Below are 57,671 nucleotides of genomic sequence, written 5' to 3' on the forward strand. Positions count from 1 at the left end.
CACCGTGCGCCCGGCCGCCTTCAGCTGGCGGATCGCCGTCATCAGCGCCTGCTCGCCGGCCGCGTCGAGGCTCGCATTCGGCTCGTCCAGCACCAGGATCGGCGGCGACCCGTAAAGGGCCCGCGCCAGTCCCACGCGCTGGCGCTGGCCGCCCGACAGGGCCTGCCCGCCTTCGCCGATCTGCGTGTTGTAGCCGTCCGGCAGGCGCTGGATCATCTCATGCACGCCGGCCAGCTGCGCCGCCCCCACGATCCCCGCCTCGTCCATGTCGCCGAAGCGCGCGATGTTCTCGGCGATGGAGCCGGAGAACAGCTCCACGTCCTGCGGCAGATAGCCGAGGAAGCGCCCGAGCTGCTCGGGATCCCAATGGGTCAGGTCCGATCCGTCGAGCCGCACACAGCCCGCTGCCGCCGGCCACACCCCGACGAGCGCCCGCGCCAGGCTCGACTTGCCCGCAGCGCTCGGCCCGATGACACCCAGCACCGTGCCCGCCGGCACCGCGAAGGAGATGCCCTTCAGCACCGGCACGTCCCGCGTCGGCACCCGCACGATCAGGTTCTCGACCGAGATGTCACCCTTCGGATCCGGCAGACGCATGCGCGCGCCCGGCGCCGGCAGCGCCCGCAACAGGCCCTGCACGCGCTCATAGGCCGAGCGCATGTTGATCAGCGACTTCCAGTTGCTGATCGCCATCTCGATCGGCTGCACGCAGCGCCCCACGATGATCGAGGCCGCGATCATCATGCCCGGCGAGATCTCCCGCTTGATGGCGAGATAGGCTCCGACCCCCAGGATCAGGCTCTGCATGAAGGCGCGGTTGAACTTGATGCCCGCCATCAGCCCGCCGGCCCGGTCGGAGGCCTGCGCCTGGTGGCCAAGCGCGTCGTAGTGGTGCTTCACCCACTTCTCGCGCAGCCGTCCCACCATCCCCATCGCCTGCAGCACCTCCGCATTGCGGAAGGTGGTCAGCGCTTGGTTCTGCGCCGTGATATTGGCCTTCGTCGCCTGGTCGAGCACCGGCCGCGTCGCACGGTCGTTCGCAAAGGCCAGCGCCGCCGAGATCAAGGCCGTGATGATCGCCAGGATCCCGTACCAGGGATGCAGCAGCGTTGCCGCGATGATGTAGATCGGCACCCACGGCACGTCGCAGAAGGTGATCAGCCCCTGGCCCGTGAAGAACTCCCGGATGCTGTCGACGTCGCGCAGGGCCTGCACATGGCCAGGACCGGGCTGGCGCAGCGAGGCCCGCTGCACCGCATTGAACGCATCCGCGTTCACCTCCTCGTCAAACCGGACACCCGCGCGCACCAGAAGGCGCGTCCTGAGGCTCTCCAGCGAGGCCGAAACAAGATACAAAATCGCGATCAGGATCGTCAGGACAACAAGTGTCGTCAGGTTCCGGCTCGACAGGACGCGGTCATAGACCTGCATCATGTACAACGAACCCGTCAAACCCAGAAGATTGATGAAAAACGAGAAAATGATCGCCGTCACAAACGCGGGTCGCGTCGCGCGGATCGCCGCGTTCAGCGCCGTCGGAGCCTTCTTACCCCCACCCATAATCCCCGCCTGTGACATCAATCTACGCTCCAATCCCGATAAGCCATCATACGGGGTTTCATAAGCACTGTATATCGCACCAACCCAAACTTATGGAGGCAATTACCACAGCAGGCATTCCTGATGTGAGGCAAGGCGAGACGGCGGCGGAGCATTCTCCGCCGCCGTTTGCGCTGTCGGTTGCCGGGACGGGGCGGGAATCTCCGCCCGTCGGACGTCAGACGAAGTCTGAATGGTCGATGACGCCCGTGTATCCCGTGACCTTGATGATCACGTCGTCGGCGCCAAATGCCGCACCTGTATCGCGGGCGGCAACGAGATAAACATCCCCACCATAACCGAACAAACCCGCTGTGTTATGGCTGCCGTCCAGTTCACCGCCTGCATGGAACAGCCCATCAACGGCCTCCTTCAGCGTAGCGCCGGTGATGGCCTGAACGCGGGAGGTGTTGGCGACGAGATCAATGTCGAACGCGAAGTCGACCGTGTCGACCCGACCTTTGATGTTCTGGGTGCCGAGGTTCAGACCGTCGATCACCTTTTCTGCGTCGCCGTCTTGGTTGAAGCCGCCGGAGTCGACGGTGTAGTTGGTGCCGGTGTCGGTCGACGTTCCCTTGACGGTTCCATCCTTGGCGCCATCGCCACTGTCGGTGCCGTCCGTGCCGTTGCCATGAGTGTTGGTGCCGTCGGTGCCGCTGGTGTTGGTACCGTTAGTACCGTCCGTGCCATTGCCATTGGTGTTGGTGCCGTCGGTGCCGCTGGTGTTGGTGCCGTCAGTACCGTCCGTGCCATTGCCATTGGTGTTGGTGCCGTCGGTGCCGCTGGTGTTGGTGCCGTCAGTACCGTCCGTGCCGTTGCCATGAGTGTTGGTACCGTCGGTGCCGCTGGTGTTGGTACCGTTAGTACCGTCCGTGCCATTGCCATTGGTGTTGGTGCCGTCGGTGCCGCTGGTGTTGGTGCCGTCAGTACCGTCCGTGCCGTTGCCATGAGTGTTGGTACCGTCGGTGCCGCTGGTGTTGGTGCCGTCAGTACCGTCCGTGCCGTTGCCATGAGTGTTGGTACCGTCGGTGCCGCTGGTGTTGGTACCGTCAGTACCGTCCGTGCCGTTGTCACCCGTGTTGGTGCCATCGGTGCCGTCAGTGCCGGTCCCGGATGTGGGCTTCTCATAGGGGGTCTTGGCAACGTTTATCGATGTGCCATTCCACTCGTCCATATGCGCCGAAACGTCGCCGCCCTTCAGGCCCGCGTCGCCATGGATGACGAGCGTGTTCCCGTCGGCAATCACCTTGCCGCCGGTCAGCGCCTCGATTGGCCCTTTGTTCAGCTCCACGAACCTCGCAAGCGAGCCTGCCGTGTCGATACCGAACACGCCGTAGGAGGAGTAGACGTGCTCCCCAATGGTGAGCTGGAACTGCTGGTGCTGCATCCACGGCCCGATCGTGATGCGGTACTCGCTCGATGTCGGCGTGGTTGCAGGCGGCTCGAAGGCGGCGCTTCCGGCGGCCGCAGTAGCCTGCTCCACGTGCAGGACAGCGGGCGAGTCAGAGCCTACGCCGCTTTTTTCCAGATAGGCGGAGATGGCGCCGCCCTTCAGCGAAGCCGCGCCCATGATCGCAAGGTCGCCATCCTGAACGACGAGCTTTCCCCCGGTGAGCGCTTCGATGGCAGCGCCATTCGCGTCCACGAACTGGGAGAGGGAGGTGGACCGATTGGCGTCACCACTGCCATAGAAGGCATGCTCGCCAATATTGATGTGCAGCGTATCGGAGGCGTCCCAGTCGGCCACGTCGATGATTGCCTGCGCCGTACCAGAGACATGCGCGCCGTCGGTGGTGACCGGCTCGGTGCTGTGTTCGGGAATGGCAGCGGGCATGCCTTTCGTCGTCACGCTGACGAGGCTGTCCTGCGCGAGGCCGTCGCCATGCGCTGGCGCATGCAAGCTCTTGCCGCGGTCCATGGCGGCGGAAACGGGGCCGCCATTGAGATCCGCACCGTCCTTCGCCTGGATGACGATCTCGAAATTGCCGGATCCGCTCTGGGCGGGCCGCACGAAAACAGTACCGCCGGTCAGGCTCTCGATCGCGGCCTTGTTGAACGCGACGAAGTGGTCAAGCGAGGCTTGACCATTGCATTGCGGGCCGGTGGGCGTATTCAGGCGAAAACCCTCAACAACGCTCGATGCCGAGAATACATGGCTGCCGATGCTTAGCTTGAGCTGCTCGTAGAGCTGCCATTGCTTCACCTCGATGGCGTATTCTTTCAGGGTTGTCGAATTTGTGGCACCAGACATCGGCGCGCCGTCAAGCGCGTCATTTACAGCAATATCAGTCACAGAAAACCTCAAATAAAAAAATATATGAATATAATTCCACAAAGCCTTTGTAGTAGAGTGTGTTAACGCCGTCGAGCTGTCTTTGTGCAATAATTATCGCAATATGAGAAGAGATATTCGTAATAGTGTTCTATCTTCATTGTTCGTTGAGGCTGAAGCAGCGCGCGACCGGAGCGCTCTCACGCTATGCGCAGACGTATCAGGGTCGGCAGCAGCTCCTCGTGAAAGGTCGACAGACGAGTCTCGATTTCGGCGCGGTTGGCGGCCTCGTCGTGCAACGGCGCGCCGTCCTTCATGAGGCGTTGACCTTGCGCCGCAAAGATCGACCAAATGAAGCCGACGAGATCATCGGCCTTCTGCCGGCGGGCCAACAGCGCGAGCTGGCTGATGCGGTCCACGGCGATCGCGCCACCGGTGACGGGCGAGGCGAGATACGACAGCTGACCGCTGTGCCGTGCGGCATTGAGGACAGCGTCGTTGAAATGCGCGGTGCCCACAGCGCGGGCCTCCTCCCCCTCGAGGGGGAGCGCGGGGCTCGCGGCCCCCTGGCCGACGAGGATCAGCAAGGCCTGGTGGAGACGTTGCCAGCCGATCTTCGCGAGCGCTGGCGTGTTCAGGAGCTCCCGCACGGATTTGGGGCGTTCGGCAAGAGCCTCGACGAGCGGATCGTAGATCGCCTCCTGCAAGCCGATCGTGCCGACGGGTGTGGTGATGGAGCGCGCGATGGACTGCGGGGCGCTCGACAGGACAAAACGTTGGGCCGCCCAGGCCTCGAACAGTTGCGCGCCTTCGAGAGGCAGGCGGCCCCGCACGAAGAGATCGCGACGGAACGGACGGTTCAGGATGATGTCGCTGGTGAGGTCCCGAAAAGCCGCGTCCTTGATCTCGGCGAGGAGCGCCCGCTGCGGCTCGGTGAAATTGATGGCATCGACGTGATCGGAGAGCTGCACCTGGCCGACGTAGCTCAGCTTGGCGCCCTCGAAGTCGCGGCGCACGTCGGTGCAGTAGAACGGCGTCCAATCGGCATTGAGATATTCGTGCGCGATATAGGCCTTCTGTTGCTTGCCGAGCCCCTCGAGCCGGCTGCCGACCGTGGGCGACTGGGTGAAATAGCGGGCCTGGGCGCTCTCCAGCCGCTTCGCAAAGGCGAGGCTCGCGTCGATCCGGTCGAACAACGGACCGGATTGCTGGGCGGCCGCGTCGATGAGCAGGCGGCGCAGGGGTGCGGCGGCCGCCCAGCCGGGCAGGGCGTTGTAGGACACGTAGAGCAGGCCGCCGGTTTTCAGGTGCTTGCGCGCGATCTCGCGAATGAGGGCGCGGTTCTCCGCGGAGACCCAGCTATAGACCCCGTGGAGCGCTATGATGTCGAAGGCGCCGAGGTCGGGATCCGCCGCGAGATCCGCGAAGCTTGCCTCGCGCAGGTCGACGCGCTCGCTCCGCGCCAGCCGCGCCAGATCACAGGCGCCCGCGATATGGGCGGGGTTGAAGTCGATCGCCGTGACCGAGACGTCGGGATTGGCGGCGGCGATGATATTGGCCGATATACCCTGGCCGCAGCCGAGCTCGAGATAGCGCAGGCGCCCTGACGGGGGCTTGACGCCACAGGTCAAGGCCGCGAGTTGCAGACTGAGCGGCACGAGTTCGCGGTAGAAGCCATGCGTATAGCCGACCTCCGTCACGTAGCCATCGCTCCAGTCCGCCATGCGTCACTCCCGCCCTGCGCTCCCGTTCGGGGATTGTGATCAGCATCGCTTTCAATGCAAGCGGCGCAGCAAAGAAAAGCTGCGGCGCTTCCGTCATAAAAAAAACCCCAGCTCGTAGGCCGGGGCGAAAACCCGAAACGAAACGCTCCGGGTAAGGGGCGGCGGGCCGAAGCCCAATTAGCTCAGATGCGAAAGGTCGAGGACATCGCTCTCGAACTGGAACGGGGCGTTGTTCCCACCGGCTTTGGCCACAAGGTCGGGATACTTTCCGCCGATCGGACCCTGGCGGAAATTCGCCCAGGACAGGAGATGCGCGTAAATCAGGGGGAGCGCGCCGGATTTGCGGAGAGCGCAAAACTCTGCATCCGGCATATGGTTGAGCTTTTTCTCATCGACGACCCGGAGGCCCTTAATCTGGTGACCGGAGCCGTCTGCCTTGCGAATGACAAGGTTGCGCTCCGCGAGCAGACCAAATGAGGAAATCGCGCTCACCATGGCCTTGGTGGTCGCAACTTTCTTCTGAACATGCTCCAGAAGCTGCAAGCGCCGCTGCATATGGGGCGTCAGCTGACCTTCAGGCGTGAAAACAGGATGACCACTCGGGTTCTTGAGATGCGGCGCGTCCGGGTCGAAGAATACAAGCATGCGCTTCTGCTCACCTTCCCCTTGCTCCACAGTTCCGAAAAGAAACGGGTAACGTCGGATATGCGCAGGAATATAGGTTGCGAGCCAACGGCCATCGTCAGCGATATAGGCGTTCTTTCCGGGCTCAACTCCCAAAAGCGCTGATGGCAGATCGCTCTTATTGTCGGGGAAAATGATGGGATATTCGCGAGCGATATCGCTCATCTCGTCGAAGACGAAGGGAGCGAGCGTTTCAGCTTTGGCAAAGCTGTAGTCGTTGCTCTCGAAGACCCGGAGATCGCGGTGCTGCGCGAAAGTCAGGGGAATCTGCGTCTTGAACATGGCTCTCTCCCAAGCAGAAACGGGGGGCGTAGCGCCCCCCGTTCCTTATACTACTAAGGCCCTAAGGCTTAGGCGTAAATGATGTTGAACTGCGACACGTCGTTCGCGTCAGCACCAAGACCGACAAGAGTGATCTCACCAGCGAAAGCACCAGTGATCGACGTGATATGCAGGTCAACGCCGTCATTCACGAAGGACAGCTGACCGGCGCTCGTCACGCCGAAGACCGACAGATCGATGCGGTCGGAGGTGGCAGTGTTGCCGCCTTCGAAGAAGTCGATCGTAATGTCGCCGACTCCCGCTCCATCGAATGTGAAGATTTCACGGGTGGCATAGAGATCCTCAGCCGTGAAGTTCACGAAGTCGGTCGCGCCGAGGTGGTACTCAACAGCGGTCGCGCCGTAGAGAGCGTCCGAAGCATCAACCGTGAGGTTGGCTACAACGCCAGACACGTCGAGCGTAGTGAAGCTGGCGAGATCGTCTGCCAACTCAACATTGGCGTTGTTGCCAGCAACTACGCTCAGCGAGATGAGGCCCGCGTTGCCCGATGTGCTCCCGTAGACGTCCACGTCAACATCGTTGCCAGCTGCGATAGCAGCTGTCACGACACCGGTGTTGATGAACTGAACGTCGGAGTCGACGCCAGCGGTCGCCGTGAAGGTGAATGAGCCCACAACATCATGGATGTGTGCGTCGGCATCTTGACCGCCCTCGACGTTGACCGTCTCGAGGCTATCAAAGCCTTCGGGGAGAACCAGCGGGACCTCAGGCGTACCCTGAACCGTATTGATAACGGGGTTGGTCCAGGTTCCTTGAGAGATTGCCAGCGGGAAGCTGGTAACATCACCCTGGTTGCCTACGTCGTTCCAGACTATCTCGACGTCTGCGCCATTCCGCGTCGCGGTCAGCAGCGAGCTCAGATTCGTGTTGAGATAATCAACGATGTCCTGAGCGACACCCTGGTCGTGCAGCGGGCTGGTCGGTCCGATGCCGAAGCCGAAGGGGTTCGCAAAAGACGTGGCATAAGGAACGATGATTGAGCCGCCTGGGAAGCCCTGGCTTGACAATACGATCTGACCCGAGGTCTGAGATGTTTCGCCAAGACCAGCGCCGACGTTCACACCCGTTACGTTAACGGTGAACGTTGCGACTTCTTGCGTGCCGGGATCGTACGGCACGCCAGCTACGCCTTCGAACTCGAGGTAAGCGTCTCCTCCGGCTACAACATTGACGTTCCGAAGAGCATCGAGATCCTCGCCAGGAGCGGAGGCATCGAACTCGACAGCAGCGTCCGCGGCAGCTGCGACATCAACATTCTGGAGAGACGCAACGTCGTCGCCCCCGTCCACGTCCACCCAGACATTGCCGTTCAGCAAGTCCGACGTTTCGATCTTAAGCGTCGTCAGAGCAGCGCCAGAAAGGGCGTCGATGTCGATGGTGCCGTCAAAGGACTTGACCGTGAGATCAGCAACGTCACCGACGTTAAGGCTGAGATCCTCAATGCCGAACTCGGAGTCGATAGTCAGCACGTCGACGGTGTTCGCCAGCGTGAGCCAGTTTCCATTTCCGTCAACGAAGGTGAAGTCGAGGGTTGTGACTTGGTCGCCGATGCCATCAAGATCGAGCGTCGCGTCGCCGCCAAGACTGATGTCGTCAACAAACTCGAGGACGCCATTGAAGCCCACAAGCGTGGTGCCGGTGAAATCGAGGGCGTTGATGTCGCCATCGTCATAGACCTTGGCGAGCGCGAATTCGTTGTCACCCGCTCCGAGATCGATGAGGATGTCCTCGCCGTCGAAGTTGGCGCCGTTCACGACAACGCGGTCGTCGCCCGAGCCGGTCTCGACGCTCTCGAGAACCTCGGAACCACGCAGGTCAATGTCGAGGTCGCCCGACATGGTGCTCGCGTCGAGCGTCTTCAGGCTATCCCACTGCTGCTGGAACCAGTTGCCGCGCACGTTGAGATCGCCGTCACCGTCGATGGTGAGGTTCTCGACGGTGCCGTGCAGCCCGTAGTTTATCTGCAGGTAGTTGTCGCCGGTCACCGTCAGCGCGAGATCGGTAATGACGTCATCGCCGTTCGCGTGCACGTGCAGCTCGGTGCGATTGTCCTCGTCCTTGCCGACCTTGTTGATCTCAACAGCCTGCGCGGCGTGGTCGCTGCCGAGCGCGTCGGCCGCATACGACGCATAGAACGTCGTGTTGCCAGACACGTTGTCGAGGCCAAGAAGAACCGAGTTCTGGATCTCGTAGACGTCGAGGTCGCGCGTCGAGTTGACGTTGCGGACTTCTTCCACGCCTTCGACACGGGTCATGTCGAGTTCGGCGTCGTTGTCACGTGACGTGAGCTGGAACTCTTCGATGTTCTTGATCGACGGATCGTCAGAGCCACCGATGCCGGTAAAGCCGTTGAGCTCGGCCTTGAGAATGTCGTGTCCGTCACCGCCGTCGAGCACGTCAACGCCCTGGAGCGTCTGCGTGGCGAAAAGCCCGTCAAGGCCGGTCTTGAGCGGCGCGGAGAAAATCTCGTCGCTGCCCGTGCCGACGATGTGGTCAGCCTGGACGGTCAGGTCGTAGACCGTCGTGAGAACGTCGAACAGCGAACCCGTGTAGATGCCTTCGCCATCGGCCGCGGCGAGGAGGAAGCCCTCGACATAAGGCTCGGTCGACTCGATGAATTCCGGCGACTGGGAGAAGCCGACGATGACTTCGGCGAGCGAGCCGCCGTTGTTCAGGACTTCGGTCCAGAAGGCGATGCCAGCGGCGTCACCCGGACGGCCGAGAACGTTCGCGTAGAGACGACCGACGATCTCGGAGTTGGACAGGCCACCATATTGGGACTCGAATTCGCCGGAATCGCCGAAGGCGCTGGCGAGCTCGGGGAGGGTCAGGCCCTGGCCGCCATTATACTGGGCGACCCAGAAATCAAGACCGTCGGAATCCGGCACGCGGCCGAAGACGGCCTGGTAAAGGCGAACGACTGGATCGACCGTAACCGTAGCCGCAGCCAGAAGAGCGTTGTCGAGCGCTTCGACGCTGGGGCTGTCCGCATAGGCGGCGACCTGCGCCTCGGACGGAGTGGACCGGAGGATCCCCTCGTAGCGCTGAATGACGACATCAGCAGGAAGTGTCATGGTAACCTCTTGATCAAAAAGGCGTTAAGCCAGCCGCTGCCGGAATCGTCAGCGCAGCTTGCAAGAGGCTATACAGCGATTACCATACTGCTGTAAATGTCTTTTATATGCAGAGCTTAAGCGCCGTTGGGCATTCCTGCGGCGCTCGATCCGTAAAAAATCGAAACAAATCAGCGGGGTATGGGGCCATGTTGAATTCCGTTAAACACGGGCCGGCTGTCCGAAATAGATAGTGAACAGTAGGTTACGTCGTGCGCTCACCGTTCGCGCCATGCCCGGCGGCGCGGTGTTGCAGGAGATGTTCTTGTCAAATTGGGTCAGCTGCGCTGTCGTTTCTCGATGTGGGCGTCGATGCGCCGCACCGGAGCTCCGCAGTCTTCATTGATCTTGCGCCGGCAAAACTTCTGCGGTGCGGGCAATCTTCTTGATCTTGATGTGACAAAGACTTATCTTGAAAACGGTGATCACTTGCTGGGCAGATTGTTCGAGAATCCCTGATGTACGGAAATCCGCAGAGGCGCAGCGCCAATGACGTGCAGGAGCTCAGACGCGAAGCCGGCCGCTGGCTGAAGCAGCGTCGCGAGGCGTGTAATCTGTCGCAGCGTGATCTCTCTACGCTTGTCGGCACGGACTACTATACCTTCATCTCCCAGCTTGAGACCGGCCGGGGACGTATCCCTCCGGATCGATACCGGGTTTGGGCGGAGGCTCTGCAGATGGAGCCGAAGGAGTTCGTGCGGCAGATCCTCAGGTTCTATGATCCCGCCACTTACGAGATTCTCTTCGAGGAAGCCTGATCGGCACGGGGCGTCGGCGCCCTAGTCAGTCGTATTGTGCCGGAGTTCGTTCGGCCCTCCCGCGGCGCGCAGTAATCTTGGGATCGGTATGGCATCAAACGTCGCCCAGCTTTTCTCGTTTCGCCCCCGTTCGAACGACTGGAGCAACCAGGAACTCGCGGAGTTCTACAGGGTGGAAGCGTCGCTCGTGCAGGCGGGGCTCTTGGTTGATACCGATCGGGGCATCACCGATGAGAACGAACCCTGGTTCGTCTTCTGCAATTCCGAGACAGGCGACGTCATCATTCATTTCGCCCGTATAGATGGGGCCTATGTAGCGGCCAGCGGCGCGTTTGACGGCGTGCTGCGCGGGCGGGATTTCCGCTCCGTGGTCGAGGCGCTTCTCAGTCGTCACCCGCTCGTCATGCCGAAGGCGCGCGACAACATCCGGCTGCACCCGAGTTCCCTGCTCGTGGCGCTCGTCGCGACCGCGTTCTTCAAGCTGTCGGACGTCGATGCCCAGGCGAGCGAGGCCAATCACAAGGGCTCGGACGGGGGCTCGTCGCGGGAGATCTGGATCAAATCCGACGGGGACGTGAAGCAGGCAAGCATCCAGCTCGACCGTCGCCATGTCGCGGTCGTCCTGGCCGCCATGACCTTCGCCGTGACCCATGACTTCAATGGCGACTGGACACACTGGCTGAGTAAGGCGGCGGATTGGCTGGACGAGGACCATGGCGCTTCGGACGTCGCGGCGGCTCCAAGGCTGGCGAGCGATTTGATCGAGTTCGCGAATCTGGCGGAGACACCGTCGGATGCCGCGCCGGTACGCGTGGAGCACGCCAGCATTCTGCCGCTGGATGGCGGACACATCGAGCAACTGGCGACGTTGTTCGGCGACAAGCTGTCTTTGCTCAGCTTGCTAACAAGTCTTATGAACGGGACGCAAACCGCTGAGAAAGCTGGCGGTTCCGGCGTGGAGCTGCCGGGCGCAGTGGCGGTGGTCGAGGATCTGAGCACCTACAATAACCAAGAGGCCGCCCGCAATGGCTCCTCCGCGGCCGCCGATACGCCTCGCGAAATGGTGGCAGGACGAGATCGCGAGGTCACGACCGAGCAGAAGGCGGACAGCGCTGAAGTCGTGACGGTGGTGCTCAGCCAATCTCCGTCCGAGCAGTCCTCGTTACCGGTCGTGGAAGCGGTCCGCTATGTGGAAAGCAGCGGGCTGGCCTCTGTGGACAGCCGCGAGATCCTGAAAGTCGGTGACGGCCTGCTGGCTTCCTTGACGAGCGGCGACATCGCGTTGGGTCCGATTGCCGATGTGCTCCCTGAAGCCGCGTCGACCCCTTCGTCCGGACAAGACGGCAAGGATCAGGCGAGCGGACTGGCGGTTAAGATCGAGGCGCTGTTCGGTGACAACCGTCCCCTCCATGCCTTTCACGATGATGCCGACGACTACAAAAGCGTCATGGCGACCTTCAAGGAGAAGAACGCTGACTTCGAAGTGGCGCTATCGGGTAAGGACATCGTCTTTTACGACCTGACGCCGGATGTGCACCCGGGCGACGCCCTGAGCTTTGTCACCTGGACATTCGAAGACGGTTCGACGCTGAGCCTGATAGGGGTTTTGCCGCACGAGATCGCCATCGCGGCCTGAGCAGCAAGGCCCATCATCGCATATCAGAACCCCGACCCATGTGTCGTTGGGGTTTTATTGTGCCTCAAGAGGGTCCTTCGGCGCTGCCGCATACCATTGATTCACTGGAAGCGATCCGATCGATCCTTCGCGCCGCAGCTCAAGGCGGATCGGCACCAGTCCGGAGCCAGGACGTAGGCGAACAATCGCTCACGACGCTCAGTGCGCTTTAGATGTCGATGCTGTCGTCCAAGCGGCGATCCGGCGTCCTCTGCACGGGAGGCGCTGTTTTTTCCACGACAATGGAAATGGTGTAGCGCTCGACCGTCCTTCCCGAGACCACTTCGTATTCGATCTGATCCTGGCCACTGAAACCCTCACGAGACTGGTAAAACAGGGCTTGGGCGGGAGCTGGAATGGCCGCGCAAGGGCCGCTGGAGCGCTTTGATGAACCGCGCCGAACGACGAGGGTGCCATGGCCTGGCATCTTCTTGACGCGAATCTCAGCCAGGGGGCCGCGGCTGCAGTCAGGCTTGAGGCTCTGATATACCGCGACTCGATTGGGTTTACCGGTCTGCACCCGCAGCGTGCGATAGAGAACGGTTTCAGCAAGCGCTGCCGAGAGGGGCGTTGAACACGCAAGCGCTCCAACTGCGGCGGAAAGGCATAACGTTCTCAAGCTTCGGGCGGCTCGAGAGAAGACAGCATGACCGTTGTCTCCTTCAGCCAGGCGGAGAGCATCCATATGCATGTCTTCTCACTCTTCGTCGTTTCTGCCGATCGATCGATGTGAAGCTGCAGGCTTGCCAAGTCTAGAAGATCTTGTCCGGGTGCGAAACAGAAGAACGGCCCAAAGTGCGAGCCGTCAGTCTTTAACGTGGAAAAAATGTGCAACGCCAGATAGATGTTCCGCGGTCTTGAATCTTTTTGCCAGAGCAGGTTTGCAATCGAGCCGCCGCGAATGACGTGCTCACCAAACTATGGATGAATGGGACGCTTCCTAGCAGGGGGTGGCTCTCTGCCTTTCGGAAGCGTTCGCCACATCCGGATTACCCGGAACGCTGGGTGCCTTCGAAGCTCCGGCTGGGTTCTATCGGCCTCGTTGGCAGGCTGAGTTCCCGCTCGATCCACGCGCCGAATGCGATGAGCGCCGCCTCGCGTCGCGGGTGCGCCACAATTTGGACGCCGATGGGTAGTCCGTCCGGGGCAAAGCCGATTGGCAAGGCGATCGCCGGACAAGCCGTCATCGAAAGGATTGCGGTGATTGCGATCCAGTCGAGATAGGTGTTCATGGCCACACCCTCGATGGATGCAGGATAGAGCGTTTCGACCGGGAACGGCATGGCCTGCGTCGCTGGGCAGATCAAGAACTCGTGGCGATCGAGGAGATCAATCATACGCCGGTAGAAATCCGCACGGTAGCGCTCGGCGGCCGCCAGGGTGGCGCCGGATTGTGAGGCGCCGCGTTCGATATCCTGCAAGACGCCAGCTGGGAAGAGCGCGCGATGCATGGGAAGGAAAGGCTCCCAAGCGGCCAGGAAGCTCGCGCCTCGTAGCGCGAGAAAGGCATCGAGGGCGCCGGTGATATCCGGCGTGGCGACTTCCGTTCGCACCCCCGCGCGCACGAGCATTGCGACGAAGATTTCGAAAGCCGCTCGGATGGGTTGCGCAACGGGGAGCTGCCCGAGATCGACACTGACCGCGACATGGCCCGGCTTTGACGGGGCGCGGGCTGCATCGAGGAAGGGTGGTTCCGTCGAAGGATTGGTCAGCACGTCGCCTGGATCATAGCCCACCATCGCGTCAAGCAGGAGCGCGAGGTCGGTGACGTCGCGGGCCATCGGGCCTTCCACGGCAAGCGTATCGAAAGGCGCGGCGAGGCGCTTTCGCGGCACCCGCCCGGGCGTTGGGCGAAGGCCCGTGACGTTGCAGAAGGCTGCGGGAATACGCAGGCTGCCCCCCAGATCGTTGCCGTGGGCTAGCCAGGCTTCGCCTGTTGCGAGCGCAACAGCTGCGCCACCGGAGGAGCCGCCGCAAGTCAGCCTGATATCATAGGGATTGCGCGTCGCGCCGAAGACCGCATTGGTGGTCTGGGCACCGCCGAGCTCCGACAGATTGGACTTCGCGATGGGAACCGCGCCACGGCGCTCAAGAAGAGCGACGGTGCGGTCCGACGTGTCGGCGACCCGATCTCGAAAGAGTGGAGTGCCACTCGTGGTGCGCACGCCGGCGACGTCGTTGTTGTCCTTCACCACGATAGGCAGTCCCGCCAATAACGGGAGAGGCTCACCGCGCTTGCGGGCCGCATCGATGGCGGCAGCCTGCTCGCGTCCGCGTTCGAGACACAGGGTCGGCAGCGCATTTACGCTAGGCTCGATCGCTGCAATACGGGTAGCGGCAAGGTCGACGAGTTCGAGCGCGGATATCTCGCCCGCGCGCAGGAGACTGACGACGTGGTTTGCGCTGGCTCCGATCAATTCATCAGACATGGTTTTCATCCAGCATGGTTTGAGTCGATTGAGGCGTCGTCAGCAGGGCTCCGGCCGGTAGAGTTCTGGCCCGTGGTAACGTGGCCTGCCTGTCGACGGTGACCGGGCCGGGCAGTCGACTCGCGCACCACCAGGCTGGGTGCGAGAACGCGGGTTTCGCCGGGGCCGGTCCGCACGCCCTGAATCCGGTCGATCAGAAGATCGAGCACGTGCTTGCCCATGGCGGCCACAGGCTGCGCGACCGTTGTCAGGCGAGGTGTGAATGCCCCCGCCCACGGGAAGTCGTCGATACCGATAACAGACACATCGCGCGGGCAGGCGAGGCCTAGATCGGCGAGGGCGCGCATTACACCGATGGTCATGACGTTATTGGTCGCGAAGATGGCAGTGGGCGCATCCTCGCGTCGCAGCATCTCTATGGCGGCCCTGTAAGCTTCGTTCTCGCGATAGCGCGCATCGCATATCAATGAAGGGTCGAAGGAGATACCAGCCGCCAGAAGTGTTTCCCTATAGCCCTGCAGGCGGTCGGCCGCGGTGCGTAGTACCTCAGGTCCGTTGATGAGGCCGATGCGTCGGTGGCCGGCTTCGATGAGATGTGACGTTGCAAGCGCACCCGCGCGGTGATTGTCAAGGACGACGGCATCATAGCCGAGTTCGACCATACCGCGATCGACGAGAGCCACCGGCACGGCGAGCTCTGCAAGGATCGCAGCCCGGTTGATGGAGATCGCGCCCGTCGGGGCGAGGATGAGGCCATCGATCCTCTGGGCCCTGAGCATCTGCATGTGCCGCTCCTCGCGCGCAAAGGCCTCGCCGGAGTTGCATAGCACCATCGAGAAGCCAGCTTTGGCTGCGGCGTTCTCCACGGCCTCGAACAACTCACTGAAGAAAGGGTTGGTAATGTCGGCGACGACCATGCCGATGAGGCCACTGGTGCGCATGCGCAGACTGCGGGCCGCAGCATGCGGAGAATAGCCGAGTTTTTCGACTGCCGCGTGAACCCGCGCGCTGAGTTCAGAGCTCACGCGTCCGGGACGGTTCAGGGCATTGGACACGGTGGTGACGGACACACCTGCCAGGCGCGCAACGTCGCGAATAGTCGCCATCTTGATCCAAAAAACGTTTTACAAAGATCGCCTTCATCTCACGGCTGAGTCCAAATTCAAACAGAAAAATTCGCATGAAATTTCGCTTGCCCGAAGGCGTGACGCTATGAGAGGCTTTATGCGAAACGTTACACAAGTGGGGGAGCGCCGTGTCCGGTCGCGTGCTGATGCTGCGAGGAGCAGGGTAGATGGGGCGGTATGTCGTGCGGCGGCTGATCGGCACACTGCCGGTTTTCCTCTTTGTCGCTCTGTTCACCTTTTGTCTGCTTCGGCTCACCCCTGGTGATCCCGCCGCGCTGCTCGCCGGCGATCAGGCGACGACCGCCGAGGTCGAGGCTGTTCGGCTGAAGCTCGGTCTCGACAGACCGATTCCGGAGCAGCTCGTCGGCTGGGCCAGGCAGCTCGCCTCAGGCGATCTTGGCCAATCGGTCTTCTCAAATATGCCGGTGACGCGACTGATCGGGCAGCGCGCCGAGGCAACCGCCATGCTGGCGCTCGTTGCCATCGTGATGTCGCTCGTCTTTGCTCTGCCGATGGGCACCCTCGCCGCTGTCCGAGCCGGCGGTGCCGTTGACCGAATGACGATGGCCTTCGCGGTGCTCGGTTTCTCGGCGCCGGTTTTCGTTGTCGGCTTCTTCCTCGTCTATGTCTTCTCACTCTCGCTCGGCTGGTTCCCGACCCAAGGCTATACGCCGCTGTCCGCCGGCCTCTGGCCATGTCTGCGGAGTCTCTTTCTGCCCGGCCTCACTCTGGCATTGCTCTATACGTCGCTGATCGCGCGCGTTACCCGAGCTAGTCTGCTTGATGTCCTATCGGAGGATTATATCCGCACGGCCAACGCCAAGGGGGTGCGGCCGCGCGCCATACTCATGGCGCACGCCCTGCGCAATGCGGCGGTTCCCATCGTCACCGTTGTGGGCGTCGGCATGGCGGCCCTGCTTGGGGGTGTGGTGGTCACGGAAACGGTCTTCAACATTCCGGGGCTTGGCCGGCTGACCACCGATGCGATCCTGCGCCGCGATTACCCGGTCGTCCAAGGACTGATCCTGCTGTTCTCGACAATCTACGTCTTCGTCAACCTCCTGGTCGACCTCAGCTACGGGCTGTTCGACCCGCGCGTGCGTTATTGAGGCGGCCATGGCGATGATCGAAGCCAAAGCCGTCGAGACCAACGCCGTCGAGACCAAGCAGGCAGGCGCTGTGACGCCTGTAAACCATCGAGTTGGGCTCCGTCACTTTCTCAGGCGGCATCCCGTCATTCTGGTGGGGATCAGCGTCCTCTTGCTTTTCATGCTGATCGCCGCGACGGCTCCCTACCTCTTACCGGACCCCGCGCGGCTTGATCCATCGCAGCGCCTCCGGCCGCCAAGTTGGCAGAATTGGTTCGGAACCGATCACCTCGGCCGCTCCGTGTTGTCACGCACGCTGAACGGCACCAGCATTTCCTTGTCAGCCGGCACTTTGGTGATGGTGCTAACGACGTTCTTCGGCGTGCTCTTTGGCCTTCTGTCAGGGTTTTTCCGCAAGCTCGATGGCGTCCTCATGCGCTTCATGGACGGTGTGATGGCGATACCTGGAATCCTTTTGGCCATCGCGCTGATGTCACTGTTCGGGTCGAGCCTTCAGAACGTGGTGGTCGCCATCACGATCGTGGAGGTGCCACGCATGTCGCGCGTCGTCCGGAGCTGCGTGCTGGTGCTGCGCGACCAGCCCTATGTGGAGGCATCGATCACGCTGGGCACGCGTGTTCCGCGCCTGTTGTATCGCGATATCCTGCCTAATATCGCCGCTCCCGTGCTGGTGCAGGCCACTTACGTCTTCGCGGCCGCAATGGTTGTCGAGTCGGTTTTGTCGTTCCTCGGTGCAGGCACTCCACCGACCATTCCAAGCTGGGGCAACATGCTCGCCGAGGGGCGCCAGTATCTGCAGCGCGCGCCTTGGATCGCCGCCTTTCCAGGGGTGTTTCTCGCGCTGCTCATTCTGACTGTGAACGTTCTCGGCGATGCCCTGCGGGATGCGCTCGATCCCAAACTCAGCCGGCGCAGAAACTGATGCGGTTCTCGCGTCGGTTTCTGAAAGTCGGCTGTTCGGAGGCGTGAAAGAACCAACGGATCGAAGCTTTCTTCGCCGCAAACGAAAGGCGGAGGTGCTCTCGAGGTAAAACTCAAGGAAGGGGAGAAAACATGAAGCCTAGACAGGGATGGGGGCTCGCGGTCGCGGCGGCGATCGTTGGCCTGTGGGCGCTGCCGGCAGCAGCGGAGATCACGTTGAAGGTTCGTCCCTTCGGCGATCTCAAGACCATCGATCCGATCACCACATCGGACTACATGGTCCGTAATCACGGCTACATGGTCTACGACGTTCTCTTCGCGCAGAACGCGAAGGGTGAGATCGTGCCGCAAATGGTTGCAAGCTACGATCGCTCGAAGGACGGATTGACCTGGACCTTCGTGCTGCGGGACGGGCTCAAGTTCAGCGACGGCGCGCCGGTCACGGCAGCGGATGTGGTCGCTTCGCTCAAGCGTTGGGGTGAGCGCGACGGCCTCGGCCAGCAGCTCATGGCCAATACCGGAAGTCTGGAAGCCGTTGATGCAAAGACGGTCAAGCTGACCCTCAAGAATCCCTGGGGCTTGGTTCTGGAGGCGCTCGGCAAACCGAGCTCCAACGTTCCCTTCATCATGCCGGAGCGTATCGCCAAGACCCCGTCCAACGAGAACATCAAGGATCCGGTCGGCTCTGGCCCCTTTGTCATGAAGCTTGACGAATGGGCGCCCGGCTCGAAGGTGGTTTATGTTAAATCGCCGACCTACAGCCCGCGTGGCGAAGCGCCCGACGGCCTGGCTGGAGGCAAGCCGGTGAAGGTCGATCGTGTGGAATGGCAAATCATTCCCGACGCGCAAACCGCGCTGAATGCGTTGCAGGCCGGTGAGATCGATATCTTCGAGGAAGTCCCGCCGGACATGATTCCCCTGGTGAAGGGCAATGCGGATGTGGGGATCGCAAAACTCGCGGCCTTGCAGGGCGTGATGCGCTTCAACCAGTCGCAGCCGCCTTTCAACAATGCCAAGCTTCGGCAGGCGATCCTCACCCTCGTGGACCAGGACCCGGCATTGCGTGCCTATGTCGATGACCCGAGCCTCTACACCAACTGCCCATCGTTCTACATGTGCGACTCGCCCTATTTCACGCAGGCGGGATGGCCAAAGCCCGACGTGGAAAAGGCCAAGCAGCTGGTCAAGGAAAGCGGCTATGACGGCACGCCGATCGTCCTTCTCGACGCGACCGAGACCGCCCTTCATCCGGCGAGCCTCGTGGTGGCGCAGGCCATGCGCGACATCGGCCTGAAGGTTGATTACCAAGCGATGGACTGGGGCACCCTGTCGAGCCGCCGGACGAGCAAGAACCCGGTCGGGCAGGGCGGCTGGTCCATCTTCCTGTCCGGGCCCGCGGCGCCGGACATGAGTGAGCCGGTCGGCCATATGGCTCTGCGCTCGAATTGCGACAAGGCCTGGTTCGGCTGGCCTTGCGACGAGGAGATCGAGAAACTTCGCGCCTCTTTCACGACGGCACCGGATCTCGCAGCCCGCAAGGACATCGCCGAGAAGATCCAGCTCCGCGCCGTTGAGACTGTTCCCTATGTCCCTGTCGGCCAATTCTACCTGGTGCGCGGCGTTCGCAAGAACGTTGACGGCCTTCTGGCCGCTGGCGTTCCCGTCTACTGGAATGTCAGCAAGGGTCAGTGAGTGTCCTGAAGGTGCCTAAAGCCTTCTGCTTAGGGCAAGGTTTTCATGAAGGGGAGCGATGCCGGCACTGCTTTCGGGCAGCCGCCGGCGTCCTGCTTCCTGGAGAGGTGATGGGCAAATCTGATCGTTGGTAGGAAAAAATTTGCCATCTCCGGTGCATCACTGTGGGCGACAACGCGATCACAGGGATTCGCTCATGACGGTACTCCGCTTCCCCAATCGGCCCTCTCGTCGGACCTATGAGGAAGAGTTTCTTCGCCTCTGCGCCTTGCGGCGCGAGATTGACGCGCAGCTTGACCAGCTCGTCGAGATGGTGAGCGCTTTGGGCGATGAGGAGAACGATGGCGGAAGCCCGCTTGTGACCATGAGCGTTCCCGGCCGCAGTCGCCATGGACTGCGTGTCGTCTGATTCGACGTCAGGGCTGATCGATCCCGCTCGTATCGATGGTTGAGATCAGCCCTCCTCCGCAGTCCCATGTCGACGGCCGGTTCGCAAGGCCTTGGCGGAGACTGCGGCAAGATCCTCGCCCTGGCGTATTCTACAGCCCGTACTGCTCGCGCGCGTATTGGCCGAGACCGGCGGCATCCAGGCGGCTGAGCGGCGCGAGGAAGGTCACCTGAATGACGCCGGGCGCGCGCCCGATCTCAATGGCGCCGTTGACGGTCGCGCGGTTGCGAATTTCCGGGACCGTGACGCCGAGAAGATCCGCTGCGCGCTGCAACCCGTTATCGATGGCGGCGTTCATGTTCGCCGCGGTGCCGATGACGGAGATTGGCGCGAGATCCTCGATGGCGCTCACACCCCACTGGCTCGCGAGCTTCTGCGCCGCCGCCTTCTCACCGGGCGAGAGCGGCCGCGCCAATGGCGGCAGATCTTCCGGCAGCGGGAAGAGAACCGGCCCGTCGATGCGATAGTTCTTCACCACCTCGATTTGCAGCGTGACGCTGCCCGCCACATCCATGGTATGGCCGGCGATCTCGCCGTCGCCTTGGGCGGCGTGCATGTCTCCCATGTAAACGCCAGCGCCCTTCACCTTCACCGGCGCCACGAGGATCGCGCCTGCGCGCACCGCGTCGATATCCATATGACCGTCCGTCTTGTGCGCGGCCAACTGCTCGGCCGTGACTGCATAGGGATGGGGGGCGCCGACGAGGAAGGCGCCGAAATCGCCTGCGTTGTGAGAGTCCGGCAGGGCCATTGACGGCGTTGTGCCGAGCTGGCCGAGAAACGGCCTGAGACGCACGGGCACGCCGGCCATGTCCGCCGGCGCGAAGGTCAGAATGGAGTGCTGCACCGAATGATCGGGCAGCGCCGCATAATGCTTGGCTTCACGAGCGATCTTGTCAGCGGCTGATCGCGGCATGGTCAGGCCGACGCCGTGCGCATGGTCGAATACGACAGTATAGCCATGGACGATCTCGAAAGGCTTTACGGCGTTGCCGCATTTGTTGCAGCGCACCGCGTCCTGACCAATGCCCTCGACGTGGGTTTCCGGCCAGATCTCGTCGCAGACCGGGCAGCGCGCCGCCACATAGGGATCGCCCAGACAGAAACCGGCGGGTGAGCTGTCATGGCCTGATGCAGTAGCGAGCGAGGTAACGGTGATGTCGCGAATGCGGATCGCGACGGCATCGCCCGGCTCGGCGCCCTCGATGAAGACGGGCTGGGTGACTTCATGCCCACCGCGCAGTCGCGGGGTGATCATTGGCCCCCAGCATCCCGGTGCGGTATTCGCGATGATGGTGCCTCCGTTCTCCAGCGGTCCGAGCATGGGCTCCTTCGGGTCAAGGACACTGTTTGTGAAGCCCTGCACGACCACGCTACGCTGGGTGGTTGAATGTCCGTCCGTCATGGCGCCACGGCCCTCCCTTTGTCATAGGCTGCACCGAGCCTATCACACCGGCGGATGCATTGATCCGAATCGCTGCACTCGCCGGCGCTTGATTCGTTCATGATATGTTCTATACTGCAGGTCGTTTCGGGCATCTACCAAGAGGCTCTAGCGTTGTCGCGCGTCTCGGCGGCCCGGTCGCCAATTTAATGGGATCGGGCTGCGATTATTGCGTAGGGGAGCGCCCGTCATGCAAGATCAGCTTGATTTATTCCGGGACGAGCCCTGGCGGCCGAAGTTGCCCGAGAGGCTGTTTTTCTGCCTGCTTCCAGACCGTGGATCCGCCGCAAAGATCGCGCGCTTCAGCACCGCCTTTCGGCAGCTGAACGCGATCCAGGGAGACGTCCTGAAACCAGGGCGCCTCCATGTGTCGCTGTACCACGTGGGCGACTACAAACGGCTGCCAACGCACAAGGTTTATGCGTCGGAGCTCGCTGCTCGCACCATCGGTGGGCAGGCGTTCGAGGTTACCTTCTCTTCGGTGGGGAGTTTTCGGCCAGCACCCAAGCGCGGCGGCGGGGAGCGCAAACATCCCCTCGTGCTGCTGGCGGAAGCCGGTTCTCTCCAGCGTCTGCACGAGTCGCTCGTCGAAGCCATGCGGGGCCATGGCCTACGCGCGGCAGACACTTTCAAGCCGCATATGACGCTGGCCTACTGTCCGGGGCCGGTGCCCTTTCAGTCGATTGGTCCGATCCGTTTCAAGGCCACGGCCTTCACACTTATTCACAGCGAACGCGGACTAGGACGATACCATGAGAAGGGCCGCTGGCCGCTCGCCGACGCATGAGCCCGCGGGCTGCGCGGAAGGAGAGGTGGACCATGGAGGCAAGGCAATTTTGACAAGCTATAGATAAGTTGATATCAACGTATCTATGGCGCCTCGCGCTGGTGTGACAGGTCAGCAGCCTCAGGGAGGAGAAGAATGATGAAATACGTGGAAGGGTTCGTTGCCGCGGTGCCTGCCGCGAACAAGGAAGTCTATCGCAAGCACGCCGCTGATGCGGTGCCCTTGTTCAAGGAGTTCGGCGCGACACGCGTCGTTGAATGCTGGGGTGACGACGTGCCGGACGGCAAGGTCACGGATTTTCGCCGTGCCGTGAAGGCCGAGGAGGGTGAGGTCGTCGTCTTCAGCTGGTTCGAATATCCTTCAAAGGAAGTTCGAGACGCGGCCCATGCCAAGATGATGTCCGACCTGCGCATGAAGGAGATGGGCTCGACCATGCCCTTCGACGGAAAACGCATGATCTTTGGCGGTTTCGCGCCGATCGTGGATATGTAGGGATACGGATTGGTCTGCAACACCCTGGCGCTGGACGACTTGCCTTGATGTGCGGTCGCGGCCGGCGCCCATGTCCTGACGTTCCGAGCGCTTGAATGCTTGGATGGTCCGTCCTCACGCGTCCGCTTTGGGCGATGCGCCGCGGGTTATCGCGTGGTTGAGCCCGCGCAGCAGCGCGAGCACCGTCTTGAGGGTTGGGGCCGCAACCCCGACTTCATCGGCGAAGAGCGCGGGTTGGCCGAGCTGGCTCTCGACCTCCATCGGCCTGCCCTGCAGCAGGTCCTGAAGCATCGAGGGGCGAACGGCTGCGAGAGCCTGGGCCCGCGGCCCCTTGCCTCTTTCGGCCGCCTCTGTGCCCACCTCTGTGCCCATATCGTAGCCCTGCGCGCCCGCGATGGCGACTAGCTCGGTGATGATGGCCTGGCCAACCGCGCCGAGTTCAGGGAATGCGTTGCGTTCAGCGCCGACGAGGCGTGTCAGCGCGGCGAGCGGTCCGTTGGAGGCATTGCGGAGAAGCTTCGCCCAGACATCCCGGCGGATGTTGGGCGAACGCATAGCGTCGATGCCGGCTGATTGCAGAAGCGCCAGGCTGGCGTCCAGGCGAGGGCTTGTGTTGCAGTCCGGTTCGCCCAGCAGGAAGTGATTGCTGTCGCTCGCATTTTCGACGACGCCCGGCGCAACGATCTCGTTGGGTGACTGGACGATCACGCCAAGCGCCCGTTTCGCGCCGACCTCCTTCCAGAGCACGCCATCGGGGTCGATGAGCGGAAGGGGCCCGGCCTTTCCGGGCAGGCCATGGTTCCACCACCATGGGATGCCATTGAGGCAGAAGAGCGCGACACCGTCCGGTGCGATAAGCCGGCCGAGTTGAGCGGCAACCGGCGGCAGGCTGTGGGATTTCAACCCGACGACCACGACGTCTTGCGGCGGCAGGCTGTCTGGATCGTCTGTCGCCGTCGCGACGGGGACGGTGAAGCTCTTCCCCACGCCACGCAGCGTCAGGCCGTTATCCCGCAGCGCCGCGAGATGGGCGCCGCGCGCGACGAGTGAGACATCGGCGTTGCCGGAGCGAATGAGCTTGGCGGCGAGGTGGCTGCCCACGGCGCCCGCTCCGAAAATGCACAGCCTCGTCATCCACGCCGCTCCCACCCGCTTCGAGAGGGGGCGATCATATCTTGGTGTTGATGGGAGGCAATGCGTCATTGAGGTAGAAGTCGCCGACGGCGCGCGCCTTGTAGGCAACAGGATCATGGGTGGTGTGGGTACGCGCGTTCCGCCAATGGCGGTCGAGATTGCGCTGGCGCGATGTGGCGGAGGCGCCGCCAATGCGGAAGATCATCTCACTGACCTTGATGGAGGCTTCGCTCGACAGAAACTTCGCCTCGGCGACGGCGATGGAGGCCTCGCCCAGCAGTCGGTCGGCATCCTTCCCGCTGAAGAAGACCTCGACGGCGCGATCCAGCAAGGCCGCGCCGCGCTCCACCAGCGCGACGGCCGCATGGGTCTGGATCGCCATCTCACCAATCGTGTGCAGCACGTAAGGATCGTCCGCGGCGCGCTCCACGCCCGCCTCGGGGAGGGGGCGGGCGCCGTCGCGGCCATAGCGGATGCCGTCTTCGAGCGCGGCCAGCGCGATGCCCGCATCGAGCGCCGCATGCATCAGCTGGGCATAGGCGCCCTCGTAGGTGCGGCGCTGGCCATAGGCGGGGATCGGCATGATCTCGTCGGGATCGAGCCGCACATTGTCGAACACCGCAGTGCCGCTCGCCGTCGTGCGCTGGCCCATCCCGTCCCAGTCGTCGGTGACGGTGACGCCCTCGCGATCAGTTGGGACAATGACCGCCGCGCGGCTGTCATCGCCGAGGTGGGAGGTCACCAGCACGTATTCCGCAAAGAGCGTGCCGGTGGCGTAATATTTGCGCCCATTGAGGCGATAGCCGCCGGCATTGCGCGTCACGCGGGTCGTCATGTCGCCGATGCGCTTGCCGCCACGCTCGGCTGCGGCATTGCCCGTGAACAGGCGGCCGTCCAGCACGAGGTCGAAATAACGCCGCTTCTGCGTTTCGCTGCCATAGATCCGCACCTTCTCCACATTGGGAAAGACGGGTGCCGCCGCTTGGGCGACATTGGGGTCGCCCTTGGCGAGGTTGAGAATGATGCGGGCGTAGTCGACCATCGACACCTCAGGCCCGCCGTATTCCGCCGGCACGCGGGCGGCAAGCAGGCCAGAGGCCGCCAGCTCGCGAATCTCCGCGAAGGGCAGGCGGCGTTCGCTGTCGCGCGCGGCCGCCCCGGCGGCGAGTTTCTCGCCGAATGCGGCTGACAGCGCGACGAGCGCCTGGCCATCGTGAGGGCTTGATGACGGGATGCGGGCCAGGGATGGCTGCGCCATTGGTGCTGTCCTGTTCAATCGGTCACGGCTCGGCCGCCGGCGTGACAGGCCGGCGGCCTAACGGATCAGGCGAGGGGTGGGGGCTCAGCGCTCCAGCCAGACGTTCTTGAGCGACGAGATCGCGCCGTCCGGCGTCGTGTTCACGCCGTGCACCTTCTTGTTGTAGAAGGTGAAATGCTGCATTTCGAACAGCGGCACGAGCGGCAGGTCCGATGTCACGACCCGTTGCAGGTCATGAAACAGCTTCACGCGTTTCTCGGGATCACCCTCGATGCGGATCGCCTCAATGATGCGGTCGGTCTCCGGGCTCGCATAGCTCGACGCGTTGACATAGGGCACGCCCGGCGCCTGCGCCTTGGACCAGTAAAGTCGGAAAAGCCCCATCTGCGGATCGATCAGCGGTGAGATCTGGAGCAGGTTCAAGTCGTAATCGTAGTCCTTGTAGACCTTCCTTAAATAGGAGGGATCATCGAGGTTGTTGAGCTTGAGGTTGATGCCGACGCGCTTGAGGCTCTGGCGGATATATTCGGCTGAATTGGCGGTGACGTCGCCAACCGCGGTGAAGTCTATATTCAGGTCGAATCGCGTGCCATCCGCCTTGCGCGGATAACCTGCGTCGTCGAGCAGCTTCTCCGCAGCTGCTGGGTCGAAGTCGTACTGCTGGACATCGGGCGTATAGTAAGTCTTGACGCTGGACGGGATAGGGCCGGTGGAGGGCCTGCCAAGTCCGTACCACACGGTGTCGATCAACCCCTGCTTGTTGATGGCGCGGGCGATCGCTTGGCGGACTTTCAGGTTGGCGAGAATGGGATTTCGCAGGTTGTAATCCAACAGGTAGAACTGTGAGTGATAGTCATAGCCACGCGTCTCGAAACGCAGATTAGGATCCTTGCGCAGGCGAGCGACATCCCCGAACGGAACAGCGTCATAAGGCGCGAACAGTAATTCGCCGGTTTCCAGCGCGGCAGCGCGACTTGCCGTATCAGGAATGACCTTGAAAATAATGCGATCGAGGTACGGCTTGCCTTCATCCCAGTAGTCGGGATTGCGCTCCAGCTCGATATACTGGCCCTTCTTCCACTCCTTGAAGCGGAATGGCCCGGTGCCGATCGGCCTGGCGCTGGCCGGATTTGTGGGTATAGCTGACCCTGCGAAGATGTGCTTTGGAATGATTTGCGATTCCGCAGCGTTGAGCGCGTTCAGAATAACAAGAGACGGCGTCTCCAGGTGGAAGATCGCTGTATATTTATCCGGAGTTTCGACATCCTGGAGAGCCGCGAAGGTGAGCCTCCCGCGCGTATGGGTTTTCTTCCAGGCCTCGAGCGCGCTGAACTTCACATCGGCCGACGTAAACTCCTCGCCGTCGTGCCATTTCACGCCCTTGCGCAGGTGAAAGGTGATGGACTTGCCATCCGGCGCAACCTCCCAACTTTCGGCAAGGCTCGGCTGCGGCGCCAGGTTTTCATCATAACGCAACAGACCATCGAAGATGTTCGTCGACAGCACAGCATTCGCATACTGATTGTTGAACACCGTCGTCAGCACCGACGGCTGCGGCTCGATCGCCGCGATCAAGGTGCCTCCCCGCACCGGCACGGGGGCCCCGCTTTCCTGTGCCTGTCCAAGTGATGGTGGCAAGCCAATTGCTGCCAAGCCGAGCAACAGCGAGAAACAGGCGAGCGCGGTCTGCAAATACCGAACCCGGGGGAGCCGGGTACGCTGCAGGTGGCTGATGGTAGGGCGGGTGCCGCCGGATCTCGCGGGCATGATCGTTCCTTGAAATGTCTTTGAAAACAACGGGTTTATGGATGCGAACCGTGGAGCGCGAGGCGCCGCAGCAGGTCCGGACAGAGTGACGTTCGCATGGACTGATTTTTTTGTCTATAAAATCTATAGAAAAAATGAAAACATGTGCTATTGATGATTCCAAGCTGCGGCGGAGTGCTGCCGCAGGCACCCCTTTCAATCGCAAACCATCCGCTCATGTGCCGCGAGCGGCGTCCACGGCTCGCCATCGGCGGAGGTTCACGTGTCATCAGTGTCAGCAAGCGCTCCACGAGGGTCACCAAGGCTCACGCGCCGCAGACTTCTGCAGACGGCGGCCGGGGCGGGCGCAGCGCTGGCGGCAACCCCGCTGCTTGCCGAAGCACCGGCCCGTGGTGGCACGCTGGTGACGGTGATCCAGCCCGAACCGACCTCGCTCAACAGTGTCGTGAATAACAACTATGCCAACGGCTCGGTCAGCGCGAACGTCTATGACGGCTTGCTGCGCTATGACGACAGCATGGCCCCCCAACCCGGCCTTGCCGAGCGTTGGGAGGTGCCGGCGGATGGCAGATCCATCACCTTCCACCTGCGTAAGGGGGTGAAATGGCATGACGGAGCGGAGTTCACCTCAGCCGACGTCGAGTTCAGCGCGCTTGAGCTGTGGAAGAAGCTGCATGCGCGGGGGCGTGTCACCTTCGCGTCGCTTGAGGACGTCGAGACGCCGGACGCCCATACCGCGGTCTTCCACCTGAACGCGCCAGCGCCTGTGATCCTGAGCGCGCTCAATGCCGCTGAATCGCAAGTTTTGCCCAAGCACCTCTATGAAAACACGGATATTCTCAAGAACCCGTACAACAATGCGCCGGTCGGGACAGGTCCGTTCCGCTTCAAGGAGTGGAAGAGGGGCCAATATGTGCTGCTGGAGAAAAACCCCGATTACTGGGAGGTGGGCAAGCCTTATCTCGACCGCATCATCTTCCGCGTAATCCCGGATGCGGCCTCGCGCGCCGCGGCGCTGGAGACGGGCGAGGTCCTTTACGCGCCCTTCACGGCCGTGCCGCTGGCGGACGTCAAGCGCCTCCAGGTTAGTGCTGAGCTGGCTGTTGAAACGCGGGGCTATGCCTTTCAGTCACACGTCTTCCTGCTCGATCTCAATCTCAGCAATCCCGTCCTGGCCGATGTTCGCGTCCGGCGCGCAATTGCCCATGCCATTAACCGGCAGGGGCTGATCGATACAGTCTGGTACGGATTCGGTAAGCCGGCTATCAGTCCCGTGCCGTCGCATCTCACGCGGTTCCACAATCCGGAAGTCCCAAGCTACGACTACGATCCGGCCGCGGCGGAAAAACTTCTCGATGAGGCGGGCTATCCGCGCAAGGACAACGGTGCGCGTTTCTCGATCACGCACGATTATCTGCCGTTCGGAGAGACTTACAAATACGCCGGCGATTATATTCGTGACAATCTGAAGCGTGTCGGCATCGATTTCGTGCTGCGCGGACAGGATTATCCCACCTGGACCAGGCGGGTCTATTCGGACTGGGACTTCGATACCGACAGCAATACCATCGCCGTCATGATGGACCCGGAGATGGGCCTGCCGCGCCTCATCATCTCCACCAACCATGTGCGCGGCGTGCCGGCCTCCAACAACTCGGGCTACAACAATCCCGAGGCGGATCGGGTCATCCGCGCCTTCCAGATCGAGCCGGATGCGGTCAAGCGCAAGGCGCTGTTCGACGAACTGCAGGTCCTCGTCATGAGGGATCTCCCCATTCTGCCGCTCAGCGAGATGCGGCACGTGACCCTCTACAACCGCAAGGTCCATGGTCTTGGCACTGGACCCGATGCCGCGCTCGCCGCGCTGTCGAACGTCTGGATCGAGCCTTAAGGATCGGGAGATCGCGCCATGGCCAGGGAAATCCGCTTCAATGCCTTCGTTGTCGGCCGCCCGGTTCACCAGTCGCCAGGGCTATGGCGACATCCACGGGACCGTTCCACCGCCTACAAGGATCTCGACTATTGGGTCGACCTCGCCCGCACGCTGGAGCGGGGGTTGTTCGACGCCATCTTTCTCGCCGACGGCATCGGGCCCAACGATGTTTACGGCGGCAATCTCGATGCGGCGCTCACGCATGGCTCGCAGGTGCCGACCAACGATCCCACGCTGTTGATCCCGGCGATGGCGCATGCAACCCGCAACCTAGGCTTCGCGGTCACGGGCAATCTCTCCTTCGAGCCGCCCTATCTCTTTGCGCGCCGTTTCTCGACCCTTGACCAGCTGACGCGCGGACGCGTCGGCTGGAACATCGTCACGGGCAAGTCGTCGGCGGGCGCGAAGGGCATGGGGCGGGACGCGATCGTCCCGCATGACCAGCGCTACGACATCGCCGATGAGTTCATGGAGGTTGTCTACAAGCTCTGGGAAGGGAGCTGGGAGGATGACGCCGTCTTGTGGGATCGGGAGGAGGGTGTCTTCGCGCGCCCGGAGAAGGTCCACCGTGTCAGCCATCAGGGCACGCATTACAAGCTGGACGCGATCCACCTGACGGAACCGTCGCCCCAGCGCACGCCCGTATTGTTCCAGGCCGGCGGCTCGACGCGCGGGCGCGCCTTCGCGGCACGCCACGCCGAGGGCGTGTTTCTCGCCGCGCCGACGAAGACGGTCGCCGCCAAGGTGATCAGCGACGTGCGGCGCCGCGCCGCCGAGAACGGGCGCCATCCAGACGATCTCCTGTTCTTTCCCCTCATGACCGTCATCGTCGGCGAGAACGAGCGCGCCGCTCAGGCGAAGCTCGAGGAATACCGCTCCTACATCAGCCACGAGGGCGCCCTCGTGCTGTTTTCCGGCTGGACCGGCATTGACCTCGCGGGCCGCGACCTCGATGAGGTGCTGCGCTACGAGGATCGTGACAATGGCGTGGTCTCGACGATCGAGGCTTTCACCGTCGCCGATCCGAACCGGCAATGGACCCTGCGCGACATCGCGCGCCACGCCGGTATCGGCGGCCAGGGGCCCGTCATCGTCGGCTCTCCCGAGCAGGTCGCGGATGAGATCGAGGCCTGGGTCGAGGAAACCGGCGCCGACGGGTTCAATCTCGCCTATGCCGTCGCGCCCGAAACCTATGTCGATTTCATTGATCTCGTCGTGCCGGAGCTGCAGAGACGCGGCGCTTACAAGCGCCAATACGCCGCCGGTACCTATCGCGAGAAGCTGTTCGGCCCGGGACACGCGCGCCTCGCCGCGCCGCACCCCGGCGCTGCCTTCCGTTACAACGCGGCCTGACGGGCTGCCCTTTTTCAGTGGAGATCGGCATGCCGAAGGAAATTGCGATCAACGCGTTCCACATGAATGCTCCCGGCCATAGCTGGGCCGGCCTATGGACCCATCCTGCCGATCGCGCGATCGATTACACCGACCTTGATTTCTGGATCGCCATCGCCCGCACCGCCGAACGCGGCTTGCTCGATGGCATTTTTCTGGCCGATGTCTCGGGTGTCTACGACGTCTACAAGGGCTCGCCTGATGCGGCTCTCGCGGCTGGCGCGCAGATCCCGAGCAATGATCCGTCCGTGCTGATTTCCGCGATGGCGGCCGCCACGCAGCACCTCGGCTTCGGTGTCACCGCCTCGGTGGGCTATGAGCAACCCTACTACCTCGCGCGCCGCTTCTCGACCCTCGATCATCTCACCAAGGGCCGCATCGCCTGGAACATCGTCACCGGCTATCTCGAAAGCGGCGTGAAGGCGCTTGGCGACAAGGCGGTGCGTGACCATGACCAGCGCTATGATAGGGCCGACGAGTTCCTGGACCTCGTCTACAAGCTCTGGGAAGGCTCGTGGGAGGATGACGCGGCGGTGCGAGACAAGGGGGGCCGTGTCTTTGCCCGGCCTGAGAAGGTGCATCGCATCAGCCACCATGGCACGTATTTCGATCTCGACGCCATTCACCTGAGCGAGCCTTCGCCCCAGCGCACGCCGCTTCTCTACCAAGCGGGGACTTCGGCGCGCGGCCGCGCCTTCGCGGCACGCCACGCGGAATGCGTGTTTACAAACCAGAGCAAGAAGCAGCTGGCCGAAAGCGCGGCCGATATCCGGCGCCGCGCCATCGGTTTCGGCCGGCACCCCGACGATATCCGCATCTTCGTCGGCGCCACCGTGATCGTTGCGCCGACAGAAGCCGAGGCCCGCGACAAATATGAGGAGTACCGCAGCCATCTCGATGTGAAGGGCGCGCTCGCGCTGCTGTCGGGCTGGACTGGCATCGATTTCGGCGACTACGGGCCGGACGACCCGGTGCGCTTCGTGAAGAACAACAACAGCGTGCAATCGAAGCTGGAGGCCATGACCATCCGTAGCCCCGACAGGGTATGGAGGGTGAGGGACCTCGCGGATTTCGGCGAGGTTGGCGGACGCGGGCCGTTCATCGTCGGCACGCCATCGCAGGTCGCAGACGAACTCCTCGCCTGGGTCGATGAGGCGGGGGTCGATGGCTTCAATCTCACCCGTGTGGTCGAGCCGCGCAATCTCGAGGATTTCGTGGATCTCGTCGTGCCCGAACTGCAGAACCGGGGCGTCTTCAAGACCGCCTACCGGCCAGGCCCCTTGCGCGAGAAATTCTTCGGCCATGCCCGGCTCGGCCCTCGCCATCCGGGGCATGCCTTCCGTTACGACGCCCATCCGGCGACCGTCGGCATTCCCGCCGAATGACGGCGCCCGGATCCGCCTCCATCAGAATTCAGGACCTGTGAATGTCCAGTGTAGAGCTATCCCTCGCCAACACGGCGACAGATGACGTGCCAGCCTTGGGGCGTTATCGCGATCCAGTCGTCTCACCTCACCAGTCGGCCTCCGATTTCATCGCCGCCGCGAAGACGCTGAGCGCGGAACTCGCCGCCGGCGCCTCCGAGCGGGATCGGGAGAGCCGCCATCCGCATGCGGAGCTCGAAGCGGTTCGCAAGGCGGGCCTCAGCGCCATTCGCCTGCCGCGCGATTATGGCGGTCCGCATCTCTCCTACGCCAACACCGTCAAGGTGCTGATCCTGCTCGCCAAGGGGGATTCCAGCGTCGCCCAGGTGCTGCTGCCGCATTTCACCACGGTGGAGCGCATCCGGCTGATGGCGACGGAGCCACAACGCCGCCGCTGGCTCCGGGCGATCCGCCATGGCGCCATCGTCAGCGGCGCCACTACCGAGCGCGGCAGCAAGGTCCGCACAGATATCGCGACCACATTGACGCGCGACGGCGCGGGTTTCCGACTCAACGGCACGAAATTCTACAGCACCGGCGGGCTGATGGCCGACATCCTGCGCGTCACGGCGCGGGATGAGGACGGCCGGACCGTCTCCGTGCTCTTTCCGAAGACGCGCGAGGGCGTGCACCAGATCGACGACTGGCGCGCCATGGGTCAGCGCGGCACGGCGAGCGGCACCACGGAGTTCCATGACGTCGCGGTGTCGGCCGACGAGGTCATGCCCTTCGACGCCAAGGAGGGCAGCACGCGCAACTACCAGGCCGCCGGCACCCAGTTGCTCCATTCCACCATCGAGGTGGGGATCGCGCTTGCCGCGTTGGACGACACCACTCGCTTCGTGCGGGAGAATGCGCGCGTGCAGGCCGAAAGCGGCGTGACGCGCGCCGGCGACGACCCTTATGTGCTCTACACGGTCGGTGACATCGCGGCTCGCGCGCATACCGCCCGCGCCGCGCTTCTCTGGGCGGCGGAGGCGGTCGATCACGCCCATGACATCTGGCACCAGCGCTGGCTGACCGGATCTACGCCCTGGTCGGAGGTGGAGCCGGTCCTGATCGAGGCTTCCATCGCGGTGGCCGAGGCGAAGATCGTCTGCAACGAAGCCGCGCTCAAGGCCGGTGAACTGCTCTACGAGGTCGGCGGCGCCTCTGCGACCCTCAGCCATCGCAACCTGGACCGCCACTGGCGCAACGCGCGGACACACACGACCCACGACGCCACGTCCTATAAATACAAGGTCGTCGGCAATTACTACACCAATGATACGCCGCCGCCGATCACGATGTACTATTGAATGCATCGATCAACATGCGGACTGATGGTGAGGACAGGTCATGGATCTCGGTTTGACAGGTAAAGTCGTGCTGGTCACGGGCGGCAGCAAGGGCCTCGGGTTAGCTGCGGCCGAGGCCTTCGCCCGCGAAGGCGCGCGTGTCGCCATCGCCTCGCGCGATCCCACCAATCTGGCGCGGGGGAAGGATCTGCTCGGGGGCAAAGGGTACAGCATCCACGCGATTGTCGCCGATTTCGGCGATGCGGCCGAGGCGGCGCGCGCCATCGATGAGGTGGAGGCCCGGCTCGGTCCGATCGAGGTGCTCGTCAACAGCGCCGGCGCGGCGCGGCGCACGCCGGCGGAGGCGCTCGATCCCGCCGCATGGCGCGCTGGGCTGGAGGCCAAGTTCTTTCCCTATATCCACGCGCAGGATGCCGTTCTGAAGCGCCTGCGTGCTCGCGCGGAAACGGACGGCACGGCGCCGCCGCCTCGCCAGATCGGCGCGATCGTGAATATCGTCGGCACCGGTGGGCGATTTCCTGCGGACAACCACCTGCCCGGCGGCTCAGCTAACGCGGCGTTGCTGCTCTCGACGCTTGGGCTCGCAAAATACTACGCGCGCTACGGCATTCGCATCAACGCCATCAATCCCGGCATCACACTGACCAGCCGGGTAGAGCAGAACTTGGCGCTTGAGCAGGAAAGGCTTGGCATCAGCCGTGAGGAAGCTCTGGCGCGCGGACAGGCGGAGACGCCATTGCGCCGCTACGGGGAGGCCCATGAGATCGCCGACGTCGCCGTGTTCCTCGCCAGCGAGCGCGCCAGCTATGTGGTCGGCGCGCTGGTCGCCGTCGACGGCGGCCAGGCAGCCGTCTTCTAGGAGCCGGGCAATGTCATCCTCGCTTGTCTATGTCCTGCGCCGGCTGATCCAGGCCATTCCGATGGCCTTTGCGATCATTCTCGTCAATTTCGTGCTGCTAAAGCTGACGCCGGGCGACCTCGTGGACGTAATGGCGGGAGAGTCCGGCTCGGCGACGCCGGAATATATGGACAGTCTGCGGAAGCTCTACGGCCTCGACATTCCGGTCCATGAGCAGTTCTTCAACTATATCTACAACATCCTGCATTTCGATCTCGGCTATTCGTTCCGGCAGAACATGGCGGTGATTGATCTCATCTCGGAGCGCTTGCCGGCAACGATCCTGCTCTCGCTCACCGCGATCGCCTTCGCGCTGATTGTCGGTGTCACGTTCGGCGCGATTGCCGCGCGCTACCGCGGCGGTCTTCTCGACGAGGCGATTTCGGTCATCTCCACCATGGGCTTCGCGACCCCGCTCTTCTGGGTCGGGCTGATGCTTATCGTTGTGTTCTCGATCGAATTGCGCTGGCTGCCCTCGGCGGGGCTCGTCACGATCGGCGCGGGCTACGCGGGCTATTGGGACGAGATGCGCGACGTGGCGGTTCATCTCGTCCTGCCCGCGCTCACGCTCAGCCTCTTTTTTCTGTCGATCTACGTGCGCATTACACGCTCGGCGATGCTCGAGGTCTATGGACTGGATTTCGTCCGCACGGCGCGCGCCAAGGGGGTAGGGGGCCTGCGCCTCATCCTGCGCCATGTGCTGCGCAACGCCCTCCTGCCGATCGTCACCGTCACGGGGCTGCAGGTCGGCGCCATCTTCGGCGGCACGATCGTCACCGAGACCGTCTTCGGGTGGCCCGGGGTCGGCCGGCTGGCGCATGAAGCCGTCTTCTCCCGCGACGTCAATCTCCTGCTCGGGATTTTCCTATGTTCATCGATGATCGTGATCGTGGTCAACTTGTTCGTGGACCTGCTCTACGCGGTGCTGGATCCGCGGGTGGAGGTTCGGCGCTGACGGCGGTCGCGCTCGCCCTGCCACGGCTCATCGGGCTCGGGCGCTTCAAGACATCGCGCGCCCTCATCGTCGGTGGCCTGCTGCTCGCGGTGATCGTCTTCATCGCACTGACCGCGGGGATGCTCTATCCGGGCGACCCCCGCGACATGGTGGGACCGGCTAACCTCTGGCCGGGCGTCGATCCCCGTTTTCCGCTGGGGACGGATATGATGGGGCGCGACATGGCGGCAGCGATGGCGCATTCGGCGAGCATTTCGCTGATCGTCGGTGTCGCCGCGACAGCCGTCGCGCTGATCGTCGGCGTCACCTTCGGGGCGCTGGCGGGCTACTGCGGCGGCGTGGTGGACGATATCCTGATGCGCATCAGCGAGTTGTTCCAGACCATGCCGGGGCTCCTTTTCACCATCATCATCGTGGTGATCCTCGGCCCATCGATCGCCAGCATCACCTTCGCCATCGGGATTACATCCTGGCCGCAGATCGCCCGGCTGGTGCGCGCCGAGGCATTCCGGGTGCGGCAGCTCGATTTCGTGCTGGCGGCGGTCGCCATGGGCATGAGCCCGGCGCGTGTCATCCTGCGCCATGTGCTGCCGAACAGCCTCGCGCCCGTCGTCGTGGCGGCCTCGATCCTCGTCGCCCAGGCGATCCTGTCGGACGCCTCGCTGTCCTTCCTCGGGCTCGGCGACCCCAATGTCATGAGCTGGGGCAGCATGGTGGGCGCTGGCCGCCCGATGCTCCGCACCGCCTGGTACATGACCGCGCTGCCAGGTGGCGCGATCTTCCTCACCGTCATGAGCTTCATGCTCATCGGCAATGGCCTCAACGACCTCTTCAACCCCCGCACATCCGTGGAATGAGCCGCCCCGGCGCTCGCCCGCAGTCCTTCAGGAACTCATCCGATGAATGCCGTGACCCAGAACCTCGCCCCCGCCCATGATCGCCGGCAGGAAACCGCCGAGCAGCGTCAGGCGCGGATCGATCTTGCCGCCTCCCAGCGCCTCGCCGTCATCCAGGAGATGAGCGAGGGCATCTACAACCACTTTACTTTGGCGGTCCCCGGCACCGATGACCGCTTCTATGTCAGCCCGCTCGGCCTGCACTGGTCCGAGGTGACCGCGAGCGGTCTCCTGACGGTGGACTATGAGGGGCGCGTGCTGGACGGCGACGGCGCCCTGCAGCGCTCCGCCTATTGCATCCATGCGCCGATCCACCGGCGCAAGCCCCAGCACGCGGCGCTTCTGCACACGCACATGCCGTACACCAGCGCCTTGACGCGCCTCAAGGACCAGCGGCTCCTGCCGATAGGACACACCGAGGCGCAACTCATCGAGCAGATCGCCTATGATGAGGATTACACCGGCCTCGCGCGTGATCCGGCGGAAGGCGAGCGCCTTGCTGACATTCTCGGCGACAAGACCATCCTGTTCATGGCCCATCACGGTGTGTTGGTCGCCGGGCACACGGTGGCGGAAGCCTACGACCGGCTCTATCAGCTCGAGCGCTCGGCCCGCGTCCAGCTCTTCGCCCAGTGGACCGGCCAGCCCCTGCGCTATCTCACCGAGGAGATGGTCAAGCATGTGCATGCGCAGATCACGGGCACGGCCCTGACCAACCGCGCGAAATCCGGCTTCGACCTGCATTTCGACGCGCTGAAGCGGCTGCTCGATCGCCAGAATCCCGGGTATCGCGACTGATCCCGCCTCTGCTGCTCCAGCCCTCATGAAGCCAAGGAGAGTGCCATGAATGCGCCCACGAGCGTGATCCTGCGGGGGACACCGCAAGGCACGCCATTGATCGATGTGACAACCCTGCGTGCATGGCTCGCGGGAGAGGGGGAAATCGCCTTCGTTGACGTGCGGGAAGAGGGCCTTCACGGCGAAGGGCACCCGCTGCTTGCCGTCAACGTGCCCTACAGCCGGCTTGAGATCGATTTCCCCCGGCTGGTACCACGGCCCGCGACGCGGATCGTTCTGCTCGCGGAGGAGGGGATCGGGCCGTCGGCCGCGCGGCGGCTGGCGGATCTCGGCTATGGAGATGTTCATCTCGTCCTGGGCGGTCTCGCGGCCTGGGAGGCGGCGGGCGAGCCGCTGTTCACAAGCGTCAACGTACCGAGCAAGGCTTTTGCCGAATGCGTCGAGCATGCCTACCACACCCCGGACATCACGGCCGAAGAACTCGACCGGTTGATCAAGTCCAAGGCTGACGTCGTCGTTCTCGATAGTCGGACGAGTGAGGAATTCGCGCGCTTCCACGTGCCGGGCGCCATCAGTGCGCCGGGCCCCGAGATCGTGCATCGCTTCGCCGAACTCGTGCCATCGCCAGACACCTATGTCGTCGTCTCCTGCGCGGGGCGGACACGTGGCATCATCGGGGCGCAGGCCCTGATCAACGCGGGCGTGCCGAACCGAGTGGCGGCGCTCTCCGGCGGCACTCAGGGCTGGCGGCTCGCGGGGCTTGATCTCGAACGCGAGGCGCCGCCCCCGCCGCGCCAGACGCTTGGCCTCAGGGCGCGAGAGGAGGCGCGCAAGCGCGCGGATGCGCTCGGCGTCCGTTTCGGCGTCCCGGTGATCACACCGCTTCGGCTCGCGGAATGGCGGGACGACCCGGCCCGCACGACCTATGTGTTCGATGTCCGTCAGCCCGAGGAGTACACGGCAGGCCATGCCATGGGAAGCGTGTCCGCACAGGGCGGACAGCTGGTTCAGGCCCTCGACAAATGGGTCGGCACGCGCGGCGCGCGGATCGTGCTGACCGACGACGACGGTGTCAGGGCGATTGTGACGGCCCATTGGCTGCGCCAGCTCGGCTGGGATGTGTCCGTCCTGCCCGGACTGATCAGCGGCACCGTCCCGGCCGCCGGCCATGGCGAGGTTGTCTCCTTCCCCCGTCCGCCACGCCTCATGCCGGATGAGGCCAAGGCATGGCTTGACGCGGGCGCTGCGCTCATTTCGGCTGATGCAAGCGAGGACTACCGGCGTGGCCATCCCGGCGGGGCGATCTGGACCAATCGCTCGCGGCTGCCACAGTTGCCGCCGGAGGTTTGCAATGCCGTCCGGATCGTCGTGGCGGCCGCTGATGTCGGTCTCGCCGAGCTTGTTGCACGCGATCTGCGCGACGACGGTCTGGACGCCGCGGTGCTGGCCGGCGGTGCGCCAGCCTGGCGAGAAGCCGGGCTGGAGGTTGTGGCGACGCCCGGGGAGCCTCCGGACGACGAGCGGATCGATACGCTCTTCTGGCTGCACGATCGCCACGGCGGCAATCTCGCGGCGTCCCGCGCCTATCTCGACTGGGAGCTCGGCCTGCCGGCGGCGGTCGCGAAGAGCGGCACCACGGGGTTCAGGATCGGCCCCGTCGTCTGAGATCAGAGTACTGGTTGCGCCTTGATCCGGCTTGCAGGGTCAAGGCGCAGGGATATGAGGGTTAGCACGAGCGCCATCACCGCCAGCGCCGAGCCCATCCATGGCAGCATCTGGTAGGGCAGGCCGAGGGTGAGGCCTACCCCTCCAAACCAGGCGCCTATCGCGTTGCCGAAGTTGAAGGCGCCCTGATTGAGCGTGGACGCCAAGTTGGGCGCACCGGCGGCTTCGGTGACGACGCGCGTCTGCAGGGGGGGCACGAGCGCGAACGCCACGAGCCCCCAGACCACCAGCGTGACGCCGGTGAGCACCGGCGACAAGCTCGTGACGGAGAACAAGGCGAGCACGGGGATCAGCACTGCCAACGCGCCGACGATCGACCCCATGAGCCGCCAATCAGCCAGACGGCCGCCGATGACATTGCCAACGGTCAACCCGATGCCGAACAAGAGGAGCATAAGGGTGACGCCACGGGCTGAAATCTGGGTGACGTTCTGCAGGATTGGTGTGATGTAGGTGAACACGCTGAACATGCTCGCCGACACCGCGACGCTGATGGCCATGGCGAGAATGACCTGAGCACTGCGGAGCGAGCCTGCCTCGCGCCTGAGGTTCATCGGCGGAACGGGAATGTTGCGCGGCAGCCAGAGCTGAAGTGCGACGGCGGCCACGATACCGATGAGGGCGACGGCGAAGAATGCGTTACGCCAGCCGAGCTGGCCGCCCAGGGCAGTGCCGAATGGCACTCCGAGCACATTGGCGAGGGTGAGGCCGGCGAACATCATCGCAATCGCTTGCGCCCGCTTGCGGGGCTTGACGAGGGCCGCCGCGACGACCGCGCCGAGGCCGAAGAAGGCGCCATGGCAGAGCGCGGTGACGACGCGGGCAACCATGAGCAGGCTGTAGTTGGGCGCGAGGGCGCAGAGCAGGTTGCCGACGATGAACACCGCCATGAGCAGCATCAACGCCCAGCGGCGATCCATTTTCGCCGTAGCGATGGCGAGGAAAGGCGAGCCGAATGTAACGCTGAGCGCATAGCCGGTCACCAGGAGCCCGGCTTGCGGGATGGTGACGCCGAGATCCGTGGCGACATCGGGGAGGAGCCCCATGATGACGAACTCGGTGGTCCCGATGCCGAAAGACGCTGCTGCAAGTGCGAAAAGAGGAAGGCGTGACGAAGGCGCCGCCAGGGGAGCCACGGTCTCGGATTGTACGGTCATGAAGATACCGGCGTGATGAAAGCGTTGCACCGCATGCGAGTTCAGGCCGGCGGATGGAGCCCCACCAAGTGACCAAGACCGAAGCCCAACCCCTCCTGTTTATACTGCGCTGCAATATCACCGCATTGAATTCTCTGCATGAGCAACCGGCGAAAAATGCATCCGTGCCTGCTGTAAGGTTGGGGCCAGACGTTGTTCGGAATGGCAGCGGAGCCCATGTGCTGGACAGCTGTTCGGGTATTGCGCGCAACCGTTTCTCGGAGTGAGCAGCATGAAGATCGATCTTTCCGATAAAACAGCCGTCGTGACCGGATCCTCGGCCGGAATTGGCCTGGCCTCAGCCAAGGGCCTCGCGGAGGCGGGCGCGCGCGTCGTGATCAACGGCCGGAAGGCCGATGCCGTGGATCAGGCGATCGCGGGCATCAAGGCCACTGTGCCGACGGCCGAAGTCCGCTCTTTCGTCGGGGATCTCGGGACGCCGGAGGGCTGCGCCGCGCTCGTCAAGGCCGAGCCGTCCTGCGACATTCTCGTGAACAATCTTGGCATTTTCGGTCCGCAGGATTTCTTCGAGACGCCGGATGCCGAATGGCAGCGCTTTTTCGACGTCAACGTCATGTCGGGGGTGCGCCTGTCGCGCGCTTACCTGCCCGGCATGGAGAAGCGCGGATGGGGCAGGGTCGTTTTCCTGTCCTCCGAATCCGGCCTCAATATCCCCGCCGATATGATCCACTATGGTTTCACCAAGACCGCTGTCCTGTCGATCGCGCGCGGGCTTGCCAAGCGCATGGCGGGCACGGGCGTTACCGTTAATTCCGTTCTTCCTGGGCCGACCCTGTCCGAAGGCGTGGCGGACATGTTGCGGCCTGAGATCGAGAAGACGGGCAAGTCATTAGAGGAAGCGGCCGCGGACTTCGTCATGGCCAATCGCCCGTCATCCATTATTCAGCGCGCCGCAACCACCGAGGAGGTGGCCAATATGGTTGTCTACGCCTGTTCGAGAGAGGCCTCCGCCACCACCGGTGCCGCGCTGCGCGTGGATGGTGGCGTGGTGGACAGCCTTTGAGTTCGCGGGCCACGACCGACGACGTCCGACATCATCACCGAGGAGAGTTCCATGAACAAGCGGCCGCTGGGCAAGACCGGCATCGACATCGCCCCTATCGTCTTCGGAGGCAATGTCTTCGGCTGGACGATCGACGAGGCGAGAAGCTTCGCGGTTCTCGACGCCTTCGTGGACCATGGCTTCAACGCCATCGACACCGCCGATGTCTATTCACGTTGGGCGCCGGGCAACAAGGGTGGTGAATCCGAGACGATCATCGGACGATGGCTCAAGGCGCGACCAGGCATGCGCGACAACGTCGTGATCTTTACCAAGGTCGGCTCGGATCTTGGGGAGCCCGGCAAGAAGGGACTGGGCGAGGCATGGATTCTCAAGGCTGTCGATGACTCCCTGGGGCGGCTTGGCGTCGAGCGCATCGATCTCTATTTCTCCCATTGGCCCGACGCGGAAACGCCCTACGAGGTTACGCTCGGCGCCTATGAAAAGCTCCTGAAGGCCGGCAAGATCCGGGCTGTCGGCGCCTCCAACCTGAACGCCGACCAGCTCGGCGAAGCGCTGTTCACGGCGAAGACAAAGGGTCTGCCCGCTTATCAAGTGCTCCAGCCTGAATATAACCTTTATGCAAGACAGTCTTTCGACGGTCCACTACGGGATCTTTGCATCAGTGAGGGGCTCGGCGTCGTCACGTATTATAGTCTGGCCTCGGGGTTCCTGACCGGTAAATATCGCTCCAAGGCCGATCTGGGTCAGAGCCAGCGCGGAGGAGGCATCGCAAAATATCTCGATGCCCGCGGACTGGCGATCCTGGCCGCGCTCGACGCCGTGGCGACGCGCCATGCGGCGAAGCCGGCGGAGATCGCGCTGACATGGTTGATGGCCCGAAAAGGCGTCACGGCACCCATCGCCAGCGCGACGACTGTGGCACAAGTCGAGAGCTTCGCAAAAGCTGCCACTATTGATCTGTCGCCGGCTGATATCGCAACTCTCGACGAAGCGAGCGCTTAGCCCGCTCTCCCTGCCGGGTGGATTGTCATACTGTCGACAGCCCGCCCGGCTCCAACCGCCTGTTAGAGCGTGTCTCTCGGTGGCGCCGCACGAGAGGAGCTGTGCCGCGATGGCAAAAAGGCTCCAACTTGAAGCCTCTCCGCATTGGACGGACGCGAGCCTAATAGGCTGCCGCGATTCTCGTGAGGAATGAAGCCGATTGCAAAGCTACGGTAGAGAAAAACAAAATCGGGCAAGTAAAGACATAAAGGTTATTTCCGGCTGTAGCATCCCATACGCTGGAAGGTCTTGGTTCTTCGTCGTGGACAGCGGGTCGCAAGCGACCGAGCGCCCCTCGGTCTCCGCTACCTGAACTCGATTGTTTCCGGCAAGCCCTCAGCCTGCTCGGCCATCCAGCCGAGCGTTTGGCTCATCGGCCTGAGCGCATGCAGGGGGACCTTGAAGGATTGGTACACCCCTTCCTGCAGCATGAAGCTGAGGACAGCGTGACTGGCACCGGGGGGAAGCTCAAAGGCCCATTTCTCAGATGGCATGGCGAAACGCACATTTGTGTTCGACATTTCGAGCTGGGCCATCCTCGATAGGAGACCTGACAGGATCTGAACGAGCCGTGTCGCCGTCTCCCGATCAACAGCAATATTCAAGTTTTCGCTGCCGAAATTGCATGAGAGAAGCCCGATCTTCCCATCGTTCGAGACCTGAGCTCCAATATTTCTACTCAAACGCCGCGCTTGAATTTTCTCTGACATCCAGAAACCTCACCCTCCGTTATCTCCCAATCTGACGCGCGCAAAGGCGAAAGTCGAATCGCGTCTCGCGATGCAAAGGTGTGCGATGCGACTGCGCGGTACCTGCATGCGCCAATGAAAATCCTCCCGCAGACAGGCAGGTCCGCTCGCTCGCAGGCGCCGGTCCACGGGTTCTTCTGTCTCCAGCGGTCACCGATCCACTCATTCCAACGACCGCGATGTTACGTGCTGTTCTCAGGTGGAAAAAGGACGGGTGGATAACGTGGGAATTTGCCGGCCAAGCTTTCGGTCCGTCTGCTTGAACCAGTAGGTTGTTAGCTCCATAGTGCAGCGCACCCCCTTCTTACGAGGTTTTTCCATGCGTAGACTGTGGTTGGGGTTGGTTGCGGGCGCAGCTTTGGTCGCCCCCGCGCTGACGCCGGCGCATGCGTTGCCGGTGATGCCGGCTCTTGAGCGCGTCCAGGATGTGATGCTCGTGGCGGAAGGTTGCGGGTGGGGGCGTTGGCGCGGCCCTTGGGGCGGCTGCCGCGATACCCCTTATTACGGACCACTTCCAGGCGGTGGCTGGGCCGGTCCAGTTGGCGGCGTGGTCGTTGGCGGGAATGGCTGCCCACCTGGTTTCTGGCGCGGACCGTGGGGCCATTGCCGTGACACGCCTTACCATGGCCCGCTGCCGGGCGGCGGCTGGAGATAGGCGCCTTGAGATCGTGATTGGCTTCGCGCGGACGCAGAGTCTCGCGCTCCTTTTGCCGTTAGGGGTATCCTGATGAAGCGTTTCGTCCCCACCTTAGCAACTGCCATCGCTCTTGGTCTGACCTCCGTGAGCATCGTGCAGGCGCAGCAGGCAAGCCCTCCTGTCTCCACCACGGTGATTCCGGGCTATTCCGATGCCGATGCGAAAGCCGTTCTGAACGCGAGGCTCGCGGCCTTGAAGGCCGTCATCGAATTGACACCTGAGCAGGAGAAGCTTTGGCCTCCCGTCGAGAATGCCATTCGCGACATCGCGAAGGCATCGGCCGAACGGCGCAAGGCGCGCATCACGTCCGCGCCACCAAGCCATTTCCTCGACGTTCTGAGCGCGATAGCCAACTCCGAAGAGGCGCGGGCGAAGGACATCAAGGCCCTCGTGGCCGCCGCCAAGCCGCTCGTCGAGTCGCTCAGCGATGCCCAGAAGCGGCGTATTCCTGCTTTCCTAGGCTTGACGGACAGCGACGGTCCCAGCCAGCCGAGCGGGCAAATCTGGATATTCGAGGAAGAAGAGGGCTGAGCAGACGAAGCTCCCGCCTTGCAGCATCAGGCCGCGGCCTCGCGAGGGCCGCAGCACGGCGGAGCGTTTTCATCATCACATCGCAAGCGCAGGCTTGGCATGCTGTCGATGGTTGCCCTAGCTGCCACGCTCTTGCTGCTCTGCGCGGCGCTGACGCTCAGGATGATCGTGAAAATGCGGCATCCGTCCTAGCGCGGCGGGGCGGGCTGTCCGTGACGTGCGGCTCTAGTGGTGGCGCGTGCCGGCATTTGATGCGCGAAGTGTCATGTGCCGAGATGCGGCGGTAGCTGCGGATTTATACAGTTAAGTCAGCAGACAAGCCCGGGAAATCCCGCATACCCCATTGTTTGGCACTAACACCTGATCGTGCACGCCAAACAACGTCGCAATGCCACTCGGCGCAATTGCGACTTCTGCAGCCCGGAACTATTCGTAAGTGTTTGTAATTGTTGGCGACCCCGACAGGATTCGAACCTGTGACCCGCAGCTTAGAAGGCTGCTGCTCTATCCAGCTGAGCTACGGGGCCTTCCGTATCTTTGTACCGTATCAGTGAGTCCAGGGCTGGACGCGATTGAACTTGAAGTTATCGGAGTAGGACGACAGCCGCCGCTGGACCGGCTTCGGCTCCTCCACGCGATAGTGGATCGCGTTCTTGTCCGCGTAGGCTACGGCTTCCTCGCGCGTTGCGAAGAACAGGCGCACTTGCTGCTTCATGTCCGTCGTGCTGGTCCATCCCATCAGGGGCTCGACCTCGCGCGGGCGATCCGCATCGAATTCCAGTACCCAGCGCTTGGTCTTGGCAACGCCAGACTGCATGGCATTCCGGGCCGGCTTGTAGATGCGCGCGCTCATTCCTGTATTCCTGACATACCGGCGCCCCGCCAGGGGCGTATAGATCGCTTGTGAGGTGGTCGGGGCAGCAGGATTTGAACCTGCGACCCTCTGCTCCCAAAGCAGATGCGCTACCGGACTGCGCTATGCCCCGATCAATCTCACTTGGCTGATTTCCTTAGAAAATCGGCCGGGGAAAGGCAAGCGCGGATTTCAGGTTAGTGGAACATAAGGGGGGAGAAAGGCGCCGACAGCACCAGGGCTCCCGGGGACCGGCGGAGCTGCATTCATACGCTTCGGCGCCATAAGGTGCCGACGCGGCCGATGACGGTGCCACCTCAAACTCGGCTGGAGGGGGTGATGGTAGCGCCGAGCCTTGGCGATGCTGCCCTCGATCAACAGGGCACTGACGAAGCTCGGCGGATGATCGGTCGAGCGCCAGCCTCCGACGCAGACGTAAGCGTAAGTATAGCTGACCCGCGGGTCACGGATCTGTGAATGAATGAATCAAGCATGATAATGGAATGACGTAATGGTGATTTGAGGAGAGGCTCGGCATCGCAATTGATAGGGCGTGCAACAGACTTTGGACGACGGAGAGGGATTTTCGATGCCGCCCAAGAGCCGCTCTGAGCCTCAAGAGAGCTTGTCTGTATTCGACGCCGTTACAATTTTGGTCGGAATTGTCGTTGGTATCGGAATATTCCGTACGCCCTCTCTGGTGGCCGGAAATGTCGATACTGAGTTTGCGTTCCTCGCTGTCTGGCTCGCTGGCGGGATTGTCACGCTGATCGGTGCGCTGTGCTATGCCGAACTCGCGGCAGCCCATCCGCATGCGGGCGGCGAGTATCACTTCCTCTCGCGCGCCTATGGCCGGCCCGTTGCCATGCTGTTCGGATGGGCGCGCGGCTCGGTGATTCAGACCGGCGCAATTGCAGCGGTAGCCTTCGTGTTCGGTGACTATGCTGCGCAGGTGCTGCCGCTTGGCCCCCACGGCGTTGCCATCTACGCGGCTGTTGCAGTCGTTGCGGTCACGGGATTGAACGTGGTTGGTACATTGCAAAGCAAGCGGCTGCAGATTGCGGTCACCTTCCTTGAGCTCGGCTGTATCGCGGCTATCATTCTGGCTGCCTTGCTGTGGAGTGGCGACGCTCCTCCTGTGACGCAAGCGACCGCACCTTCGGCTGGTGCCTTGGGGCTGGCCATGATCTTTGTTCTGCTCACCTATGGGGGTTGGAACGAGGCGGCCTATCTCTCAGGGGAGTTGCGTGATGCCCCGCGTAATGTTCCGCGTGTGCTGCTGATCGGGACGGCGGTCCTGGTGAGCATCTATCTGCTCGCCAATGCAGCGCTTCTGAGCATCCTCGGGCTCGAGGGTCTGCGCCAATCGAATGCGGTGGCGGCCGACATGATGCGGGCAGTTGCCGGTGAAAGCGGAGCCTTGATCGTCAGCATTGCGATCATTGCGGCGGCGCTTTCGACCCTGAATGCCACCATCTTTACCGGCGCGCGCGTCTATTTCGCGATGGCGCGCGACATGACGTTGCTGCCGCAGGTTGGGGAATGGGATCCGCGCGGCCGGACGCCCGCCAATGGGCTTATTCTGCAGGGTGCCGTTGCCCTCGCGCTCGTCGCTCTCGGCTCCGCAAGCCGCGACGGCTTCCAGACCATGGTCGATTACACCGCGCCGGTTTTCTGGGGCTTTCTGCTGCTGGTGGGCGCGGCGTTGATGGTCCTGCGCTGGCGTGAGCCTGATCGCCGGCTGCCGTTTCGCGTTCCATTCTACCCGGTCACCCCCCTCCTGTTCTGTGCGGGCTGCCTCTACATGCTACATGCGAGCGTGGCCTACACCGGGCTTGGCGCGTTGATCGGGGTCGCGGCCGTTGCCGCTGGCGCGCCTTTGCTCCTGTTCCGCCGCCCGCGGGATGAGGACGGGCCCGCGAGCGTCCTTCCGTCCCATACATCCAGCAGGGCGATATCACCTGTTATCGACTGACGACCAGACCACTCTCCCATCGAAGGAAAATGTCCCATGAAGCCGATCCGTTTTTTGGCGACTGCATGTGCAGCATCCATCCTATCGCTCGGTGTGGCCATGGCCCAGCCCGCCCAACCGGCGCAGCCCGGCACTCCGACTTATCAGCCCGAGTCCGGACAGGCGGGCAAGGACGTCGTCTGGGTTCCCACCCATCAGTCCCTTGTGGACCGCATGCTTGAGATGGCCGAGGTGACGCCGAACGACTATCTCATCGATCTTGGGTCCGGGGACGGGCGAACAGTGATCACGGCGGCCAAGCGAGGTCTCCGCGCCCATGGCATCGAGTACAATCCCGATCTCGTCGCGCTTTCACAACGTGCTGCTGAAAGTGAGGGTGTAAAGGATAAAGCGACCTTCGCTCAGGGCGATATTTTTGAGACGGACTTCTCCGACGCGACCGTGTTGACGCTTTTTCTGCTGCCAGAGCTCAATCTGCGCCTGCGTCCGACCATCCTCGAAATGAAGCCTGGAACACGTGTGGTGTCCAACACCTTCATGATGGATGACTGGGAGCCGGACCAGAGCATCGAATCCGGGGCCGATTGCAAATCTTTCTGCAGGGCGCATAAGTGGATCGTACCAGCCAAGGTCGACGGCACCTGGAAACTCGACAACGGCGAGCTGAAGCTGACCCAGAAGTTTCAGATGTTGTCGGGTGAGTTGATCCAGAATGGAAAGAGCTCGCCTCTGACCGACGCGAGGATGAACGGTGCCGAGATCACCTTCACCGCCGATGGCCGGGTCTATAAAGGGCGCGTCACCGAGGGGCGAATGGAGAGCGCCGGCGATGCGAACGGCCCGAAATGGAGCGCCACGCGCAGCAGTACCTGATAGCTGCGGGCGTCAGCCTCCGGTGCGGAGTGGAGCGCAGCAACGACGGCGAGGTCAATGCGCTCCACCGATGTGTTCCCGCCGTGTCTCTCCACGTGTGAGCCGCGGCAAGTCCGCCGCTCGGCACGCCAGCGATGGAAGAATCGCCGACGCTAGCGGCCGCTATTGGCCCTCGCGATTCCGGAGAGTCTCGTCGATCTTTGCTTTCACTGCCTCGAGGTTGAACGATGCGGGTGATTGCATCGGGGGATATTCCAGCGCCGTCTGCGCCAGCTGGGCGACCCTCTGCTGGACGAGCACGAAGCGCCAGAACTCCCGGGCGTAGAACTCATTCATATAGCCGCCTCCGAGATGGTTCAGATTCTCGCCGCGGATCGAAGGCGTCCGCTCGAAAGGATCCTGACGAAGGTTCACGATCGTCGGCATGTCGGTCGTGACTTTCTCTCCAGGCCAGCCATAAGGCTGTTGGTAGAACTGGAACTTAAAATCATCGATGCGGATGGCGCCGAACTGTGGCCCGCCGAAATAGAACAGCTCGTGACGCGCGGACGGCCCCTTGCCGAGCAGCAGGTCCATTTGATTGTAGCCGTCGAGATGGTTCTTATAGGTCCGGTCGCCCAGTTTGACGCCCCTTAGAAGTTGCTCCGTGATATTCGGGTTGCCTGCGGCGGCCGCAAGCGTCGGCAACCAATCGAGTCCGGAAAAAAGGCCGTTCTCCACCGTGCCTGGCTTCACTTTGCCTGGCCAGCGGATGATGGCCGGCACGCGAAAGCCGCCCTCAAAGACCGTGCCCTTGGTGCCCCGGAAGGGTGTCATTCCGCCGTCGGGCCAAGTGAAAACCTCAGCGCCATTGTCGGTGGTAAAGATCACGATGGTGTTGTCAGCTTCGCCGATATCCTGCAGGTGCTTCAGCAAGGCGCCAATGCTGTCGTCCATCTGCGCCATTCCTGCTTCCTCCAGGCCGTAATTGGACTGATAATTCATCATCGCCTGATATTTTGGAGGAAGGAATGTGAAGACGTGCATGCGCGTCGTGTTGTGCCAAATGAAGAACGGCTTGTTGTCCTTTTTTGCCTGATCCATGAAGTTGGTGCTGGCTTGCACCAGGACTTCATCGAATGTCTCCATGTTGTACTTGGCTTTGCGACCTTCCTGCCAGTTCTGCTTGCCGGCCATGTCCGGGAACGGCGCGAGCGGCCCTTCATCAACGATGCGCTGCTTACCAACCCGCCCCCAGCGGGGCATCACCGTTGGGTCATCCACCGCCGTCGCATAGCTGCGGATCAGATTCCGTGGGCCGTATGTGTCGATCCAATCTTGAGGGTAGTCGAACCAGTATGGGTCGGACATGGCGTCGAGGTGGTACAGATAACCGAAGAATTCGTCGAAGCCATGCGCTGTCGGAAGATATTTGTTCAGGTCCCCCAGGTGGTTTTTGCCGAATTGACCGGTGACATAGCCCTGCGCCTTCAGCACCGTGGCGAGGGTGACCGCCTGATCGGGCATGCCCACATCGGCGCCCGCTTGGCCGACGGTAGTCAAACCCGTGCGCAGCGGTAGCTCACCGGTAATAAAATTGGCGCGGCCGGCGGTGCAACTCGCCTCGGCGTAATAGTCGGTGAACCGCAAGCCCTCAGCGGCCAATCGGTCGAGATTCGGCGTTCTCCCAGACATCATTCCCTGATGATAAGCGCCAATATTGAACCAGCCGACATCATCTCCCATGATCACGAGGATATTCGGTGGCGGTGTTGGCGATGGTGCAGGGGAGGGAGCCTGTGCGTTCCCCGTCGATATGATCGCCGCAGACATGAGCGCAGCCGCTCCCAGAAGCGCTGCCCCGGAGGCGAGCGCGGCGGCCAGTCTGTGGCACCGATTGCTGAAGCAGAGGGATGATTGCGTGAGATGCGCTTCGTCTGAATGCGTATCTGCCATGGCGTTTCCCCAATGACCGACGTCACTGCCCATACGGGTGAGGTTGGATCTGCGGACGCCACTGATAAATGGCGTCACAATTCTATGTATTTGAAGAAGATATACTTTTACATAGAGTGTTTAATTTTTCGGGTCTGGCCTTCACAAGGACCTATACCTTCGATCGACATATCATTGCTGAAATAAGCATGCTAGCAATGATCTTGTCGCGCGCCGGCGCGAATACCGCCTAAGCCCGCCATTCCGCGGAATGTGTGGGTAGGATGGCCAATTATCGGCACTGGCCAATCAGCTGAGCGCGATTGGCATCTTCCGTTCCATATATTCGTATAATACAACCGATCTCACATGGACGATTATTTGATGCGCGCAATAATATTGACTGTCAAGGTTTGGGATCTGGTCTGCCATCAATCGTTTGCTCCGGCAGGCCGATCGGCTGTCGGAGAGGCTGAGCGTTGTGGCACCGCCCGTGGTCTCCCTGCGCGGGAATGACGAACGAGCGCCGTCCATCTTCCGATTCTCGACCGTTCTGTTCCTTGCGCGGCAGCTCTGGGAGGTCTTGGCGTATCAGCCGCTTCGCTGGTAGCCTGCGTATCGCATCATGTGGGAAGTTAACTTGGAGCCCACTTGAGTTTTGCGGGGAGGGGGCATGAGCGGAACACGAGAGCGCGGGTTGTCGAAAATTACCCATCGCGGCGATCTACCCAGAGGCCCGGCATGATGACGCACGACTTACCTCGGAGAATGAAGAACATAGCTTTGAAGTTGGTTTGCGTGCTTGGTCTGCCCGTGCTCGCCTCGGCATTGTCACTCGCCTCCTCGCCTGCGGCTAGGGCTGAGACTGCTCCGTCGTCTCCTTCCGAGGTCGCGGCACTTCCCGTTTCCGAAGAGCAGATCGATCGGGCTGTTGGCAGACTGGACGAGCTCGCTGGTGCAATCCTCACCAAAACCGGTATTCCCGGTCTTTCTGTCGCAGTCGTACACAGGGGAAAGACCATCTACGCAAAGGGCTTTGGCCTGCGCAAGGTGGGTGAGTCTGCCCCTGTCGACGCGGATACGGTGTTCCAAATCGCCTCTCTTTCGAAATCCGTCGGTGCGACAGTCGTCGCGCGCCTTGTGGCTCAGGGGGTCATCGCCTGGGATACGCCTGTGGTGAAGCACCTGCCGTGGTTTGCGCTAGCGGATCCATGGGTCAGCACCCATGTGACCATTGGGGATCTCTACGCGCATCGCTCAGGATTGCCGGACCATGCGGGCGATAATCTGGAGGATCTCGATTTCGATCAGCGCGCCGTGCTCGAGCGGCTGCGCTTCTTGCCTCTGCACGCATTCCGGAGCGACTATGCCTATACCAACTTCGGCCTCACGGCGGCGGCCGTCTCGGCGGCGGCCGCCGCTGGCAGTGATTGGGCGGACCTCTCGACAAAGCTACTCTACAAGCCGCTCGGAATGGCGGCGACTAGTTCACGCTACGCCGATTTTGCCGCCAGCTCCAATCGCGCCGTCGGCCACGTCAAGACAAGCAAGGGCTACGAACCGCTCTATGTCCGCCAGCCCGATGCTCAGACGCCGGCGGGAGGTGTCAGCTCCTCAGTGAAGGATATGGCTCGATGGATGGCGCTGATCCTGCAGAATGGGCGCTTCGAGGGGAGGCAGCTTATAGAGGCTTCCGCCCTGCTGCCCGCGATCTCGCCACAAGTGGTCAGCGCCCACCCCGCCTCGTCCGCCGCCCGCGCAGGCTTCTATGGCTTCGGTTTTGGTACGGGGATTCAGGCATCGGGCCGCACCACATTGAGCCACTCCGGTGCTTTCTCCTTGGGGGCGGCAACGAACTACGTGATGATCCCATCACTCGACATCGGAATTGTCGTGCTGAGCAATGCGGCGCCGATCGGTGCCGTCGAAGCCTTGGGCATGGAATTCGCCGACCTGGTGACAGTAGGTAGGATCACTGAGGATTGGTACGCCCTCTATAATCGGGCGATGGAGGGAATGGCCACGCCGGTCGGCCGTCTCGTCGGAAAGGACAGGCCCTCGGACGTAAGGCCAGCGGAAGCGCTGTCGGCCTACACAGGCATCTATTCCAACGATTACTTCGGTGACGCGCAGATCTCTGAGGACAAGGGCAAGTTGATTTTGACCATAGGACCCCAGGCGCGGCGCCATACGCTCGAACATTGGGACGGCTCGACGTTCGTGTTCGCTATTTCCGGTGAAAATGCGCCTGTCGGATCCCTGTCTGCTGTAGAGTTCGTAACAAATGACCGCGCTACAGCGGAGAAGATGGTCGTCGAGTTTCTTGATGAAGACGGCACAGGTACATTCCGCCGGCGCTAGATGATCTTCTCCTCTAATGATCGAACGGGTGGTATAGAACGTGATATCATCCAATTTCCAAAAATTTCCAAAGAAGGGCATTAATTTCCACGGCTTCTCCGGATGGCTTGAACTAGACTGGTCGGCACCACGCTTCGGTGAACCAGATTATCCTCCGGTGGGCAATGAGTAATTCAGCAAATTCGATTAGTACGGAACAGACCAGCGGCGATGATCAACCGGTAGGGGCGCCCGAGAGCGAGGTGATCGACGGCCGTCTGGGCGTCGACACGTTCGTTGTCGATGGGATCCGTAGTCAGTTCGATGTCAGCTTCGTCGGCGGTATCGCCTATCTGACCGACAATGCCACGGGCCATGTCGACAAGCTCGCCAACATCCAAAAAATCCAGTTCGACGATACGGTCATCGACCTCTTCGCGGTTGACCAGGCGGAAATCGCCGCCCTTTACAAAGTCATTCTCGGCCGCGATGCGGATGATGCAGGCTTGGCATTCTGGAGCGAACAAAGCGCAAATGGCATGAGTCTGGGCGATCTTGCGCATGCTTTCATTGATGCGGCCGAGTTCGAGCAGCCGAGTGCTGAGGTCGCGGTGACCCGGCTTTACGCCGATATCCTCGGCCGAGAGCCCGACCCCGCGGGGGCAGCCTATTGGGCTGGCGTGATTACGGACGGAGCATCATTCGCGGTCGTGGCGGAAGCCTTCATACGCAGCGCGGAATTCGCAACTTCGGCTGATACGGTCTTCCCCCGATCATCCTGGGCCGCCTCGACGCCCTGGGCGGACGATGCGACCATCCTATTCGGAGAAACGGACGGCGATATCACCGGGACGGTCACGGTACCCAATCACACGCTCACGCAGGCCGGAAACAATCTTGTCTTCTTCGGTGACGCGACGGGGCGGCTGCTTGATGAGGTTCACGGCGGCAACAACACGATCGTGGGCGGTATCACGGCCGAAGGCGGGCAGAACTGGCTCATCGGCGATGCACTCGATATTCTGGACAATGCCATTGGCGGCAACGACACTTTGTTGGTGAATGACAACGGCTTTTCCGGGACATTCACCCTTGTCGGCGATGCGCTGTTCATCGGCGGGGCAGGCCGTGGCGGCAACGACGAGTTGGTCGGTGTGTCGATGCCTTCAGCCCAGAATATCCTTTATGGCGACGCGGTCACCCTGGGGGCCGGTTCGACCGGCGGCAATGACCGGATCGAGGCCGGAAACGTCGGCGGGCAGAGTGGCATGACCAACCACCTGTACGGCGACGCGAAAACTCTGGCTGCAGGCGCCCGCGGGGGTGACGACGTTCTCATCAGCGGGGCCGGCAACGACGAAATGTGGGGTGATGCAGCCGTGGTCGAGACCGGCGCGATCACAGGTCGGGACATCTTTGCGTTCGGTCCCGGCAACGGCAAGGACGTCATTCATGATTTCCGGCCGCGTGAAGACAAGATCGATTTGAGTGCCTATGGCATTCACAGCCTTGCCGATCTCAACGGGAAAATTCACGCCTATGGATCCCATGGCGAGAACATCCTCATAGACTTGGGCGGCGGCAACGAAGTCCTCGTCATGGGGCTCCCCGCGCGTGTTTACGGCAGTAAGGATTTTATCTTCGCGGTGGACGAATAACGACCGGTCTCTTGGAGTGCATCCTGGCGCCCTGTGTGGGGCGCCAGCTTATCCAGGGCAAGCCCTAATGCCCGCTGATCCTCGGGCGGCACATCAATCAGTATGCCATCGCGGAAGTTCAGGACGAAATCGACGGCATTCTTTGCGAAGCTTAGCCGCTCCTTGCCTTCACGATAGCCGAGCAGGCCGAGCCATTCGTCGATCAGCACGGGGTCCGGTGCCGCATAGGCGGGAATGGCGCCGATCGCCCCATCGCTGTAGTCCCGCATGAGCAGAAACCGGCCCGTCAACAACCGCCCGTCAAAATCGAGGACGGCCGACCCACTGAGCAAGCCGGTGAGCAAGCTCGCTGGAAACGGCGGCAGATGCAGATTGAGGACCCAAGCCCGTCGTGCGAAATCCGCGTGAAGGATGGCTTGCGCATAACGCGTGTCGGCGATCATTTCGCCCGACAGGACGAAAGCTCGACCGAACAAGTCCTCGCGATAGGTGAACTTGGATCGATGGCCGTCAAGCGCATCGATCTGCACATGCCCAACCACCAGCCGACCCATCTCCAGCGGCGACCAGGCAGGAGAAATCGCCAGATATCGTCCGGGAAGGACATGGTCGGCCCTCCACGCGGAAGGATGGTCGGCGCGCGGCGCTGAAGGTTCGCCTGACACGTCCGCGGTATCAGGCGCTCGCACGGGGAGACTATCGGGTGACAGCCGGCCGACGGTCTCTCTTGGCAAGGCGTGGGAGCGGCTCAAGGCTTCGGCAAATTCATTGAAGGACGAGGCCGCGATGAAGGACGGCGTGAGATGTCCTCCCAGAACTGCTGACCAATCGGAATAGACGCGGGACACGCGGGGCAGCGCCTTCCCTGCGAACCATTTGTAGGCGTTTTGCGGCGTGAACGCTGTCAGCGCGTTGGCGGCGGAAAACCGGGCGCAGATCTCCTTGTGGGTCGTGCAATTCAGCGCGAGGGACGTGAGCTGTAGTTTCGCCGCCAGAACTCGCCTGGCATGAACATCTTTTGTCGCGCGCACTTTCGCGGTGTCTTTGTGATCATTTTGATCGGCGTCGGTCGTCCCTCGCCGCCCACGCGTTGCAGCAACGTCATTGCCCCCCATCTCGCTTCCCCAAACAGCCGTTCTTCGAACCGGTCAGCCCTCAAGGTATCTTATTATCATACCACGGGAGCCAAGGAAGAGACGTCCGATCACGCGGCTTCGCATCAGTGCCGATCGAAGCGGCGCTTCCGCAACGTCAGCCCTGGTCCGCTCCGATCGTCGCGCCGGCAATGTATGCCCCGAGCCAGCCGCCCCAAGCCGTCGTCATCGCGCCTCGGACCGTAGGGCATGGAGTTGCGCGCCTGCATGACGCGCTTTTGAAGACAGTTCTTCACGTATCCGGGCATATTGGCATGACGATCACGGATCTCGTACAAAGCAGGAGACGTTAGCCATGCTACCGCTGACACAGAGGCGCCTGTTTCTCGGACTGGCCGTTGTGGGAACCGTGGCGGCCGTTATCGGTCCCGCTGCCGCGCACCATGGCTGGTCGTGGGCGGATGGCGAGCAAATTCAACTCAAGGGGCAGATCCAGTCGATCTCGATGGCTCCGCCGCATCCGATGCTGCACGTCAAGGCGGAAGATGGCGCGGTGTGGCAGGTTGATCTCGGTAACCCAAGCCAGACGGCTCGCTCCGGATTTACAGGCAATACCGCGAAGGTCGGTGATGCCATCACGGCCATCGGCAACCGTAATCGTGACCACAGCAAGATGCATATGAAAGCCGTGCGTATCGTCATCGCTGGCAAGAATTACGATATGTATCCCGAGCGAATTCAAACGAACTGATCGTTCTCGTGGAATCTATATTCGGTCCGACGCTCCAGTGGGTGGGGACGTGGCCGGGCGCCGTTTGGCTGCAGAGTTCCGGCACAGCCTATCTGTTCGTCAATGCCGCTCATATTCTGTCGATCGGGTTGATCGTAGGCGGAATCCTGCCGCTGGATTTTCGGCTTATGGGCTTCAGCCGCGTGACATCGCTGGCTGTTATCGGCCCTTTTCTGTCCCGCACGGCCGCGACAGGCGTTGTGCTCACGATTGCAACGGGGTTGTGGCTGTTTAGTGTGCGTCCGGTCGAATATGTCGGCAATCCCGCCTTCCTCGCGAAGCTGGCCGTGCTCGGATTGGCGCTGGTGAATGTCCTCTTCCAGCATCGCAGCCGGGAGTTCGCCGCGGCTTTGCGCGGCGGGCGCATCACGGCGGGCGTACGTCTGCGTGCCCTCATTTCGGCCACGCTCTGGTTGCTGACCCTTGTCGCTGGACGGTGGATCGGATTCGTATGAGGTCGGTGAGCCGGCCTTAAAGTCTCGCGGCCTTCAATTCCGCGCACCAATAGGCAAGACGGTCACCCAGCAAACGCTCAGCGACGTAGGAGGGCAGATCTTCGTCGATTGTCTCGAGGGTCTTGAGGCGGAAAGCGTCCAGGCCGTGGGTATGCCACGCCGCTTGCAGCCCGGCATGGCGATGCAGACCCTGCCCCAAGGTGAACTCGAGCCTGTTCCGGATGGTGGAGAGATCCGGCGCTCGGCCGACCCAATGGGCGCCTGTCGCCGTGCATTCACCCGCATAGATGCCGGCGACGGTCTTTCGCTCTTTGTAGGCAGCAATATGCGCCTTCCGCTCCTCGCGATTCATGTCGATCCTCCATTCCAGCCACGACGCTAATATTTTATCCGGGTGATATTGGCAATGAAATTTATCCGGGTATAATTAAGATGGTTAGCTCTGGAGATGGTGATGTCCCAATCGACCCCCACATGCTTGACGGCTTTCCACGGCGAGGCCCTGCTCGCCAGGGGGAGCTGGATTGATGTCGCGCTTGCTGTTCATTCTGCCGTCGGACACGATCCGGATATTGAAGTGCTGACCTTCGACGATGCGACCGGCCAGATCATTGATCTGGATGTGCGGGGCTCTGCGCAGGACGTTGCGGAGCGCTACGCCGCCATGGTCGCGATCCCACAGGTCTCAGCTCCATCCTCAGTCTCCGGCGAACGCAGCCGCGGACGACCGAAGCTCGGTGTTGTCGCGCGAGAGGTAACTCTCTTGCCCCGCCATTGGGAGTGGCTGGCTGCGCAGCCGGGCGGAGCTTCGCAGACGTTGCGCCGCCTTGTAGAGACCGCTCGCCGGAATGATGAGGGTCAGGGCGAGGCGCGGGCTGGTCGCGATCGCGCTTACCGGTTCATGGCTACCATGGCCGGAAATTGGGCGGGCTTCGAGGAGGCTACCCGTGCGCTGTTCAAAGGGGATCGTGATCAGCTTCACGCCACCACAGCCACTTGGCCGATCGATGTTCAACAATACATCGGTCGGCTCGCATGGGGTAACGCGCCAGATGAGACCGAGGTTTGATGGGCCACGCAGAGAGGCATGTCGCCTAAGCGGTGACGTGCAGAACAGTCCGGAGGATCGGCATTAGGCGAGGAGCCAGCCAAAGCCTGTTGCCGGCGACGTCGCGTTTTCGGGCGGCTTTGGTCTGCTCAGGACAGGAAGGCGAGGGCGCTGAGCTTACGTGCCGCGCCGCTCCGCCCAAAATACAGGAAGCCTGGAATGAAGAAGCGCGCCTGAGAAATCTCAGGAGCGTTGGCGAGCCTTGCGAGCGGCATAGCGCGCGTCGCGTGCAGCCTTCTGTTCAGCGAGCAGCTTCTCCTTGGCGGCCGCCTCCGATTCGGCGCGCGCAATCGCCGCTGCGGCTTCTTCGGCAGCGCGGCGTTCCTCTTCGGCCTGCTTTTCAGCCTGTCGCTGTGCCAGTCGTTCCTCGCGCTCCTTTGCGACAGCGAGGTTCGCTGACCGGCGCTCGGCTAAGTCCGGGTCGTTGATCTTTTTCTGGAATGAGGCCGCGAGGGCCTTCTTGGCTGCCGCTGCGGACGACAGCCTGTCTGCGAACGATGCACCCTTTACGCTCTTCAAAACGATATGACCTCTTTGGGACGTGCCTACGGCACAGATTTCTGCGCCTCCATACAGCAGATATAGCCTCTGAACCAGACGCAGGATTGGCGATGTCGTTAAAAAAAGTTTGACATATCGTGCTGCATTATCTGCAAAGGGCTGGCGATTGGTCGAAGTGGCTCATCCCTGCCATGGCAAAGCCATGGTTGGCTGGCAGAGGGGCATCGGACGTTCCGATAGTCGCTGCCGCTTGGGCCCTTTTTTCATAGGGCGCGCTGGCGCTGATTGTTTCACCGCCGCTGGCGGTTTTGCGAGAGAGCCATGTTGAAGCGTTGCTTGTTCAATGCCGCTGTAGTGACGATCCTGGCGATCGGTGTTGCGCCTGTGTGGGCCGCGCCGCTGGCACCGTCTCCATCTGATAAGGGCGCTGCCGAGACAGAGACGGCCGAGCAAAAGGCCTTTCACGCCAAGGCCGACGCAGCGTTGAAGGCGCTGGACGAGAAAATGGAGCGTCGCAACCAGGCCGCGCGCCGGGCTGTGATGGGAATCTGTAGCGGATGCCTCAGCCGTTCGGCTGCGGGTCCTGAACCAACCCGAGAAGCGCGGGATATGCGGGACTTCGACCCCTTTTCGGGCTCTGTCGGCGACGCGGCTGTAGAGGCCTCGGACGCCGCCGTGCAACCTGCAGGGCGCCCTGTGCGGCCGCGGGTCTCCCAGGCGCCTCAGGCCCTGCCGCTCGCGCCGCCGCTGCAGATTCTGCCGGATCTTGCACGCT

Annotated in this window: 47 protein-coding genes and 2 tRNA genes (2 of these 49 cut by a window edge); 29 read left to right on the plus strand and 20 right to left on the minus strand. The window is 62.3% G+C overall.

The annotated features are described in order from the left end of the window. The 5 genes from KIO76_RS17425 to KIO76_RS17445 all read right to left on the minus strand — a co-directional run. Positions 1-1,578, minus strand: the 5' portion of a protein-coding gene (locus KIO76_RS17425; RefSeq protein WP_249729758.1) for a type I secretion system permease/ATPase. It extends 204 nt beyond the left edge of the window; only the first 1,578 of its 1,782 coding nucleotides appear in the window; it begins with the start codon at positions 1,576-1,578; its stop codon lies off the left edge, out of view. A gap of 199 nt (positions 1,579-1,777) precedes the next feature. Next, positions 1,778-3,892 carry a beta strand repeat-containing protein gene (locus KIO76_RS17430; RefSeq protein ID WP_213324422.1) on the minus strand — a complete coding sequence of 705 codons (2,115 nt, stop codon included), beginning with the start codon at positions 3,890-3,892 and terminating at the stop codon, positions 1,778-1,780. 179 nt (positions 3,893-4,071) lie between these two features. Continuing rightward, positions 4,072-5,595, minus strand: a complete 1,524-nt coding sequence (locus KIO76_RS17435) for a methyltransferase regulatory domain-containing protein (RefSeq protein ID WP_213324423.1) — start codon at positions 5,593-5,595, stop codon at positions 4,072-4,074. A 177-nt stretch (positions 5,596-5,772) separates the two neighbouring features. Continuing rightward, positions 5,773-6,561 (minus strand): SapC family protein, encoded by a 789-nt coding sequence (locus KIO76_RS17440; protein WP_213324424.1) that lies wholly within the window; start codon positions 6,559-6,561, stop codon positions 5,773-5,775. 68 nt (positions 6,562-6,629) lie between these two features. Beyond that, a complete protein-coding gene (locus tag KIO76_RS17445; protein ID WP_213324425.1) occupies positions 6,630-9,695 on the minus strand; it encodes a DUF4214 domain-containing protein in 3,066 nt (1,021 codons plus the stop codon). A gap of 497 nt (positions 9,696-10,192) precedes the next feature. Between KIO76_RS17445 and KIO76_RS17450 the strand changes: the two genes are divergently transcribed. Then, entirely contained in the window at positions 10,193-10,492 is a 300-nt protein-coding gene (locus KIO76_RS17450) for a helix-turn-helix domain-containing protein (protein ID WP_213324426.1), read from the plus strand. Positions 10,493-10,580: 88 nt separating this feature from the next. Further along, positions 10,581-12,128: a hypothetical protein gene (locus KIO76_RS17455; RefSeq protein ID WP_213324427.1), complete on the plus strand. Its 1,548-nt coding sequence runs from the start codon at positions 10,581-10,583 to the stop codon at positions 12,126-12,128. A 1,028-nt stretch (positions 12,129-13,156) separates the two neighbouring features. Here KIO76_RS17455 and KIO76_RS17460 read toward each other — a convergent pair. Together KIO76_RS17460 and KIO76_RS17465 are read right to left on the minus strand one after the other, a co-directional pair. Beyond that, a complete protein-coding gene (locus tag KIO76_RS17460) occupies positions 13,157-14,596 on the minus strand; it encodes an amidase (RefSeq protein ID WP_213324428.1) in 1,440 nt (479 codons plus the stop codon). 5 nt (positions 14,597-14,601) lie between these two features. Beyond that, complete coding sequence (locus KIO76_RS17465; protein WP_213324429.1) at positions 14,602-15,702, minus strand: LacI family DNA-binding transcriptional regulator; 1,101 nt, start codon at positions 15,700-15,702, stop codon at positions 14,602-14,604. A gap of 188 nt (positions 15,703-15,890) precedes the next feature. Between KIO76_RS17465 and KIO76_RS17470 the strand changes: the two genes are divergently transcribed. From KIO76_RS17470 to KIO76_RS17485, 4 genes are all read left to right on the plus strand, one after another. Further along, entirely contained in the window at positions 15,891-16,832 is a 942-nt protein-coding gene (locus KIO76_RS17470) for an ABC transporter permease (RefSeq protein WP_213324430.1), read from the plus strand. Positions 16,833-16,839: 7 nt separating this feature from the next. Then, a complete protein-coding gene (locus KIO76_RS17475) occupies positions 16,840-17,754 on the plus strand; it encodes an ABC transporter permease (protein WP_249729637.1) in 915 nt (304 codons plus the stop codon). A 131-nt stretch (positions 17,755-17,885) separates the two neighbouring features. Further along, the gene (locus KIO76_RS17480) at positions 17,886-19,445 is read left to right on the plus strand and encodes an ABC transporter substrate-binding protein (RefSeq protein WP_213324431.1); all 1,560 of its coding nucleotides are present in this window, start codon (positions 17,886-17,888) and stop codon (positions 19,443-19,445) included. A 196-nt stretch (positions 19,446-19,641) separates the two neighbouring features. After that, entirely contained in the window at positions 19,642-19,854 is a 213-nt protein-coding gene (locus KIO76_RS17485; RefSeq protein WP_213324432.1) for a hypothetical protein, read from the plus strand. 130 nt (positions 19,855-19,984) lie between these two features. On the opposite strand, the gene KIO76_RS17490 is transcribed toward KIO76_RS17485, so the two are convergent. Next, positions 19,985-21,298 (minus strand): acetamidase/formamidase family protein, encoded by a 1,314-nt coding sequence (locus KIO76_RS17490; RefSeq protein WP_213324433.1) that lies wholly within the window; start codon positions 21,296-21,298, stop codon positions 19,985-19,987. 229 nt (positions 21,299-21,527) lie between these two features. Between KIO76_RS17490 and KIO76_RS17495 the strand changes: the two genes are divergently transcribed. Both KIO76_RS17495 and KIO76_RS17500 read left to right on the plus strand, forming a co-directional pair. Continuing rightward, positions 21,528-22,124, plus strand: coding sequence for a 2'-5' RNA ligase family protein (locus tag KIO76_RS17495; protein WP_213324434.1), 597 nt, complete (start codon positions 21,528-21,530; stop codon positions 22,122-22,124). A gap of 138 nt (positions 22,125-22,262) precedes the next feature. Continuing rightward, positions 22,263-22,616 carry a DUF1428 domain-containing protein gene (locus tag KIO76_RS17500; RefSeq protein WP_213325323.1) on the plus strand — a complete coding sequence of 118 codons (354 nt, stop codon included), beginning with the start codon at positions 22,263-22,265 and terminating at the stop codon, positions 22,614-22,616. 114 nt (positions 22,617-22,730) lie between these two features. Here KIO76_RS17500 and KIO76_RS17505 read toward each other — a convergent pair whose 3' ends face one another. From KIO76_RS17505 to KIO76_RS17515, 3 genes are all read right to left on the minus strand, one after another. Continuing rightward, a complete protein-coding gene (locus KIO76_RS17505) occupies positions 22,731-23,750 on the minus strand; it encodes a ketopantoate reductase family protein (RefSeq protein WP_213324435.1) in 1,020 nt (339 codons plus the stop codon). A gap of 34 nt (positions 23,751-23,784) precedes the next feature. Beyond that, positions 23,785-25,008 (minus strand): acyl-CoA dehydrogenase family protein, encoded by a 1,224-nt coding sequence (locus KIO76_RS17510; protein ID WP_213324436.1) that lies wholly within the window; start codon positions 25,006-25,008, stop codon positions 23,785-23,787. Positions 25,009-25,092: 84 nt separating this feature from the next. Further along, complete coding sequence (locus KIO76_RS17515; protein ID WP_213324437.1) at positions 25,093-26,775, minus strand: ABC transporter substrate-binding protein; 1,683 nt, start codon at positions 26,773-26,775, stop codon at positions 25,093-25,095. A 262-nt stretch (positions 26,776-27,037) separates the two neighbouring features. Between KIO76_RS17515 and KIO76_RS17520 the strand changes: the two genes are divergently transcribed. From KIO76_RS17520 to KIO76_RS17560, 9 genes are read left to right on the plus strand one after another with little or no spacing between them, the layout of a single operon-like run. Further along, the gene (locus tag KIO76_RS17520; protein WP_213324438.1) at positions 27,038-28,666 is read left to right on the plus strand and encodes an ABC transporter substrate-binding protein; all 1,629 of its coding nucleotides are present in this window, start codon (positions 27,038-27,040) and stop codon (positions 28,664-28,666) included. Between the two features lie 18 nt (positions 28,667-28,684). Then, positions 28,685-30,061 carry an LLM class flavin-dependent oxidoreductase gene (locus tag KIO76_RS17525; protein ID WP_213324439.1) on the plus strand — a complete coding sequence of 459 codons (1,377 nt, stop codon included), beginning with the start codon at positions 28,685-28,687 and terminating at the stop codon, positions 30,059-30,061. 29 nt (positions 30,062-30,090) lie between these two features. Then, positions 30,091-31,485 (plus strand): LLM class flavin-dependent oxidoreductase, encoded by a 1,395-nt coding sequence (locus KIO76_RS17530; RefSeq protein WP_213324440.1) that lies wholly within the window; start codon positions 30,091-30,093, stop codon positions 31,483-31,485. A 41-nt stretch (positions 31,486-31,526) separates the two neighbouring features. Next, positions 31,527-32,822, plus strand: coding sequence for an acyl-CoA dehydrogenase family protein (locus tag KIO76_RS17535; protein WP_213324441.1), 1,296 nt, complete (start codon positions 31,527-31,529; stop codon positions 32,820-32,822). Between the two features lie 40 nt (positions 32,823-32,862). After that, entirely contained in the window at positions 32,863-33,681 is an 819-nt protein-coding gene (locus KIO76_RS17540; protein WP_213324442.1) for an SDR family NAD(P)-dependent oxidoreductase, read from the plus strand. 10 nt (positions 33,682-33,691) lie between these two features. Beyond that, positions 33,692-34,675, plus strand: a complete 984-nt coding sequence (locus tag KIO76_RS17545; protein WP_213324443.1) for an ABC transporter permease — start codon at positions 33,692-33,694, stop codon at positions 34,673-34,675. Then, entirely contained in the window at positions 34,588-35,532 is a 945-nt protein-coding gene (locus tag KIO76_RS17550; protein WP_213324444.1) for an ABC transporter permease, read from the plus strand. The genes KIO76_RS17545 and KIO76_RS17550 overlap by 88 nt, the downstream gene beginning before the upstream one ends. Positions 35,533-35,574: 42 nt before the next feature. Further along, the gene (locus tag KIO76_RS17555) at positions 35,575-36,369 is read left to right on the plus strand and encodes a class II aldolase/adducin family protein (protein WP_213324445.1); all 795 of its coding nucleotides are present in this window, start codon (positions 35,575-35,577) and stop codon (positions 36,367-36,369) included. A gap of 45 nt (positions 36,370-36,414) precedes the next feature. After that, positions 36,415-38,034: a rhodanese-like domain-containing protein gene (locus tag KIO76_RS17560; protein WP_213324446.1), complete on the plus strand. Its 1,620-nt coding sequence runs from the start codon at positions 36,415-36,417 to the stop codon at positions 38,032-38,034. A 2-nt stretch (positions 38,035-38,036) separates the two neighbouring features. On the opposite strand, the gene KIO76_RS17565 is transcribed toward KIO76_RS17560, so the two are convergent. After that, on the minus strand, positions 38,037-39,251 hold the full coding sequence (locus KIO76_RS17565; protein ID WP_213324447.1) for an MFS transporter: 1,215 nt from the start codon (positions 39,249-39,251) through the stop codon (positions 38,037-38,039). Positions 39,252-39,522: 271 nt separating this feature from the next. Between KIO76_RS17565 and KIO76_RS17570 the strand changes: the two genes are divergently transcribed. Both KIO76_RS17570 and KIO76_RS17575 read left to right on the plus strand, forming a co-directional pair. Continuing rightward, the gene (locus KIO76_RS17570) at positions 39,523-40,314 is read left to right on the plus strand and encodes an SDR family NAD(P)-dependent oxidoreductase (protein WP_213324448.1); all 792 of its coding nucleotides are present in this window, start codon (positions 39,523-39,525) and stop codon (positions 40,312-40,314) included. A gap of 51 nt (positions 40,315-40,365) precedes the next feature. Beyond that, positions 40,366-41,319 carry an aldo/keto reductase gene (locus KIO76_RS17575; protein WP_213324449.1) on the plus strand — a complete coding sequence of 318 codons (954 nt, stop codon included), beginning with the start codon at positions 40,366-40,368 and terminating at the stop codon, positions 41,317-41,319. A 344-nt stretch (positions 41,320-41,663) separates the two neighbouring features. Here KIO76_RS17575 and KIO76_RS17580 read toward each other — a convergent pair whose 3' ends face one another. Continuing rightward, on the minus strand, positions 41,664-41,963 hold the full coding sequence (locus tag KIO76_RS17580) for a hypothetical protein (RefSeq protein WP_213324450.1): 300 nt from the start codon (positions 41,961-41,963) through the stop codon (positions 41,664-41,666). Positions 41,964-42,426: 463 nt separating this feature from the next. Between KIO76_RS17580 and KIO76_RS17585 the strand changes: the two genes are divergently transcribed. Then, positions 42,427-42,762, plus strand: coding sequence for a GCG_CRPN prefix-to-repeats domain-containing protein (locus KIO76_RS17585; protein WP_249729638.1), 336 nt, complete (start codon positions 42,427-42,429; stop codon positions 42,760-42,762). 72 nt (positions 42,763-42,834) lie between these two features. After that, positions 42,835-43,335 (plus strand): Spy/CpxP family protein refolding chaperone, encoded by a 501-nt coding sequence (locus tag KIO76_RS17590; RefSeq protein WP_213324451.1) that lies wholly within the window; start codon positions 42,835-42,837, stop codon positions 43,333-43,335. 450 nt (positions 43,336-43,785) lie between these two features. Here the strand turns inward: KIO76_RS17590 and KIO76_RS17595 are convergent. From KIO76_RS17595 to KIO76_RS17605, 3 genes are all read right to left on the minus strand, one after another. Next, positions 43,786-43,862: transfer RNA gene (locus tag KIO76_RS17595), tRNA-Arg, on the minus strand. Positions 43,863-43,882: 20 nt separating this feature from the next. Next, positions 43,883-44,188: an ETC complex I subunit gene (locus KIO76_RS17600; protein WP_213324452.1), complete on the minus strand. Its 306-nt coding sequence runs from the start codon at positions 44,186-44,188 to the stop codon at positions 43,883-43,885. A gap of 56 nt (positions 44,189-44,244) precedes the next feature. Beyond that, positions 44,245-44,321, minus strand: a tRNA-Pro gene (locus tag KIO76_RS17605). Positions 44,322-44,813: 492 nt separating this feature from the next. Here KIO76_RS17605 and KIO76_RS17610 point away from each other — a divergent pair. Further along, positions 44,814-46,163 carry an APC family permease gene (locus KIO76_RS17610; RefSeq protein ID WP_249729639.1) on the plus strand — a complete coding sequence of 450 codons (1,350 nt, stop codon included), beginning with the start codon at positions 44,814-44,816 and terminating at the stop codon, positions 46,161-46,163. A 36-nt stretch (positions 46,164-46,199) separates the two neighbouring features. Then, positions 46,200-47,036 (plus strand): class I SAM-dependent methyltransferase, encoded by an 837-nt coding sequence (locus KIO76_RS17615; RefSeq protein WP_213324454.1) that lies wholly within the window; start codon positions 46,200-46,202, stop codon positions 47,034-47,036. Positions 47,037-47,198: 162 nt separating this feature from the next. Here the strand turns inward: KIO76_RS17615 and KIO76_RS17620 are convergent, their stop codons facing one another. Then, complete coding sequence (locus KIO76_RS17620) at positions 47,199-48,848, minus strand: arylsulfatase (RefSeq protein WP_213324455.1); 1,650 nt, start codon at positions 48,846-48,848, stop codon at positions 47,199-47,201. Between the two features lie 870 nt (positions 48,849-49,718). Between KIO76_RS17620 and KIO76_RS17625 the strand changes: the two genes are divergently transcribed. Continuing rightward, complete coding sequence (locus tag KIO76_RS17625; RefSeq protein ID WP_213324456.1) at positions 49,719-51,311, plus strand: serine hydrolase; 1,593 nt, start codon at positions 49,719-49,721, stop codon at positions 51,309-51,311. 242 nt (positions 51,312-51,553) lie between these two features. Beyond that, complete coding sequence (locus KIO76_RS17630) at positions 51,554-52,948, plus strand: DUF4214 domain-containing protein (RefSeq protein WP_213324457.1); 1,395 nt, start codon at positions 51,554-51,556, stop codon at positions 52,946-52,948. Here the strand turns inward: KIO76_RS17630 and KIO76_RS17635 are convergent. Next, positions 52,909-53,979, minus strand: a complete 1,071-nt coding sequence (locus tag KIO76_RS17635; protein ID WP_213324458.1) for a hypothetical protein — start codon at positions 53,977-53,979, stop codon at positions 52,909-52,911. The two genes, KIO76_RS17630 and KIO76_RS17635, sit on opposite strands and share 40 nt — an antisense overlap. A 418-nt stretch (positions 53,980-54,397) precedes the next feature. Between KIO76_RS17635 and KIO76_RS17640 the strand changes: the two genes are divergently transcribed. Then, positions 54,398-54,793, plus strand: a complete 396-nt coding sequence (locus KIO76_RS17640) for a DUF6152 family protein (RefSeq protein ID WP_213324459.1) — start codon at positions 54,398-54,400, stop codon at positions 54,791-54,793. An 8-nt stretch (positions 54,794-54,801) separates the two neighbouring features. After that, on the plus strand, positions 54,802-55,287 hold the full coding sequence (locus tag KIO76_RS17645; protein ID WP_349629395.1) for a DUF2214 domain-containing protein: 486 nt from the start codon (positions 54,802-54,804) through the stop codon (positions 55,285-55,287). 16 nt (positions 55,288-55,303) lie between these two features. On the opposite strand, the gene KIO76_RS17650 is transcribed toward KIO76_RS17645, so the two are convergent. Continuing rightward, entirely contained in the window at positions 55,304-55,639 is a 336-nt protein-coding gene (locus tag KIO76_RS17650; RefSeq protein WP_213324460.1) for a GIY-YIG nuclease family protein, read from the minus strand. 102 nt (positions 55,640-55,741) lie between these two features. Between KIO76_RS17650 and KIO76_RS17655 the strand changes: the two genes are divergently transcribed. Further along, positions 55,742-56,356: a DUF2239 family protein gene (locus tag KIO76_RS17655; protein WP_213324461.1), complete on the plus strand. Its 615-nt coding sequence runs from the start codon at positions 55,742-55,744 to the stop codon at positions 56,354-56,356. A gap of 222 nt (positions 56,357-56,578) precedes the next feature. Here the strand turns inward: KIO76_RS17655 and KIO76_RS17660 are convergent, their stop codons facing one another. Continuing rightward, a complete protein-coding gene (locus KIO76_RS17660; protein ID WP_213324462.1) occupies positions 56,579-56,914 on the minus strand; it encodes a DUF6481 family protein in 336 nt (111 codons plus the stop codon). Between the two features lie 303 nt (positions 56,915-57,217). Between KIO76_RS17660 and KIO76_RS17665 the strand changes: the two genes are divergently transcribed. Then, on the plus strand, positions 57,218-57,671 hold the 5' portion of the coding sequence (locus KIO76_RS17665; protein WP_213324463.1) for a hypothetical protein. 2 nt of this gene lie beyond the right edge of the window; only the first 454 of its 456 coding nucleotides appear in the window; it begins with the start codon at positions 57,218-57,220; its stop codon straddles the right edge of the window (only 1 of its three bases is visible, at position 57,671).

Origin of the sequence: Chelatococcus sp. YT9 (assembly GCF_018398315.1) — a bacterium.
Taxonomy (GTDB): Bacteria; Pseudomonadota; Alphaproteobacteria; order Rhizobiales; family Beijerinckiaceae; genus Chelatococcus.

Excerpts from the sequence above, each read along its gene's own strand:
- KIO76_RS17570 (WP_213324448.1), top strand. The coding sequence starts at position 39,523 with ATGAAGATCGATCTTTCCGATAAAACAGCCGTCGTGACCGGATCCTCG.
- KIO76_RS17490 (WP_213324433.1), bottom strand. The coding sequence starts at position 21,298 with ATGACGGACGGACATTCAACCACCCAGCGTAGCGTGGTCGTGCAGGGC.
- KIO76_RS17475 (WP_249729637.1), top strand. The coding sequence starts at position 16,840 with ATGGCGATGATCGAAGCCAAAGCCGTCGAGACCAACGCCGTCGAGACC.
- KIO76_RS17500 (WP_213325323.1), top strand. The coding sequence starts at position 22,263 with ATGAAATACGTGGAAGGGTTCGTTGCCGCGGTGCCTGCCGCGAACAAG.
- KIO76_RS17575 (WP_213324449.1), top strand. The coding sequence starts at position 40,366 with ATGAACAAGCGGCCGCTGGGCAAGACCGGCATCGACATCGCCCCTATC.
- KIO76_RS17465 (WP_213324429.1), bottom strand. The coding sequence starts at position 15,702 with ATGGCGACTATTCGCGACGTTGCGCGCCTGGCAGGTGTGTCCGTCACC.
- KIO76_RS17655 (WP_213324461.1), top strand. The coding sequence starts at position 55,742 with ATGTCCCAATCGACCCCCACATGCTTGACGGCTTTCCACGGCGAGGCC.
- KIO76_RS17435 (WP_213324423.1), bottom strand. The coding sequence starts at position 5,595 with ATGGCGGACTGGAGCGATGGCTACGTGACGGAGGTCGGCTATACGCAT.
- KIO76_RS17535 (WP_213324441.1), top strand. The coding sequence starts at position 31,527 with ATGTCCAGTGTAGAGCTATCCCTCGCCAACACGGCGACAGATGACGTG.
- KIO76_RS17620 (WP_213324455.1), bottom strand. The coding sequence starts at position 48,848 with ATGTCTGCGGCGATCATATCGACGGGGAACGCACAGGCTCCCTCCCCT.
- KIO76_RS17585 (WP_249729638.1), top strand. The coding sequence starts at position 42,427 with ATGCGTAGACTGTGGTTGGGGTTGGTTGCGGGCGCAGCTTTGGTCGCC.
- KIO76_RS17440 (WP_213324424.1), bottom strand. The coding sequence starts at position 6,561 with ATGTTCAAGACGCAGATTCCCCTGACTTTCGCGCAGCACCGCGATCTC.
- KIO76_RS17470 (WP_213324430.1), top strand. The coding sequence starts at position 15,891 with ATGGGGCGGTATGTCGTGCGGCGGCTGATCGGCACACTGCCGGTTTTC.
- KIO76_RS17550 (WP_213324444.1), top strand. The coding sequence starts at position 34,588 with ATGTTCATCGATGATCGTGATCGTGGTCAACTTGTTCGTGGACCTGCT.
- KIO76_RS17450 (WP_213324426.1), top strand. The coding sequence starts at position 10,193 with ATGTACGGAAATCCGCAGAGGCGCAGCGCCAATGACGTGCAGGAGCTC.
- KIO76_RS17460 (WP_213324428.1), bottom strand. The coding sequence starts at position 14,596 with ATGTCTGATGAATTGATCGGAGCCAGCGCAAACCACGTCGTCAGTCTC.
- KIO76_RS17555 (WP_213324445.1), top strand. The coding sequence starts at position 35,575 with ATGAATGCCGTGACCCAGAACCTCGCCCCCGCCCATGATCGCCGGCAG.
- KIO76_RS17540 (WP_213324442.1), top strand. The coding sequence starts at position 32,863 with ATGGATCTCGGTTTGACAGGTAAAGTCGTGCTGGTCACGGGCGGCAGC.
- KIO76_RS17600 (WP_213324452.1), bottom strand. The coding sequence starts at position 44,188 with ATGAGCGCGCGCATCTACAAGCCGGCCCGGAATGCCATGCAGTCTGGC.
- KIO76_RS17640 (WP_213324459.1), top strand. The coding sequence starts at position 54,398 with ATGCTACCGCTGACACAGAGGCGCCTGTTTCTCGGACTGGCCGTTGTG.
- KIO76_RS17560 (WP_213324446.1), top strand. The coding sequence starts at position 36,415 with ATGAATGCGCCCACGAGCGTGATCCTGCGGGGGACACCGCAAGGCACG.
- KIO76_RS17565 (WP_213324447.1), bottom strand. The coding sequence starts at position 39,251 with ATGACCGTACAATCCGAGACCGTGGCTCCCCTGGCGGCGCCTTCGTCA.
- KIO76_RS17525 (WP_213324439.1), top strand. The coding sequence starts at position 28,685 with ATGGCCAGGGAAATCCGCTTCAATGCCTTCGTTGTCGGCCGCCCGGTT.
- KIO76_RS17485 (WP_213324432.1), top strand. The coding sequence starts at position 19,642 with ATGACGGTACTCCGCTTCCCCAATCGGCCCTCTCGTCGGACCTATGAG.
- KIO76_RS17505 (WP_213324435.1), bottom strand. The coding sequence starts at position 23,750 with ATGACGAGGCTGTGCATTTTCGGAGCGGGCGCCGTGGGCAGCCACCTC.
- KIO76_RS17495 (WP_213324434.1), top strand. The coding sequence starts at position 21,528 with ATGCAAGATCAGCTTGATTTATTCCGGGACGAGCCCTGGCGGCCGAAG.
- KIO76_RS17615 (WP_213324454.1), top strand. The coding sequence starts at position 46,200 with ATGAAGCCGATCCGTTTTTTGGCGACTGCATGTGCAGCATCCATCCTA.
- KIO76_RS17650 (WP_213324460.1), bottom strand. The coding sequence starts at position 55,639 with ATGAATCGCGAGGAGCGGAAGGCGCATATTGCTGCCTACAAAGAGCGA.
- KIO76_RS17480 (WP_213324431.1), top strand. The coding sequence starts at position 17,886 with ATGAAGCCTAGACAGGGATGGGGGCTCGCGGTCGCGGCGGCGATCGTT.
- KIO76_RS17530 (WP_213324440.1), top strand. The coding sequence starts at position 30,091 with ATGCCGAAGGAAATTGCGATCAACGCGTTCCACATGAATGCTCCCGGC.
- KIO76_RS17625 (WP_213324456.1), top strand. The coding sequence starts at position 49,719 with ATGAAGAACATAGCTTTGAAGTTGGTTTGCGTGCTTGGTCTGCCCGTG.
- KIO76_RS17510 (WP_213324436.1), bottom strand. The coding sequence starts at position 25,008 with ATGGCGCAGCCATCCCTGGCCCGCATCCCGTCATCAAGCCCTCACGAT.
- KIO76_RS17545 (WP_213324443.1), top strand. The coding sequence starts at position 33,692 with ATGTCATCCTCGCTTGTCTATGTCCTGCGCCGGCTGATCCAGGCCATT.
- KIO76_RS17515 (WP_213324437.1), bottom strand. The coding sequence starts at position 26,775 with ATGCCCGCGAGATCCGGCGGCACCCGCCCTACCATCAGCCACCTGCAG.
- KIO76_RS17455 (WP_213324427.1), top strand. The coding sequence starts at position 10,581 with ATGGCATCAAACGTCGCCCAGCTTTTCTCGTTTCGCCCCCGTTCGAAC.
- KIO76_RS17445 (WP_213324425.1), bottom strand. The coding sequence starts at position 9,695 with ATGACACTTCCTGCTGATGTCGTCATTCAGCGCTACGAGGGGATCCTC.
- KIO76_RS17590 (WP_213324451.1), top strand. The coding sequence starts at position 42,835 with ATGAAGCGTTTCGTCCCCACCTTAGCAACTGCCATCGCTCTTGGTCTG.